54 protein-coding genes, 2 tRNA genes, 3 rRNA genes and 1 pseudogene (2 of these 60 running past the window's edge) are annotated in these 57,671 nt (G+C 44.0%); 33 read left to right on the forward strand and 27 right to left on the reverse strand.

Annotation, left to right across the window (positions count from 1 at the left end; translation table 11 throughout):
• Nucleotides 1–1,032 carry the 5' portion of a replication-associated recombination protein A gene (locus ACWM1W_RS15145; RefSeq protein WP_008305874.1) on the reverse strand. The gene continues 240 nt to the left of window position 1, outside the view, so the window shows 1,032 of its 1,272 coding nt (coding positions 1–1,032); the start codon lies at nt 1,030–1,032; the stop codon falls past the left edge of the window.
• 267 nt (nt 1,033–1,299) lie between these two features.
• Between ACWM1W_RS15145 and ACWM1W_RS15150 the strand changes: the two genes are divergently transcribed.
• Nucleotides 1,300–3,432 carry a putative bifunctional diguanylate cyclase/phosphodiesterase gene (locus tag ACWM1W_RS15150; protein ID WP_175966562.1) on the forward strand — a complete coding sequence of 711 codons (2,133 nt, stop codon included), beginning with the start codon at nt 1,300–1,302 and terminating at the stop codon, nt 3,430–3,432.
• Between the two features lie 43 nt (nt 3,433–3,475).
• Here the strand turns inward: ACWM1W_RS15150 and ACWM1W_RS15155 are convergent, their stop codons facing one another.
• Nucleotides 3,476–3,928: a YcgN family cysteine cluster protein gene (locus ACWM1W_RS15155; protein ID WP_004781392.1), complete on the reverse strand. Its 453-nt coding sequence runs from the start codon at nt 3,926–3,928 to the stop codon at nt 3,476–3,478.
• 192 nt (nt 3,929–4,120) lie between these two features.
• On the opposite strand from ACWM1W_RS15155, the gene ACWM1W_RS15160 reads away from it, so the two are divergent.
• Complete coding sequence (locus ACWM1W_RS15160) at nt 4,121–4,279, forward strand: DUF1328 domain-containing protein (protein ID WP_004647174.1); 159 nt, start codon at nt 4,121–4,123, stop codon at nt 4,277–4,279.
• Nucleotides 4,280–4,362: 83 nt separating this feature from the next.
• Here ACWM1W_RS15160 and murJ read toward each other — a convergent pair whose 3' ends face one another.
• Nucleotides 4,363–5,913 carry a murein biosynthesis integral membrane protein MurJ gene (gene murJ, locus ACWM1W_RS15165; RefSeq protein WP_171248451.1) on the reverse strand — a complete coding sequence of 517 codons (1,551 nt, stop codon included), beginning with the start codon at nt 5,911–5,913 and terminating at the stop codon, nt 4,363–4,365.
• A gap of 77 nt (nt 5,914–5,990) precedes the next feature.
• A complete protein-coding gene (gene ampD, locus ACWM1W_RS15170) occupies nt 5,991–6,563 on the reverse strand; it encodes a 1,6-anhydro-N-acetylmuramyl-L-alanine amidase AmpD (RefSeq protein ID WP_108675722.1) in 573 nt (190 codons plus the stop codon).
• 181 nt (nt 6,564–6,744) lie between these two features.
• On the opposite strand from ampD, the gene nadC reads away from it, so the two are divergent.
• Nucleotides 6,745–7,590: a carboxylating nicotinate-nucleotide diphosphorylase gene (gene nadC / locus ACWM1W_RS15175; RefSeq protein WP_448765273.1), complete on the forward strand. Its 846-nt coding sequence runs from the start codon at nt 6,745–6,747 to the stop codon at nt 7,588–7,590.
• 87 nt (nt 7,591–7,677) lie between these two features.
• On the opposite strand, the gene ACWM1W_RS15180 is transcribed toward nadC, so the two are convergent.
• Nucleotides 7,678–7,800 carry a hypothetical protein gene (locus ACWM1W_RS15180; RefSeq protein ID WP_005232802.1) on the reverse strand — a complete coding sequence of 41 codons (123 nt, stop codon included), beginning with the start codon at nt 7,798–7,800 and terminating at the stop codon, nt 7,678–7,680.
• Between the two features lie 149 nt (nt 7,801–7,949).
• Nucleotides 7,950–8,666 carry a ribonuclease PH gene (rph, locus tag ACWM1W_RS15185; protein WP_004781384.1) on the reverse strand — a complete coding sequence of 239 codons (717 nt, stop codon included), beginning with the start codon at nt 8,664–8,666 and terminating at the stop codon, nt 7,950–7,952.
• 194 nt (nt 8,667–8,860) lie between these two features.
• Here rph and ACWM1W_RS15190 point away from each other — a divergent pair, with 194 nt between their 5' ends.
• The gene (locus ACWM1W_RS15190; RefSeq protein ID WP_005232803.1) at nt 8,861–9,490 is read left to right on the forward strand and encodes a TetR family transcriptional regulator; all 630 of its coding nucleotides are present in this window, start codon (nt 8,861–8,863) and stop codon (nt 9,488–9,490) included.
• Between the two features lie 99 nt (nt 9,491–9,589).
• Here ACWM1W_RS15190 and ACWM1W_RS15195 read toward each other — a convergent pair whose 3' ends face one another.
• Nucleotides 9,590–10,207, reverse strand: coding sequence for a thiol:disulfide interchange protein DsbA/DsbL (locus tag ACWM1W_RS15195; protein ID WP_005232804.1), 618 nt, complete (start codon nt 10,205–10,207; stop codon nt 9,590–9,592).
• A gap of 226 nt (nt 10,208–10,433) precedes the next feature.
• On the opposite strand from ACWM1W_RS15195, the gene ubiG reads away from it, so the two are divergent.
• The 5 genes from ubiG (at nt 10,434) to ACWM1W_RS15220 (ending at nt 13,629) form a co-directional block, all read left to right on the forward strand.
• Entirely contained in the window at nt 10,434–11,162 is a 729-nt protein-coding gene (gene ubiG / locus ACWM1W_RS15200; RefSeq protein ID WP_005232805.1) for a bifunctional 2-polyprenyl-6-hydroxyphenol methylase/3-demethylubiquinol 3-O-methyltransferase UbiG, read from the forward strand.
• Nucleotides 11,159–11,848 (forward strand): HAD family hydrolase, encoded by a 690-nt coding sequence (locus ACWM1W_RS15205; protein ID WP_005232806.1) that lies wholly within the window; start codon nt 11,159–11,161, stop codon nt 11,846–11,848. Before ubiG ends, ACWM1W_RS15205 begins: the two co-directional genes overlap by 4 nt.
• Nucleotides 11,849–11,897: 49 nt before the next feature.
• Nucleotides 11,898–12,644, forward strand: coding sequence for a YciK family oxidoreductase (locus ACWM1W_RS15210; RefSeq protein WP_005232812.1), 747 nt, complete (start codon nt 11,898–11,900; stop codon nt 12,642–12,644).
• 226 nt (nt 12,645–12,870) lie between these two features.
• Nucleotides 12,871–13,290: a hypothetical protein gene (locus ACWM1W_RS15215; protein WP_004781373.1), complete on the forward strand. Its 420-nt coding sequence runs from the start codon at nt 12,871–12,873 to the stop codon at nt 13,288–13,290.
• A gap of 183 nt (nt 13,291–13,473) precedes the next feature.
• A complete protein-coding gene (locus ACWM1W_RS15220; protein ID WP_004781372.1) occupies nt 13,474–13,629 on the forward strand; it encodes a hypothetical protein in 156 nt (51 codons plus the stop codon).
• Nucleotides 13,630–13,682: 53 nt separating this feature from the next.
• Here ACWM1W_RS15220 and ACWM1W_RS15225 read toward each other — a convergent pair whose 3' ends face one another.
• Nucleotides 13,683–13,892: a hypothetical protein gene (locus ACWM1W_RS15225; protein WP_034170274.1), complete on the reverse strand. Its 210-nt coding sequence runs from the start codon at nt 13,890–13,892 to the stop codon at nt 13,683–13,685.
• A 44-nt stretch (nt 13,893–13,936) separates the two neighbouring features.
• Between ACWM1W_RS15225 and ACWM1W_RS15230 the strand changes: the two genes are divergently transcribed.
• From ACWM1W_RS15230 to ACWM1W_RS15270, 9 genes are all read left to right on the forward strand, one after another.
• Nucleotides 13,937–14,332 (forward strand): RcnB family protein, encoded by a 396-nt coding sequence (locus ACWM1W_RS15230; protein WP_005232826.1) that lies wholly within the window; start codon nt 13,937–13,939, stop codon nt 14,330–14,332.
• A gap of 222 nt (nt 14,333–14,554) precedes the next feature.
• On the forward strand, nt 14,555–14,929 hold the full coding sequence (locus tag ACWM1W_RS15235) for an RcnB family protein (RefSeq protein WP_005232837.1): 375 nt from the start codon (nt 14,555–14,557) through the stop codon (nt 14,927–14,929).
• 132 nt (nt 14,930–15,061) lie between these two features.
• Nucleotides 15,062–16,405 carry an amino-acid N-acetyltransferase gene (gene argA / locus ACWM1W_RS15240; protein WP_005232845.1) on the forward strand — a complete coding sequence of 448 codons (1,344 nt, stop codon included), beginning with the start codon at nt 15,062–15,064 and terminating at the stop codon, nt 16,403–16,405.
• Between the two features lie 334 nt (nt 16,406–16,739).
• Entirely contained in the window at nt 16,740–17,696 is a 957-nt protein-coding gene (locus tag ACWM1W_RS15245) for a sulfonate ABC transporter substrate-binding protein (RefSeq protein WP_005232847.1), read from the forward strand.
• Between the two features lie 24 nt (nt 17,697–17,720).
• Nucleotides 17,721–18,716: an aliphatic sulfonate ABC transporter substrate-binding protein gene (locus tag ACWM1W_RS15250; protein WP_005232849.1), complete on the forward strand. Its 996-nt coding sequence runs from the start codon at nt 17,721–17,723 to the stop codon at nt 18,714–18,716.
• 36 nt (nt 18,717–18,752) lie between these two features.
• Entirely contained in the window at nt 18,753–19,928 is a 1,176-nt protein-coding gene (gene ssuD, locus ACWM1W_RS15255; RefSeq protein ID WP_005232851.1) for an FMNH2-dependent alkanesulfonate monooxygenase, read from the forward strand.
• Nucleotides 19,928–20,743, forward strand: a complete 816-nt coding sequence (gene ssuC, locus ACWM1W_RS15260) for an aliphatic sulfonate ABC transporter permease SsuC (RefSeq protein ID WP_005232853.1) — start codon at nt 19,928–19,930, stop codon at nt 20,741–20,743. Before ssuD ends, ssuC begins: the two co-directional genes overlap by 1 nt.
• Before the next feature lie 25 nt (nt 20,744–20,768).
• Nucleotides 20,769–21,575 (forward strand): ABC transporter ATP-binding protein, encoded by an 807-nt coding sequence (locus ACWM1W_RS15265; protein WP_005232855.1) that lies wholly within the window; start codon nt 20,769–20,771, stop codon nt 21,573–21,575.
• A 349-nt stretch (nt 21,576–21,924) separates the two neighbouring features.
• Nucleotides 21,925–22,548 carry a TetR/AcrR family transcriptional regulator gene (locus tag ACWM1W_RS15270; protein ID WP_005232857.1) on the forward strand — a complete coding sequence of 208 codons (624 nt, stop codon included), beginning with the start codon at nt 21,925–21,927 and terminating at the stop codon, nt 22,546–22,548.
• A 72-nt stretch (nt 22,549–22,620) separates the two neighbouring features.
• Here ACWM1W_RS15270 and ACWM1W_RS15275 read toward each other — a convergent pair whose 3' ends face one another.
• Nucleotides 22,621–23,184 (reverse strand): 5'-methylthioadenosine/S-adenosylhomocysteine nucleosidase family protein, encoded by a 564-nt coding sequence (locus tag ACWM1W_RS15275; RefSeq protein ID WP_034580399.1) that lies wholly within the window; start codon nt 23,182–23,184, stop codon nt 22,621–22,623.
• 255 nt (nt 23,185–23,439) lie between these two features.
• On the opposite strand from ACWM1W_RS15275, the gene ribF reads away from it, so the two are divergent.
• The 5 genes from ribF (at nt 23,440) to ACWM1W_RS15300 (ending at nt 29,035) form a co-directional block, all read left to right on the forward strand.
• On the forward strand, nt 23,440–24,441 hold the full coding sequence (gene ribF, locus ACWM1W_RS15280) for a bifunctional riboflavin kinase/FAD synthetase (RefSeq protein WP_005232861.1): 1,002 nt from the start codon (nt 23,440–23,442) through the stop codon (nt 24,439–24,441).
• A 64-nt stretch (nt 24,442–24,505) separates the two neighbouring features.
• Entirely contained in the window at nt 24,506–27,352 is a 2,847-nt protein-coding gene (gene ileS, locus ACWM1W_RS15285) for an isoleucine--tRNA ligase (protein WP_005232863.1), read from the forward strand.
• A complete protein-coding gene (gene lspA / locus ACWM1W_RS15290) occupies nt 27,345–27,884 on the forward strand; it encodes a signal peptidase II (RefSeq protein ID WP_004781354.1) in 540 nt (179 codons plus the stop codon). Before ileS ends, lspA begins: the two co-directional genes overlap by 8 nt.
• Entirely contained in the window at nt 27,877–28,359 is a 483-nt protein-coding gene (locus ACWM1W_RS15295; RefSeq protein WP_005232865.1) for an FKBP-type peptidyl-prolyl cis-trans isomerase, read from the forward strand. Before lspA ends, ACWM1W_RS15295 begins: the two co-directional genes overlap by 8 nt.
• A 133-nt stretch (nt 28,360–28,492) precedes the next feature.
• Nucleotides 28,493–29,035, forward strand: coding sequence for an NADPH-dependent FMN reductase (locus ACWM1W_RS15300; protein ID WP_005232867.1), 543 nt, complete (start codon nt 28,493–28,495; stop codon nt 29,033–29,035).
• Nucleotides 29,036–29,290: 255 nt separating this feature from the next.
• On the opposite strand, the pseudogene ACWM1W_RS15305 reads toward ACWM1W_RS15300, so the two are convergent.
• From ACWM1W_RS15305 to tyrS, 12 genes and pseudogenes are all read right to left on the reverse strand, one after another.
• Nucleotides 29,291–29,688: pseudogene (locus ACWM1W_RS15305) on the reverse strand (tautomerase family protein).
• Between the two features lie 351 nt (nt 29,689–30,039).
• Complete coding sequence (locus tag ACWM1W_RS15310) at nt 30,040–31,197, reverse strand: PQQ-dependent sugar dehydrogenase (protein WP_262477642.1); 1,158 nt, start codon at nt 31,195–31,197, stop codon at nt 30,040–30,042.
• A gap of 143 nt (nt 31,198–31,340) precedes the next feature.
• The gene (locus ACWM1W_RS15315) at nt 31,341–32,246 is read right to left on the reverse strand and encodes a GGDEF domain-containing protein (protein WP_448765272.1); all 906 of its coding nucleotides are present in this window, start codon (nt 32,244–32,246) and stop codon (nt 31,341–31,343) included.
• A 60-nt stretch (nt 32,247–32,306) separates the two neighbouring features.
• Complete coding sequence (locus ACWM1W_RS15320) at nt 32,307–33,335, reverse strand: IS701 family transposase (protein ID WP_461603280.1); 1,029 nt, start codon at nt 33,333–33,335, stop codon at nt 32,307–32,309.
• Between the two features lie 152 nt (nt 33,336–33,487).
• Nucleotides 33,488–33,796 carry a hypothetical protein gene (locus ACWM1W_RS15325; RefSeq protein ID WP_341120754.1) on the reverse strand — a complete coding sequence of 103 codons (309 nt, stop codon included), beginning with the start codon at nt 33,794–33,796 and terminating at the stop codon, nt 33,488–33,490.
• Between the two features lie 624 nt (nt 33,797–34,420).
• A 5S ribosomal RNA gene (rrf, locus tag ACWM1W_RS15330) occupies nt 34,421–34,535 on the reverse strand.
• 182 nt (nt 34,536–34,717) lie between these two features.
• Nucleotides 34,718–37,609: ribosomal RNA gene (locus ACWM1W_RS15335) — 23S ribosomal RNA — on the reverse strand.
• Between the two features lie 399 nt (nt 37,610–38,008).
• Nucleotides 38,009–38,084 (reverse strand) — tRNA-Ala (locus ACWM1W_RS15340).
• Between the two features lie 45 nt (nt 38,085–38,129).
• Nucleotides 38,130–38,206: transfer RNA gene (locus ACWM1W_RS15345), tRNA-Ile, on the reverse strand.
• A gap of 61 nt (nt 38,207–38,267) precedes the next feature.
• Nucleotides 38,268–39,805 (reverse strand): 16S ribosomal RNA (locus ACWM1W_RS15350).
• The 16S, 23S and 5S rRNA genes sit together here with 2 tRNA genes alongside, the layout of an rRNA operon.
• A gap of 730 nt (nt 39,806–40,535) precedes the next feature.
• Nucleotides 40,536–40,826, reverse strand: a complete 291-nt coding sequence (locus ACWM1W_RS15355; RefSeq protein WP_341121571.1) for a hypothetical protein — start codon at nt 40,824–40,826, stop codon at nt 40,536–40,538.
• A 497-nt stretch (nt 40,827–41,323) separates the two neighbouring features.
• Entirely contained in the window at nt 41,324–42,556 is a 1,233-nt protein-coding gene (gene tyrS, locus ACWM1W_RS15360) for a tyrosine--tRNA ligase (protein WP_161792066.1), read from the reverse strand.
• Nucleotides 42,557–42,619: 63 nt separating this feature from the next.
• Between tyrS and ACWM1W_RS15365 the strand changes: the two genes are divergently transcribed.
• Nucleotides 42,620–43,747, forward strand: a complete 1,128-nt coding sequence (locus tag ACWM1W_RS15365; RefSeq protein WP_180034066.1) for an anhydro-N-acetylmuramic acid kinase — start codon at nt 42,620–42,622, stop codon at nt 43,745–43,747.
• A gap of 102 nt (nt 43,748–43,849) precedes the next feature.
• Here ACWM1W_RS15365 and ACWM1W_RS15370 read toward each other — a convergent pair whose 3' ends face one another.
• The 4 genes from ACWM1W_RS15370 to ACWM1W_RS15385 all read right to left on the reverse strand — a co-directional run bounded on the left by ACWM1W_RS15370 (nt 43,850) and on the right by ACWM1W_RS15385 (nt 48,071).
• Nucleotides 43,850–45,145, reverse strand: coding sequence for a lytic murein transglycosylase (locus tag ACWM1W_RS15370; RefSeq protein WP_341121568.1), 1,296 nt, complete (start codon nt 45,143–45,145; stop codon nt 43,850–43,852).
• A 724-nt stretch (nt 45,146–45,869) separates the two neighbouring features.
• Nucleotides 45,870–46,991, reverse strand: coding sequence for a 5-(carboxyamino)imidazole ribonucleotide synthase (locus ACWM1W_RS15375; RefSeq protein ID WP_341121564.1), 1,122 nt, complete (start codon nt 46,989–46,991; stop codon nt 45,870–45,872).
• Nucleotides 46,992–47,019: 28 nt separating this feature from the next.
• Entirely contained in the window at nt 47,020–47,532 is a 513-nt protein-coding gene (purE, locus tag ACWM1W_RS15380) for a 5-(carboxyamino)imidazole ribonucleotide mutase (RefSeq protein WP_180004433.1), read from the reverse strand.
• 197 nt (nt 47,533–47,729) lie between these two features.
• Nucleotides 47,730–48,071, reverse strand: coding sequence for a DMT family protein (locus ACWM1W_RS15385; protein WP_004780323.1), 342 nt, complete (start codon nt 48,069–48,071; stop codon nt 47,730–47,732).
• A gap of 241 nt (nt 48,072–48,312) precedes the next feature.
• On the opposite strand from ACWM1W_RS15385, the gene mpl reads away from it, so the two are divergent.
• From mpl to ACWM1W_RS15400, 3 genes are all read left to right on the forward strand, one after another.
• The gene (mpl, locus tag ACWM1W_RS15390; protein ID WP_005233068.1) at nt 48,313–49,677 is read left to right on the forward strand and encodes a UDP-N-acetylmuramate:L-alanyl-gamma-D-glutamyl-meso-diaminopimelate ligase; all 1,365 of its coding nucleotides are present in this window, start codon (nt 48,313–48,315) and stop codon (nt 49,675–49,677) included.
• A gap of 345 nt (nt 49,678–50,022) precedes the next feature.
• Nucleotides 50,023–50,166, forward strand: coding sequence for an alanine acetyltransferase (locus tag ACWM1W_RS15395; protein ID WP_125279591.1), 144 nt, complete (start codon nt 50,023–50,025; stop codon nt 50,164–50,166).
• 90 nt (nt 50,167–50,256) lie between these two features.
• Complete coding sequence (locus ACWM1W_RS15400) at nt 50,257–50,712, forward strand: alcohol dehydrogenase catalytic domain-containing protein (RefSeq protein ID WP_004780328.1); 456 nt, start codon at nt 50,257–50,259, stop codon at nt 50,710–50,712.
• A 59-nt stretch (nt 50,713–50,771) separates the two neighbouring features.
• Here the strand turns inward: ACWM1W_RS15400 and ACWM1W_RS15405 are convergent, their stop codons facing one another.
• Nucleotides 50,772–51,242, reverse strand: coding sequence for a BLUF domain-containing protein (locus tag ACWM1W_RS15405; RefSeq protein WP_004780330.1), 471 nt, complete (start codon nt 51,240–51,242; stop codon nt 50,772–50,774).
• 202 nt (nt 51,243–51,444) lie between these two features.
• Between ACWM1W_RS15405 and ACWM1W_RS15410 the strand changes: the two genes are divergently transcribed.
• Nucleotides 51,445–51,798 carry a hypothetical protein gene (locus ACWM1W_RS15410; RefSeq protein WP_005233077.1) on the forward strand — a complete coding sequence of 118 codons (354 nt, stop codon included), beginning with the start codon at nt 51,445–51,447 and terminating at the stop codon, nt 51,796–51,798.
• Here ACWM1W_RS15410 and ACWM1W_RS15415 read toward each other — a convergent pair.
• Nucleotides 51,791–52,078: a GNAT family N-acetyltransferase gene (locus ACWM1W_RS15415; protein ID WP_004780333.1), complete on the reverse strand. Its 288-nt coding sequence runs from the start codon at nt 52,076–52,078 to the stop codon at nt 51,791–51,793. The genes ACWM1W_RS15410 and ACWM1W_RS15415 overlap by 8 nt on opposite strands.
• Nucleotides 52,079–52,343: 265 nt before the next feature.
• Between ACWM1W_RS15415 and ACWM1W_RS15420 the strand changes: the two genes are divergently transcribed.
• The 5 genes from ACWM1W_RS15420 to hpt all read left to right on the forward strand — a co-directional run.
• Nucleotides 52,344–53,006 carry an IS1595-like element ISAcra1 family transposase gene (locus ACWM1W_RS15420; RefSeq protein WP_312158253.1) on the forward strand — a complete coding sequence of 221 codons (663 nt, stop codon included), beginning with the start codon at nt 52,344–52,346 and terminating at the stop codon, nt 53,004–53,006.
• A gap of 103 nt (nt 53,007–53,109) precedes the next feature.
• On the forward strand, nt 53,110–54,303 hold the full coding sequence (locus tag ACWM1W_RS15425; protein WP_034580709.1) for a sugar transporter: 1,194 nt from the start codon (nt 53,110–53,112) through the stop codon (nt 54,301–54,303).
• A gap of 331 nt (nt 54,304–54,634) precedes the next feature.
• Nucleotides 54,635–55,600: a TerC family protein gene (locus tag ACWM1W_RS15430; protein ID WP_005233086.1), complete on the forward strand. Its 966-nt coding sequence runs from the start codon at nt 54,635–54,637 to the stop codon at nt 55,598–55,600.
• 199 nt (nt 55,601–55,799) lie between these two features.
• Nucleotides 55,800–57,119 (forward strand): guanine deaminase, encoded by a 1,320-nt coding sequence (gene guaD / locus ACWM1W_RS15435; RefSeq protein WP_125279592.1) that lies wholly within the window; start codon nt 55,800–55,802, stop codon nt 57,117–57,119.
• Nucleotides 57,120–57,330: 211 nt separating this feature from the next.
• Nucleotides 57,331–57,671 carry the 5' portion of a hypoxanthine phosphoribosyltransferase gene (gene hpt / locus ACWM1W_RS15440; RefSeq protein ID WP_104426800.1) on the forward strand. The gene runs 187 nt beyond the window's last position, so only the first 341 of its 528 coding nucleotides appear in the window; the start codon lies at nt 57,331–57,333; the stop codon falls past the right edge of the window.

Consider the following 57,671-nt stretch of genomic DNA (forward strand, 5'->3'; position numbering starts at 1 on the left):
TTCAGCCAGATCCATCGCCTTGTTAATCGCGAGATAGGTACTATTACTTTTGGCACTGGTCGCCAGGTAAACCGCACATTGTCCCAGAATAATCCGGCATTCCGGCATACCAATCGCTTGAACTGAGCGGAAGCATTCACCCGCTAGCAACAAGGCATTCGGATTGGAATTGCCAATATCTTCTGATGCCGCAATCAGCATACGGCGGGCAATAAAGACCGGATCTTCACCACCTTTCAGCATACGTGCCATCCAGTACAGGGCAGCATCCGGATCACTACCACGAATCGACTTGATGAAGGCCGAAACCAGATCATAGTGCTGCTCGCCAGACTTGTCATAACGGGCAATATTCTGCTGTGCGACTTTGACCACAATCGCATTAGTAATGATATTTTCCTGATCAGCCTCAAAAGTACTGGCAATCAGATCTAGTAGATTGAGTGCCTTACGCGCATCCCCTGCGGCAAACTGCAATAAGGCGTCAAATTCTTCAATCTGGATATAGCGTTCCTGCAGGAATTTGTCAGTCTGAATCGCCTGAGTTAGTAAAGTCTGAATCGCTTCGTCACTCAGCGCATTCAAGGTATAGACCTGACAACGTGACAGCAAGGCACTGTTGACTTCAAAAGATGGATTTTCCGTCGTCGCGCCAATCAGGGTAATTTTGCCTTTTTCGACGGCATTCAGCAGTGCATCCTGCTGGGATTTATTAAAACGGTGAATCTCGTCAATAAACACTACAGGCGTCAGCAGATCAACACTTTCCGCAATGACTTCACGCAATTCTTTCACACCGGTATTGAGTGCAGACAGGCTGATAAATGGCCGGTCCACCGCTTGGGCAAGTAGCAAGGCAATCGTGGTTTTACCTACTCCAGGTGGACCCCAGAAGATAATCGATGGTAAATGCCCTTGGTCAATCATCTGACGTAGAGGTGCATTCTCTCCAAGCAAGTGATCCTGCCCGATAATTTCTGCAAGGTCGCGAGGCCGCAAGCGTTCTGGAAGCGGGATATGACTGTCTGACATCTTATTATTGGCTCAAATTAAATTCTGCTTTCATTCTAACACTGGTAGTTTTGATTCCAATATTTCAAACATTTATGAGAAAAATTTAATTTATGTAAGAAATCTCTATTTTTTTTACAATGAATGGATTAATCTTATGAAAAGTAGATAAATAGAACATGATTAATTACAGGTTAATAACCTTGTAAATTTCACATTATCTCATATTAATTAGAATGGACTTGAGCAACTGATTGGATGCTCTTTGGGTGGTATCGGTGGGGATGCATGAAGCATAATAAATCTAGACGAACAACTGCAGAATGCGCTGATTCGCTTATTTCAACCTTGATACAATCTTCTAATGAGCAACAGGCAAAATCCAGATTATTACAAGATCTGATCAATGATGTGCCGCATCCGCTTTGGGTGCTGGGCAAGGATAATATTGAATATTTTAATCAGGCACTTTCGGATTATTTAGGTACCAATTTAAGTGAATATGGTCCTAAAGAATGGCAAAGCCTGATTCATCCAGATGATCAGCCAACGTTTTCTGAGCAATGGCATGCTGGCCTGAATCAGCAACAAGGCTTTAATACCCAGTGCCGGATTAAATCGGCTGATTCCAGCTACCGTATGTGTGCCTTGGCCATCAAGTTTCAGCATACAGCAGAACATCTGCTGCAATGGTCGGTATCACTGACCGATATCCATGAATATTTTGAGATTCAGCAACAACTGTCTCAGGTGATTTCTACCCAAAAAAACATGCTGGATGCCAGTGTCGATTGTATTAAAGTGATGTCTCCACAAGGCGAAATCCGTCATATCAATCAGTCAGCCTGTCATAAGTTAGGGATTGATCCTGAACAGCAGCCTGCCCCGCATTCATGGTTAAGCCTGTTACCCGCTGAAGTTAAAAAAACCGGACAACGCGCTTTAAAACAGGCTGCTCAAGGTTTAAATAGCCGTTTTGTAGAAAAAGCCCAGACGGAGAATGAGGACCCACAATACTGGGATCATTTACTGACTCCAGTATTGGACGAAAATAATATTCCCCAAAATATCCTGTGTGTTTCACGCAATGTCAGTCAGCAAAAAATAGTTGAAAGCCGTTTAAAAGCCGTAATTCAGCGTGATGAGCTGACCGGACTGTATAACCGCAATGCCTTTTATAAGACCTTTAAACAGGTACTGCTAAAAGCCAAGCAACAGCAAATAATGGTTGGCCTGCTCCTGATCGACCTAGACTATTTCCGGCATATCAATGACACTTTGAGTCATATTGCCGGGGACCATTTGCTGCATGTCTTGGGCAAGCGTTTTCAGGCCTGTTTTGGCTCCAATAATATAGTCGTTGCCCGTCTGGGTGGCGATGAGTTTGCTATTTTAGTCAAAAACCTGGAAAACGAAGCCCAGCTGATTAATACTGCACAACTGGCCTATGCCCAACTGGAACAACCAGTGAGTTATGTCGGCCATCGTATGAGTATCGGTATGAGTATCGGTTGTACCGTTTATCCGCGTGATGCCCAGAATAGTTCCAACCTGCTGAAATGTGCCGATATTGCCCTGAATGATCTGAAAAATAGTGGTCGTGGCGGGATTCGCATGTTTAATCAGGAGATGTTCAGGTCACTGGAAAACATGACCAAACAACTGACGCTGGCACGCAAGATTATTCATGCGGATCAGATTATTCCTTATTATCAGCCTAAGGTTCACCTTTCTGATGGTGAGGTGATTGGTTTCGAAGCCTTACTGCGTTGGCAGGATCAACAGCATCAGATCCAGTTACCCTCTCATATTTTTTCTGCTTTCCAGGACTATGATTTAGCTTCGCGCATCAGTGAAACCATGCAGCTAAAAGTCTTTGAGGATATGAGCCGCTGGCAAGCCGAGGGTCTGGATATACTGCCAATTTCAATCAATGCAGCTCCAGTTGAATTCCTGCGCGATGACTATGCTGAGAAATTCCTGGCTCGTCTATCCCGATTCGATATTCCTGCACATAAGGTTGAACTGGAAATTACCGAGCAGAGCTTATCCGAAGGCGGAGCCAATTATGTGATCCGGGCACTAAACCTGCTAAAAAAACATGGAATTCATATTTCTCTGGATGACTTCGGTACCGGTCATTCTTCCCTGACCCGTTTACAGGAATATCCGGTCGACTGCATCAAGATTGATCGCAACTTTGTAGAACGCATGAACAATGATCCGTCTGCGCTGGCCATTGTCAAAGCCATTACCCAGATTGGTTCCAGTATTTCTCTGGATGTACTGGTCGAGGGTATTGAAAATACTGAACAACTGGACACGCTAATCAATTGTGATTGCCAGATCGGACAAGGTTTTTATTTTTACCGACCTATGTCGGGGTCTTCAGCACAGCAACTGCTACAACAGGCAGCTTAATTTTTTTATTTAATCATTTGACGAGGTTGGATTGCGCTAACAGCTAGCGCACCCAGCGTACGATATATTCATCAATTTCATCTTCATCAATATCGACTTCACTTAAGCAGCGACCAGCAGCAGATTTTTTGGCCTGAATTACGCTTTGTCGTGAACCTGTCTTCAGATAATGCCAGGATGGCAGGCTTTTCCCTTCAGCAACTCGGCGATAGGCACAGCTTGATGGCAACCAGTGAATGGTGTCCAGTTTCTCAGGTGTTAGCTGGATACAATCGGGCACATATTGCAGCCGGTTCGGATAATCCGAACAGCGGGCAGTTTTACAGTCCAGTAATTTGCAAGCCACTTTGGTATAGGCAACTTCGTGGGTGTCTTCATCTTCCAGCTTGATCAGGCAGCAAAGCCCACAACCATCACAAAGCGCTTCCCATTCTTCTGGTGTCAGCTCAGTGAGACTATATTTTTTCCAGAAGTATGGACGTAAGGCATCAGACATAATCAAAACGGCTATGGTAAAAATCAGCTTATTATACCAAGTCTCAACAAAGGAAATGTAGGGACGTGAATCTTATTAATATCACGTAAACTATTGTTAAATCAGAGACAGTACATCAACAAAACACTAACAGTGCCCAAAATCGAATATTCCTATACTGGATTTGAGAATAAAAACACATGGAGAATTGATATGTTTCGCTGGGCTATTATTTTTGCTGTGATTGCCTTAATTGCCAGTCTACTTGGTTTCGGTGGAGTAGCAGGCTTATCTAAGGATTTCGCGATTATCTTATTGGTGATTGCCGTTATTCTTGCCATTGTTGGTTTCCTTTCTCGCGGCAAGGTCTAGCGACTGATTTTTGCTTAAGGAAAAGTTTCCTACAGAAAAAACAAGAGCCATTTGGCTCTTGTTTTTTATGCGCCCAAAATGGATTACGGTTTGATATGGCGTGGTCTGAAACCAGCAGCGACCAATGCGGCCAAATACGCCACTACCCCGACCACACATAAAATCAGTACTTCCAGTACACGCATCCACTGTGATACATCACCATTGTACCAGCTCAGTGCATAGGCCAAAGCTGCAATCATCACCACATTGGCAAACATGAATTGCAGGAAGATTTTTTTCCAGTGTGCACCAAAGCGGAAAATATTGCGTTGATGCAGATAAAAATACAGCAGACCCGCATTGACCATGGCTGAACCGGTCGAAGCCAGTGCCAGCGCCATATGTTCCGCTTCCCAATGAATCAGCTTAAAGAAACCAATAAAGATCACGTTCAGAATTGCATTGGCTGCTACTGCCATTAAACCGACGCGTACCGGTGTACGGGTATCCTGCTGGGCATAAAAGCCGGGAGCAAAGACTTTAATCAGCATAAAGGCAATCACACCGCCACTCATACATTGCAGTGCCAAGGCAGTCATCTGGGTATCTTCAAAAGTGAATTGTCCGCGTTCAAATAATGCCTGAATAATCGGTGTTGACAGCATGAACAAGGCAATACTGGCTGGTAGACCCACCAGTACGATGACTTTCGCTGCCCAATCCATCATGCCACGGAATTTTTCCGGGTTCTTTTCCGTATGCTGTGTGGATAAAGACGGCAGAATCACGGTACCGATTGCGACGCCAATCAGACCCAATGGTAATTCGGTCATCCGTTCAGCACTATATAGCCAGGACACTGAACCATCCTGCATGAAAGAAGCCCAAACCGTATTCAGTAACAGGTTGATCTGTGTGACCGATACACCAAACAAAGCGGGTAGCATCAGTTTCATGATGCGATCCACCCCTTCATGCTTGAAGTCTACTTTCGGTGGAATCAACAGGTTTTTACGCCATAATTCTGGAATCTGGATTGCCAGCTGCAAAATACCGGCAATTACGACTGCCCAGCCTAGCGCCATAATCGGCTCTGCCATAAAAGGGGTGAGCCAGAGCGCACCTGCAATCATGGCAATATTCAATAAGACCGGAGCAAAGGCTGGCGTACTGAAAGAGCCATAACTGTTCAGAATACTGCTGGCAAAAGCCGTTAGTGACATAAATAGCAGGTATGGAATGGTCAGGCGGAACATGTCTGTAGCCAGCGCAAACTTTGCTTCATCGCCATGGAACCCTGGCGCATAGATATACATGATCACCGGTGCGGCAATGATGGCAATCATGGTCAGGGTGGTCATGAAAGTAGCCAGACAGCCAAATACCCGGCTGATCAGGATCTGCACTTCTGCATGGGTACGACTGGTTTTATATTCTGTCAGTACCGGAATAAAGGCTTGGGAGAATGCCCCTTCTGCAAATAGCCGTCTGAAAAAGTTTGGAATACGAAATGCCACCACGAAGGTATCGAAATCTTTACCGGCACCGAATACATTCAGTAAAACCACATCCCGGACCAATCCCAGAACCCGCGATAACATGGTCATCGCACTGACAATTACGGTCGAACGCCAAAGCGCCATCCTATTCACCTAATAATTAATTTGGGCCTATTGTAATGAAACTTGCAAAAGAAGTTCATTGCTTAATCACATGACTTCCTGAAGGGTCATGGGTTCTTATAATGTTGTAACTGGGCACGAAAAGCACACCAGTCAAAATACGGTCCCGGATCGGTTTTACGTCCCGGTGCAATGTCCGAATGTCCGGCAATATGCTGCTGCAGTTTGGGATAATAGTCTTGCAAACAGGTGGTAACTTTGACCAAGGCATCATACTGTGCCTGTTCAAACGGCAGGTCATCACTGCCTTCCAGTTCAATCCCGATGGAATAATCATTACATTCTTTTTTGGCCAGATAGCTGGAACGACCTGCATGCCAGGCCCGGTCATTGAAATTCACAAACTGCAGCACTTCACCAGAACGCAAAATCAGCAGATGCACCGACACCTGCATGCCTTCAATAGTTTGAAAATACGGATGCACTGACCAGTCCAGCTGGTTCTGAAAAAACTGTTCAATATAGCCGCCACCAAACTGTGACGGCGGCAGACTGATGTTATGGATCACCAGTAACTGGATATCGGTATGTTCAGGCCGCTGATTAAAATTTGGAGAAGGGATCTGGCGCGCCCCGAGCAATTGCCCGTCCCGGATTTGAAACTCAGCTGCCTGTTGCATAAAACTGTCCTGTACAAAAATAAAATCTGCAATATCAGGATTGCAGCCGGCTTAATGCTAAAACTTTCATAGGCAAATCTCAATTCATCCCGGCAGGCTGTATGAAAAATCGCTCATTTTAATGTAACGGTGTTAAGATAACGCACAATTTTTCACGGCTAAAAAAGATACGGAAATACTCATGAGCATATCTCAGGCTTTGCTAGAACAGTCGATTCAGATCAATATTCAACAGGCACTCTCCGAAGATATTGGCGATGGTGACATTACTGCCCTGCTGACTCCTCAAGATGAACAGGCGACTGCCACGATTATTAGCCGTGAAGCAATGGTTCTTGCTGGTCAGCCTTGGGTCAATGCCCTGATTCAGGCCTATGATCCGAGTGTAGAAGTGATCTGGCTAAAAAATGACGGCGATCATGTCGCTGCCAATGAAGCTTTTCTAAAACTGGCCGGTTCTGCACGTAGCCTACTGACTGTAGAACGCCCTGCCCTGAACTTTGTACAGACGCTGTCTGCAGTTGCGACCAAAACAGCAACCTATGTCAAAGAGTTGGACGGTCTGCATACCAAGCTCTTAGATACCCGTAAAACGCTGCCAGGCTTACGTATTGCCCAAAAATATGCTGTTGCTGTCGGTGGTGGTCAGAATCACCGTTTGGGCCTATTCGATGCCTTTTTGATTAAAGAAAATCATATTATGGCAGCCGGCGGCATTCGCCAGGCGATTGCCATGGCCCACCAGATTGCACCGGGTAAACCAGTTGAAGTGGAAGTTGAAACCTGGGATGAACTGAATCAGGCCCTAGAAGCCGAGGCTGATATCGTGATGCTGGATAATTTCAGTCAGCAGCAAATGATTGATGCCGTTAAACATGTGGCTGGTCGCTGTAAACTGGAAGCTTCAGGCAATATCACTATTGATAATTTACGTGAAGTGGCGAGTACAGGCGTAGACTATATTTCGATGGGCGTATTGACCAAAGATGTCAAAGCCATTGACCTATCGATGCGTTTTAATAGTTAAAGTTTTATCCATAAAAAAGGGTGCCATAGCACCCTTTTTCTTATTCTCAAGGATATAAATCATAGAGGTTGAATGGCCTCTACTCTGTTAATTGGTATCACTTCCTCGTTCCATATTTGCACCATCACGGTTTTCATCACGAGAATTCGAATCACAGGCAGTTAAACCCAGTACAGCAAATACTGAAAATGCCATCAACCATATTTTCATGTTATAACCCTCTGAATGAGATTTGGTTAAAAGATCATCGCTTAAAACAGAGGTTACACAGTAGACAGATCCTGTTCATTTTTTGTCAGGCAATGTGTAGCTATAATAAAAAACGCATCCGAAGATGCGTTTTGTAAACTCTGGAAATATTACCAGCCCAAAGCTTCTTGCTGTTTCTTGATCAGTTCCTGAATCCCTTTTTCAGCCATGGCCAGCATGTCATTGCATTGCTCACGGGTAAATGGCTTATCTTCAGCAGTACCTTGAATTTCAATAAATTCACCCGCTTGGGTCATCACGACATTCAAGTCAGTCTGACAGTTTGAATCTTCTTCATAGCAAAGATCCAGCAGGACTTCATCTTTAAAAATACCTACAGAAATGGCTGCCACTAGCCCCTTAAGTGGGTCCTGTTTGATTTTCTTTTTCTCAAGCAATACATTCATGGCATCAATCAATGCTACTGCAGCACCCGTAATTGATGCAGTACGGGTACCACCATCGGCCTGGATCACGTCACAGTCAATGGTAATGGTATTTTCACCAAGTTTTTTCAGGTCGACCATTGAACGTAGGCTACGACCGATCAGACGCTGGATTTCCTGAGTACGGCCACTTTGTTTGCCGCGAGCAGCTTCACGGTCACTACGGGTATGTGTTGAACGTGGCAGCATGCCGTATTCTGCTGTTACCCAGCCTTGGCCCTGACCTTTCAGGAAACGTGGTACAGAGCTGTCCACACTGGCAGTACACAGCACTTTGGTATGACCAAATTCAACCAATACGGAACCTTCCGCATAACGTGTATAGTTACGGGTAATTTTCACTTCACGTAATTGATCTAATGCTCGTTGGTCGATACGCATAATAGGTCCTGCTGTTGACTAAAAATAATTGCGGCTCAGTATAACAGAAGCCTCCGCCAAGATTGGGACAGAGGACAGATCATTTACAAAATCACTGGACACGCCTTGCTTGTATAGATTTTTCAGTCCATCTGCTCTACTGCGATGGGCAGATGTTTTTTGCTAAACTGCAGATCTGCTGAAGGAAAATCCCTATGTCTTTACGTGAAGAACGCAAGCAACAAAGCCGTCAGGCCCTCCTCGATGCTACCTTGGCATTGAGCAGCCGTGGCCATGCATTTAGCAGCATCAGCCTGCGCGAAATCACTCATGAAGTCGGACTGGTGCCTGCCGCATTTTATCGACACTTTCAGAATATGGATCAGTTGGGACTGGAACTTCTGGATCAGGTGTCGATTCATCTCAAAGGTGTGCTGAATCAGTTGGGACCTGCAGACTTTTCTCTGGATGAGCTTTCATCTAAGATCGAACTGTTTTTTCAGGCAGTTGATGCTCATCCCGAAGCCTGGACATTTGTCAGTGCCGAACGTTGGGGCGGTTCCAATATTCTCAGACAAGGGATTGAGCGGGAAATTCATTATCTGACCCAAGACTTGCGGCATACCTTGGAACAGATTCCAGCCACCCAGCAATCTCCTTCTCCAGCCGAGTTAACTGCACTGGCACAGATTCTGGTTCCTCTCGCATTAAACTGGGCTATGGGCTGGATTCAGCTTCAGGCACAGCCTGCTCTTGAACTGCGACAAACTCGGATAAATGACTTCAAAGCCCAAAGCCTAAAGCAGTTAGAACTGTTATTTCGTGGAATTTTATCTCAAGCCTGAGATCTCATCTGAGTGAAATCTATTTCGCAGTTCAATTTTATCCTGATATAAAAAAACCCACATATAGATGCAGGTTTTTAGATTCATGCAGATCTGGTGTTATTTAGCTTTACGCTCTTTCTCAACCAGATAATTTACCACTTGAACTACTTTGGCACCATCGCCCTGAACTACATACTTACCGTTCACAGTTACCGCTGGTACACCGCTTAACTGATAAGTCGCAGCCAGATTTTTGGCCTGTGCGATTTTTGAAGAAATCGGGAATGATTTATAAGTGGTATTAAATTTCGCTTCAGAAATACCATAACGGGTATAGAACTTGGCTAATTGAGCCTGTTCCAGAATTGGCTGTTTCTTCGCATGAATATCATGGAATAGCTGCAAATGTGCTTTTTGACGAACACCTAGAGCTTCAGACACATAATACGCACGAGCTGCCTGTTCCCATAGCGGATTCATCGCGGCTGGGGTACGTACAAAACGTACATCTTTAGGCAATTTTTTTAACCAGCTTTGCATGTGTGGTTCAAGAGAATAGCAGTGACCACAGCCATACCAGAAGAATTCACGGACTTCAATTTTCCCCGGCTTTTCAACTTTTACTGGATTCGCCAGGACTTGATAGTCTTGACCTGCTACAAAGTTGGCCGCCATTGCACTGCCAGAAAATGCCAAAACAGATGCGGCTACAGTGCCTAAAATAAATTTTTTCATTGGGATTATCGTCCTCTAAATCATTATGTCTAATTTATGGCTTCACTATAAAGTAATTATGCCGGTTTCGTTTTTATTCTGTGAACTTTTTTACAGCTTTTATCGCTTTTTTTTCCAGAATCGCTACACTAAACAAGTTTACTGATTTACAAGAAGTTAAATCTGTTTATACCGCCTCTGGGCGAACTTAAATTTTAAATAATCACGACTGATTGAGGTGACACCGATGTCGCAATTGAATGTTGATCCACAAGAAATTGCCAAGTTTGAAGCATTTGCAGCTATATGGTGGGATCAGCATTCCGAGTTCCGCCCATTGCATATGATCAATCCCCTGCGCCTCAACTGGATTGATGAACATGCCGGTGGCTTGAGCGGCAAGAAAGTGCTGGATGTAGGCTGTGGCGGTGGAATCCTGTCAGAAAGCATGGCGCGCCGTGGTGCTCAGGTGCTGGGCATTGATATGGGCGAAGCGCCACTGAATGTGGCACGCATCCATGCCGAGCAGGAAGGTGTCAGCAATATTGAATACCGTCAGATTCCAGTAGAGCAACTCGCAGAAGAACAAGCCGGTCAATACGATGTCGTGACCTGTATGGAAATGCTGGAACATGTACCTGATCCAGCCTCTATTATTCAGGCCTGTTATAAACTGGCCAAACCAGGTGGTCATGTCTTCTTCTCGACCATTAACCGTAATCCAAAATCTTATCTGTTCGCGATCATTGGCGCAGAATATATCTTGCGTATGCTGGCCAAAGGTACACATGATTACAGCAAATTCATCAAGCCGTCTGAACTGGCGCATGACATCCGTAATGCCGGTTTAAAACTGAAAGATATGACTGGCCTGCATTATAACCCGCTGACCAAGCGTTACTGGCTGGCACCGAATGTCGATGTAAACTATATGGTGTACACCGTTAAAGAAAGCACGCAAGAGGCCGACCAATGAAGGCGGTTCTATTCGACCTCGATGGTACTTTAATTGATACCGCAGCTGACTTTATCCGGATTATCCAGCATATGTGCCGTGAAGCCGGCCGTGACGTGGTGGAAGCTGATCTGATCCGTACCCAGGTTTCAGAAGGTGCACGTGCTATGGTCAAATTGGTCTATCCGGAACTGCAACTGGAAGATCCAGTGTTTCTGGATCATCGCCAGCGTTTTCTGGATATGTATGGGGCAGATATTGCTGTGGATACAGACCTGTTCAGCGGAATGTATCCTCTACTTGAAGAATTAGAGGAAAATGATATCCCTTGGGGAATCGTGACCAATAAACCGCGCTGGTTGAGCGAAGCCTTACTCAAAGCTTTAAACCTGACCGAGCGCTGTGCCGTACTGGTCTGTCCGGAAGATGTGACCCGAACCAAGCCAGATCCGGAGCCAATGTATCTGGCTGCCGAGCAGTTACAGCTGGCTGCAGAAGACTGCATCTATGTCGGTGACCATCCACGTGATATTGATGCAGGCCGCAATGCCAAGATGTATACCATACTGGCAGCATACGGTTATTTACCACTGCAATACAAAGATGACTTAACAGCCTGGCAAGCCGACTATATAGTGAATACAGTGAATGAGTTACACCAGCACATTCAAAAACTGGTCTTGAGCGAGCCAAGTGTCCTGTCTTGATTCCTGAAACTACTGAAGACACTTAACAATAATAATGAGGAGGTAGATAATGAAGTATTCAGAATATCAACCTCGCCCCGATCTGTTAAAAGATCGTATCATCCTGATCACAGGTGCGGGCGATGGCATTGGTCGTGCAGCAGCAATCAGCTATGCTCTGCATGGAGCAACTGTAGTTCTGCACGGGCGTACCTTAAACAAGCTTGAAGTTATCTATGATGAGATTGAAAGCTTGGGTGCGCCGCAACCCGCCATTCTCCCATTACAGTTATCTAGTGCCTCTGAACGTGATTATGAATTATTGCTCGACACGCTCGATCGCCAGTTTGGCCGTTTAGACGGGATTTTGCATAATGCCGGTATTTTAGGCGAGCGAGTACCACTGGCAGATTATCCGGTTAATGTCTGGGATGATGTCATGGCGGTTAACCTTCGTGCGCCTTTTGTGATTACCCAAGCCCTGTTACCCCTGCTGGAAAAATCCAAACACGCTTCTGTGGTCTTTGCCAGTTCCGGTGTAGGGCGCGAAGCCCGGGAATGCTGGGGCGCTTATTCAGTTTCAAAAATTGCCATTGAAGCAGTGAGCCAGTTATTTGCCAAAGAACGGGTCAATTCGAATATCCGCTTTAACTGTATCAATCCGGGTGCTACACGTACCGCAATGCGTGCCAAGGCTTATCCGAATGAAGATCCGAAAACCTTACCGGCACCGGATTCCATCATGCCAGCCTATCTGTACCTGATGGGTGAAGATAGCTTGCATATGAACGGTCAAAGTATTGATGCGCAGGACTAATCTTTAATTAACACCTATTTAAAAGCCAATGTCAGCATTGGCTTTTTGTTTTTTTTAAACTCTATAAAGATAAGACCCATTTGAAAGCTGGCTTATTCTTCTGCCCCATTCATCCAGATTTCAGACTGAATCAGCCAGACCTTTCTTATTTCTACAATACTGTCTTTATTCAGTTCGCTGCAAATTCCCCTATACTAGCGCCAACAGATTTTTATTTGAGTGCAACATGACTGACTTAAACAACATCACCGTGACGACTTTGGAAGATGGCATGGTCTCTCTGCTGGTCGATCAGCAGCCGATCTCTGAAAAATACGGCATGAAGTTTGATGCCAGCATTGTCGATGACATTCAGGCACTCGAAAATGGTCAAAAACTGAAACTGTTTGACCAGTTTGTCTTTTCCCATACCGATCTGAATTTTGAACATTCCTATCATTATGTGACGGGTATCGAAAAGCTGGACGATCGTTATCAGGTAGCGAAACACTTTGTCTATCGCATCAAGATCGAAGGTCAGCCTGAAATTGAACATGTGATCAGCAATCAGGGCAAAGCAATGACAGCAGAAGATGTGCGTACTTTTATTCAGGCACATGTACAGAAATCCCTAAGTGACTATACTGATCTGAACTATGCCTATTAAGATCGTTCATTAGATCCCGAAAGAGCACATTTACACATGATGCTCTTTTTTTATCCTTAAATTCTTTAAAAAACAGACATAAATCGTTTTAACAAATCAATAATATAAAATTATTCGGTTTTCCAAATTAATATAAAATTTTTATAATGCTTTTCAAGTTAAATCAAAGCGAAGGAAAATTAAATGGCAGACCAAAAACGTAAAACTGAAACTATTCGTCGTATTGAAAACTTGCAGTTATCAACTGCCCTGATTTTGGCTTTAGAAGATGCAGTCGAGGCAGAGTCTGTGGCTGAAGCCATTCAGTCCTTACAGGGTTTAACGGAACAGTGGAACTGAAAAATTGCAATGACCAAATCAAGATCCGGTGTTTAAAAAGAATATTTTTTCCACTAATTTGAGACGGTTTTGATACACAATTCAGGACATTGCGCTTGCATCTTGATCCCGGTTTTGCTGAAATGCCAATGGGGCTGGGCATAACTGGTCAACTGACTGAAGTGCATCCTAAGCTTATGTAAAATCATGGCATAATCATAATTTCTCTGTAATTGATATAAAACTTCAGCCAGTTCTTCACAGTTTCTCTGCAATTTTTCCATACATTAGTTACTGTAGAAAATGAACAATTGAATGAGGGTTCAACATGAAAAAGGTTCTGGTAGCATTGGCGATGTCCTGCAGTGCATTCATGCTGGCAAATGTTGCAAACGCTGCCCCTCATTTCAATGATGAACAGCGTATGGAACGGGGTCCGGGTCATCATCAGGCCAAGAAAGCGCGTGAGTTCCATGACGATCACCAAGACCAGTATGATAAACGTCGTATGCGTGAAGAACGTGGTGTTAAACGTCTGCAAGAGTTACGCTGGCAGCCTGGCTATGTCATGCCGCAGCATTATCGCAGTAATGGCTACAAGGTCGAATATAAGGATCATAAACTGCCTAAACCAGACCGTAAGCAGCAATGGTACAAAGTCAACAATGACTACATTCTGGTGAACTCTGAAAATAACAGTATTGTCCGGATCATCGGAGACTGATTCAGAACCTGATGCAAAGCCCAACCTCGTTTGGGCTTTTTGATTTTTCGGATGAGCCTTTTTAGGCTTTTTCTTATTTTAGAGCTTTCCTTTTAATCGTGGCTAATCTCCTAAATTCCTTCATGAACTTAACAATTCCACTAAACTGGCCTCACGCTTTCTATTCACTTATTCGCTAATTTAATCTCATCGAAAACATGTACAGATTTTTAGGTGAGAGCCATGAAAAAAGTTTTAACTACAATTGCCTTATCTCTTAGTGCGCTGGTTGCTACTTCTGCAATGGCAGCACCGCAGCATCATGATTCACGTTATGCACCGCATAAATCAGCACCGCACTGGGATCATAAAGACGCGAAAAAATGGGATGATCGCCGCGATGACCGTCGTTACAACAACCGTGGGGTTAACCCAAGCCGTGACTGGCGCGTAGGTCAAAAACTGCCAAACCAGTACGACAACCGTCGTTTTGAAGTCAATGGCTATGAAGCACGCCGTCTGCCGAAAGCAGGTAAAAACCAGCAATGGTACAAAATCAATGGTGACTATGTGCTAGTCAACGATCGTAACGACAAGATTGTTCGAATCATCAACTAATCATTCTCTTTTCTGCCCTTCTAGCAGACACCTGAAGCTCGCTTCAGGTGTTTTTTTATATCTGTACTTCCACTTCAGTATTTTTTCATTAGAATCAAAGCTAGATCTTTAAATGTTGAAATAGGCACAGCTATGACTGCAGCAGAAACCTCACCGAGCAACACCTTGCAATATGTGCACTGGTTTCGCCATTCTGCGCCTTATATCAATGCTCATCGCAATAAAACTTTTGTGATCATGTTTGATGGTGAAGCGGTATTGCATGACAACTTTCAGCACATCATTCATGATATTGCCCTGCTCAATTCTTTAGGAATCCGTCTGATTCTGGTACATGGCGCGCGTCCGCAGATTAACCAGAATCTGGCTGCGAGTGGTTTCGAGACCCCTTTCCACCAGCAGCGTCGGGTGACGACTCGTGAATCCTTAAGCTGTGTACTGAATGCAGTAGGATCGATCCGTTTACAGATTGAGGCGCTATTATCGATGGGACTGGCCAACTCACCTATGTATGGTGCGCGCATTGATGCCGTTTCAGGAAATTTTGTGACAGCCAAACCTTATGGCATCCGTGACGGGGTCGATTTTCAGTTAACTGGTGAAGTTCGGGCCATTGATACCGATGCGATTCAACGTCATCTGGACAATCATAATATTGTGATTCTCGGTCCGACCGGCTATTCAACCACAGGTGAAGTTTTTAACCTTCTAGCTGAAGAAGTCGCAACCAAAACTGCGACTCGTCTCAAAGCCGATAAACTGATTATCTTGGGTCGACAGCATGGTCTGCTCGACAGTAAGGGTCAGTTAAAACGGGAAGTAACCCCACAGCAACTGGATGACTATATTCTTTCTGATGAACAGGATATTGAAATTCGGCTCCAGCTCAAGGCCGCTCAGGAAGCGTCCCGAAATGGCGTCAATCGCGTTCACCTGATTTCGTATACCTATGACGGCGCCTTGCTGGAAGAACTGTTCACCCGGGATGGTTCCGGCACCATGATCACCGATGCGCATTATGAAGAAGTGCGTATGGCCGACATTCAAGATGTCGGTGGCTTGATCCGTTTGCTCCGCCCCATGGAAGAAGAAGGTATTCTGGTTTACCGTTCGCGGGAGCGTCTGGAAAATGAAATTGACCAGTTCGCCGTAATTGAGCGTGATGGCATGATTCTGGCCTGTGCTGCCCTGTATCCGATTCCAACTACGGGCAATGAACTGCGTTCTGCAGAAATCGCCTGCGTTGCAGTAGATCCAAGTTACCGTCAATCCAACCGCGGTAGCCAGATTCTGCATTATCTGGAAGATAAGGCCAAAAGTCTGGGTATTCAGCAACTGTTTATTCTAACCACCCGTACCGCACACTGGTTTCTGGAACAGGGCTTTGAACCGGCATCAGTAGATGATTTGCCCGATGCCCGACAGGCTTTTTATAATTATCAGCGCAATTCAATTGTCTGTAAAAAGTCACTTTAAAGTGACTTTTTATTAGCTCTCATATCTCTATTTTAGATAACGATATTCATAAAACCTGTATTCAGTATAAAAATCCTATTGCTGATTTTCTAATAAGCATATCTGGCCACTTTATTTAGAATAAATAATTTTATATTTCATTATCTTATATTAATTACTCTTTCTTCCTAAATTAATGTGTAAATCACTTTCCTGCATAAGTTTTGCACTTTTTTATTTATCTTTTTTATTCATTAGAAATTCCTGAATAGTTATTTTTTTAGAAAAGTAAAAAGCTTTAGCGTATGCCTAAGTTCTTCATTTCACATTTCTAAATTTTCAGGAGTTCTGATTCATGCGCCAATCACACATTCAATTATTCACAAAAACTGCGGTCCTTAGTGCTGCGGTGGCTGGCGTGATGATGCTTTCTGGCTGTGGCAAAAAACAAGAAGCCGTGACCCTGAATATTGGTTTCCAGAAATATGGCGTACTGCCGATCTTAAAAGAACGTGGCACCTTAGAAACGTCATTAAAAGAAAAAGGCGTGAATGTGAAATGGGTTGAATTCCCGGCTGGTCCTCAGTTGCTTGAAGGCTTGAATGTCGGCAGCGTATCTTTTGGTGAAGCCGGTGAAGCGCCACCGATTTTTGCTCAAGCAGCGAATTCAAATCTGGTCTATGTGGCCAATCAGCCTGAAGCACCGAAAGCTGAAGCGCTAATCGTACAAAAAGACTCGAAAATTCAATCTGTACAGGATCTGAAAGGCAAACGTATTGCCTTAAATAAAGGCTCAAATGTTCATTACTTACTACTCAAAGTCCTTGAAGCCAATAATCTGAAACTCAGCGATATCGAAGTAGTTTACCTGCCACCTTCTGATGCCCGTGCCGCTTTTGAACGCGGTGCTGTCGATGCCTGGGTGATCTGGGACCCATTCTTCGCTGCAGCAGAACATCAGATTGGTGCGCGTGTCATCGCAACGGGTGAGAACATCGTCAGTAACCATCAGTTCTATCTGGCAGATCGCAAGTTTGCTGAAGCCAACCCACAGATTATTGAAGCTGTCGTGAATGAACTCAATCTGACCACTGAGTGGGTCTCTGCTCATCAGGATGAAGCCGCCAAACTTCTGGAAAAACCGACAGGCCTAGCATTTGATGTATTGAAAACGTCTATTTCACGCATGGGCTTCGGTGTTCAACCTCTCACGACTGACGTGATTCAAAAACAGCAACAAGTCGCCGATGCGTTTTATGCGCAGCAGCTGATTCCACAAAAGCTGAATATTGATGCAGCAATTATTAAATAACAGCAGAATAATTCGAGAATAAAGATGAGTCATATAAAAACAGTTTCTTATATCAGCTTAGCGCTATTGAGCTTTAGTCTGACTGGCTGCCATAAACAGGAACCACAACAAACGACTGCTGCAGACACCAAAGCAGCACAACAGGTACAAAGCATTGCAATTGGCTTTCAAAAATCAGCCTTAAATCTGCTGGTGGCACGCGATGAAAAGCTATTAGAACAACAATTTCCCAATGCCAAAATTGAATGGAAAGAGTTTCCGGCAGGCCCACAAATGCTGGAAGCACTGGCAGTCGGGGCAGTGGATTATGGCTATGTGGGAAATACCCCACCTATTTTTGCACAGGCGGCAGATAAAGCCCTGAGCTATGTGGCCTTTGAAAAAGTGGCGGGGAATTCTTTAGCTGTGGTCTTGCCGAAAGACAGTGCTATTCAAAACATTCAACAGTTGAAAGGAAAGCGGATTGCGGTTCAGAAAGGTTCGAGCGCGCATGAACTTCTGGCCAAAACCCTGGAAAAAGCCGGCTTAAGCTGGTCAGAGATTCAAGCCGTTTGGCTTCCCCCTGCGGATGCACGTGCTGCTTTTGATAAAAAAGCCATTGATGCCTGGGCAATCTGGGATCCCTTCCTGGGTGCAGCCGAGTTCGACAGCCAGGTTAAGATACTGATTGAATCCAGTGATTTTCCGCAAACCTATTCCTTTTACATCGGCAATCCCGAATTTATTCAGAAGCATCCGGATAGTCCCGGCAAGTTTATCCAGGCTTTAAATGCATCTGACCAGTGGATTCTTAAAAACCAGGCTGTAGCCCTAGATATTTATCAGAAAAGTACCGGTCTGAAACCGGATGTAGCGAAGATTGCATTTGAGCGTCGTCTTAAACCTTCGCCGGTACAACCATTAACGACGGAAGTGATCAAAGCCCAACAGAATATTGCCGATCTCTTCCAGCAGGTTCAACTGATTCCCAAAACCATCAGCGTCCAGCAACAGATCTGGTCGCCAGCGGCCACACATTGATGAGCAAACAAGATCATTTAATTTAAGGAATATTACATGAAAATTTTCTGGTTTATCCCCACTCATGGCGACAGTCGTTACTTAGGCACCAGCAAGGGCGCACGTGTTGTAGATCATGCCTACATGAAGCAGATTGCGGTTGCGGTCGACAATCTTGGTTATGAAGGTGTATTAATCCCGACTGGCCGTTCATGTGAAGATCCATGGTTAACTGCAGCCAGCCTGATTGATGCCACTAAAAAACTGAAATTCCTCGTCGCGCTGCGTCCAGGTGTTACTACGCCCGCCCTGACTGCACGTATGGCTGCAACCTTTGACCGTCTATCTGGTGGCCGTATATTGCTGAACCTGGTGACGGGTGGTGATGAGCAAGAACTAAAAGGTGACGGCGTTTATGAAGATCATGCAATACGCTACAAGACTGCGGCTGAATACACCACCATCTGGCGTGAAATCCTGACCCGTTCACATACAGGCAAAAGCTTCACTTTCCATGGTGAACGCTTAAGTGTGGACGAGGCCAAACTGCTTTATCCACCAGTTCAAAAACCATATCCACCACTCTGGTTCGGTGGTTCTTCAGATGCAGCCGTTGAACTGGCCACTGATCAGGTCGACACTTACCTGACTTGGGGTGAACCGCCTGCAGCAGTCAAAGAAAAAATTGAAAATGTCCGTGCCAAAGCGGAAGCGAAAGGTCGCAAGCTGAGCTACGGTATCCGTCTGCATGTGATCGTGCGTGAAACCAATGAAGAAGCATGGAGAGCAGCAGACGAGCTCATCCAGTATGTGGATGATGCCACCATTGCTGCTGCACAAGCGAAATTCAAGCAAATGGACTCTGTCGGCCAACGTCGTATGGCTGAGCTGCACAATGGCGACCGTAGCAAACTCGAAGTGTCTCCGAACCTGTGGGCAGGTGTAGGTCTGGTACGTGGTGGTGCAGGTACAGCGCTTGTAGGTGATCCAGAAACTGTGGCAGCACGTATTCAGGAATATGCTGATCTAGGTATCGATACCTTCATTTTCTCAGGCTACCCACATCTGGAAGAATCGATCCGTTTTGCGGAACTGGTATTCCCATTGCTTCCATTAGAAACTCAACAAAAACTGGCTCAGCCAAACTTGACTGGTCCATTCGGTGAGATTGTGGCAAATAACTACACTCCAGATGAGAACAAGAAGGCTGAGAGTGTTCAGGAGCCAGCTTAATGTCGAAAGTCGTTTCAGTTGAAACCCTCGCAGAAAAGAAGGTTTCACGTGGAACACAGCTTGGGCAGCGTTTGCTGCCTTGGTTAGTTCCTGTCGGATTAATTCTACTCTGGCAAATCGCGTCAAGTACCGGTTTGCTGGAAAGCCGCATTTTGCCTGCACCGAGTGCCGTAGTCATCGCGTTCTGGAATTTACTGCTTAGTGGTGAGCTTTGGACACATGTCAAAGTCAGTGCTGGTCGTGCCTTCAGTGGTTTGTTAGTAGGCGGTGGCCTAGGGCTAATTTTGGGTCTACTCAATGGCTCATCCAAAACGGCTTCTACCCTGCTGGATACCACCTTACAGATGATCCGTAATATTCCGGCTTTGGCCTTAATTCCACTGGTGATTCTCTGGTTCGGGATTGATGAATCAGCCAAGCTGTTTCTGGTGGCCATTGGTGTGTTTTTCCCGATTTATATCAATACCTATCATGGGATTCGTTCAGTCGATCCACAGCTGATCGAGATGGGCAAAAGCTATGGTCTGACTCGCTGGCAGCTTTATAAAGAAATCATCCTGCCAGGGGCAATGCCTTCAATTCTGGTCGGTCTACGCTTTTCACTCGGTCTGGTCTGGGTACTGCTGATTGTGGCGGAAACGATTTCTGCCCAGTCCGGTATCGGTTATATGACCATGAACGCGCGTGAATTCCTGCAAACCGATATCGTACTGGTAGGTATTTTACTGTATGCCCTGCTCGGTAAACTGGCAGATGTCCTGGCTGTAGCCTTCGAACGATTCCTGCTGCGCTGGCATGCTGGCTATCAAAAATAATTGAAAAAATATTAAGGAGCATGTGATGACTGATCTCAGCTTAGGGCGTCTTGCCAATGATTCGACTGCAGTGCAGGAGCCTGCTGCAACCGATATCAATCCCAATGCCGTTGCGGGTGCTGAAATTATTATTGAACAGCTGCACAAGTTCTATGGCTCAGTGAAGGTACTGGAAGATCTGGACCTGCATATTCAGCCGGGTGAATTTCTGGTGATTGTTGGACGTAGTGGCTGTGGTAAAAGTACCCTGCTCCGTCTGATTGCCGATCTTGAAAAACAGAGCTATGGCGAAATTAAATTCAAGTCTGCGCGTCATATCCGTGAAGGCATTACCGCTGATGATATCCGTGTGATGTTTCAGGATCCGCGTTTATTGCCATGGCGGAGCATCGAACAGAATGTGCAACTCGGCCTACCAAAAGACCGGCATGACAATGCTTCACAAATGCTGGAGAAAGTCGGCTTAAAAGAGAAAGCCGGGCTCTGGCCTTCACAACTGTCTGGTGGTCAGCGTCAGCGTACTGCCCTGGCACGCGCCTTATCACATAAGCCGCGTATTTTATTGCTAGATGAACCACTCGGTGCACTGGATGCCTTGACCCGTCTGGATATGCAGAACCTGATTGAAAAATTATGGACTGAACAGGGCTTTACCGCGATTCTGGTCACCCATGACGTGAGTGAAGCCGTACAACTGGCTGACCGGATTATCCTGCTGGATAAAGGCCATATTGCCAAAGAGTTCAAAGTTGATCTGCCACGTCCACGACAAAAGAATGTGAAATTCGCCGAACTTGAACAGCAGGTTCTGAATGCCGTTCTGGCAACCTGAAATGTGAGGGAAACCAGAATAGCTGTTTATTCTGGATTCCTTATTTCGAATCAAGAGAATATCTTTCTCACTGATTATTTATTCAGCAATTGGCAAAATTTCAACTTCATTCATTAATTTTATTTTAACTTTATGATGCCTCAAGGTAATAATTAGTACTTAAAAAATAATCAACCTTTTCAAAAGCTTGGTTTTTAATTCCTCTGCCTTAAACCGATACTAATTGTATCTTTAATCTAAAGAATAAATCATCATTATTCATAAAATTAGCGCCTGACTTGATGCACAAATCTGATGATTTGACGTACAATTAAAAATTCCCTTTTTTAATTGTTTTTAATATTTGCTGATGGAACAAAAAAAGAGTACTCAAAAACGCAACCAGCTGCTGAATGCTGCACTCGATGTTTTTTCCCTATACGGTTTTAATGGGGCGAGTTTAGATGAGATCGCACAAATTGCAGAAATGCATAAGTCGAATATTTTCTATTATTATGAAAATAAAGAGGCGCTCTATGTAGAGGTTTTAACGACCGTTCTACAAAAATGGCTGGCACCTTTACAAATGCTAGAAGCTGATCTTGAGCCTGAAGAAGCGATTACCAATTATTTGATGCAAAAAATTGAAGTATCGCGTACCCAGCCTAAAGCTTCACGCCTGTTCGCTCTGGAAGTGATTCAGGGTGCGCCGCACATTTTAGAAATCTTAAAAGGTCCATTGAAAAAACTGGTCAAGCGTAAAGCCAAAGTGATTTCAAACTGGCAGGAACAAGGCAAGATTTCTAAAGATATCGATCCTGAACTGCTGATTCTGAATATCTGGGCCGTGACCCAAAACTATGCAGATTTCGCGACTCAGATGGAAATGGTAACAGGTAAGACCTTGCGTAACCGCAGCATGCAACAACGGATTATCCAGCATACTGTACATATGATGCTGTACGGCGTACTTCCGCGTACACAAGAAAAATAGGTCAACGCAAAAAGCATTTGGCATACGACCATAAATTTTATGGTCGCCGACCCCTTCTCTCACCCTTTGTTATTATTTTAACGTTTGATATAAATTCAATAATTTCTGCGCACCTAGCAGCAGATTCTCTTCCCAGTCCAAATGAGCACTATCATCTGCACCGTCAGTAATATATTTAACTGAAATTAGGCGCACATCCAATTTTCTGCATACCTTGGCCAGCGCATAGCCTTCCATATCCACCAGCTGACAAGCCACTTTCGGCAAGCCTGTTTCAAAGCTGTCCCCTGTTCCACAAATTCCTTTCGGTAAATGGGCAAAAAACGGTTCCAGATCAATTGCGCCTGGCAAATGATCATCCATCGGGGTAATACCAACTTCAAATCCTAGTGGTGAAACATCCATATCACGTTGTACAAAACGCTTAACTTCGACCAATTCATGCGCTTTGAAATGGGAACTGCCTGCGGTGCCGAGATTAATCAGGGTCTTGCAGCCAGTTTTCTGAATCACTTCAAAAGCCTTAAAAGCAGCATTCACCTTGCCGATGCCACTATAGTGGACTTCCACACCTTCTGCTTCGAACAAACCTTTGGATTCACTGGCCAATGCCATAATGAGTGCCGAATCTGACATGCAAACTACCCGAGACTGAGGAAACCGTGACATTAGAAAGCAAAATCCGGGCAATGAAAAGCGGGTTTTTAGATTTCTATTTTGCAGATCTTTCACTTAAATAACCACAGAAGATTCTTGAATGGCACACTTTCTTCTTGATGTGTTTCGTGATTTTTCAATAATTTTTTTGCATAAAAACACAACAACAAGACGAATCGTTGAGATTATGGCAATATATAGCCTTTCCTATTTTTCAATTCCCTGATTTCACCTATGCAGCTGCTCCGTCTCAATGCTTTAGCGTCACATTTTGAATTGCCAAAAACCGCCGTTACAATTGGTAATTTTGACGGCGTGCATCTGGGTCATCAGGCCATGATCAAACAGTTAAAAGCTGTTGCAGAAGCTGAACAACTAAAAACTGTTGTGATGATCTTCGAGCCACAACCGCTTGAATTTTTTAAAGGTTATGAAGCACCCCCACGTATTTCTTCTTTGCGTGAAAAGGTAGAATATCTAAGTGAACTGGGTGTGGACTATATTGCGGTCGCCAAGTTTGATCATCATTTCCGAAGCCTGAGTGCCGAAGCCTTTGCCGACATTCTGAAAGATAAACTGAATGCAGCACATCTGGTCTTGGGAGATGATTTTCACTTTGGTAAAAACCGTCAGGGCAATAGTGAATTCCTGCGAGATTACGGATTTAAGGTCACCAACCTGCATACTATTGCGTTAGATGGTGAACGGGTCAGTTCTACCCGCATCCGTCAGACCCTGCAAGCGGGCGACCTGGCTCTGGCAGCCAAATTACTGGGACGTCCTTATAGTATTACCGGCCGGGTGCAATACGGCGACCAGATTGGCCGTACCATTGATTTCCCGACCATTAATGTCCGGTTAAACCGGCATAAACCCTGTCTGCAGGGCATTTATGGAGTTGAGGTAGTCTGTGAAACCGGATCACTCAGCGCCAAGGTTCAGCAGGAAAATCCTGAACAGCCGGGTGTTGCCGGCTATGATCAGGGCAGCCTGTTTGGTGCCGGTCATGTGGGTACCCGCCCTGCGATCAAACAGACTCATCCGGAATGGCGATTAGAAGTACATTTTCCTGATGTTTCTGCTAATCTGTATGGCCTGTTAATGCGGGTAACCTTCTTGAATTATCTGCATGGCGAAAAAGATTATCCTTCGCTTGAAGCGTTAAAGGCCGGAATTGATGATGATGTTGAGAAACTGCTTGAGTTTCGTCGAAAACACCCCACATTTCCCTTTTAATGTCCCGTATTTTTATTGTAAAACGTGTCAGTCTAATGACTGATTAAATTGGAAGACAACTTGCATGAGCGATAAGCAAACTCCTGAAAATGCAGTGGATTATAAAGCCACGCTGAACCTCCCAGGTACTGACTTTGCAATGAAAGCAAATCTGGCAGTACGTGAAGCGAAATGGTTAGAAGAGTGGTATGCCGATGACATTTATCAGCAGATTCGTGCATCGCGAATTGGCAAGAAAAAATACGTGCTTCATGACGGCCCTCCATATGCCAATGGCCAGATTCACCTAGGTCATGCAGTCAACAAGGTACTTAAAGACATCATCATTAAAAGCCGCATCATGGACGGTTTTGATGCGCCTTATGTACCGGGCTGGGATTGTCACGGTCTTCCAATTGAACTCAAAGTTGAAGAAAAAGTCGGTAAGGTTGGTGTCAAAGTGGATGCACCTACTTTCCGTAAAGCTTGCCGCGAATATGCATTGAGCCAGGTTGAGCTACAGAAAAAAGACTTCATCCGTATGGGTGTGTTTGGCGACTGGAGCAATCCTTACCTCACCATGAACTTCAAGCAGGAAGCCAACATTGTACGTTCACTCGGTGAAATCGCGAAAAATGGCCATATCCAGCCAGGTCTTAAACCGGTGAACTGGTGTCTGGACTGTGGTTCAGCACTGGCTGAAGCTGAAGTTGAATATGAAGATAAAAAATCAGATGCAATCGACGTGGGTTTCACCGTGGTTGATCTGGCGGATCTGTCTGCACGTTTAGGTGTTGAAGTTAAAGACTCAACTGATATCGTGATCTGGACCACAACGCCTTGGACACTTCCTGCGAACCAGGCGGTTGCCCTGCATGCTGAAATTGAATACCAACTGGTTAAAGCACGTGGTGAAGATAAAGCTGCACAAAACTTTATTCTGGCTAAAGATCTGGTTGAATCTGCAACTGAGCGTTATGGCTTTAATGCGGTTGAAGTGATTGCTGATTTTACCGGTGCGAAACTTGAGAATCTGGTACTGCAACATCCTCTAATTGCTGAGCGTCAAGTGCCAGTGATTCTGGGTGAACACGTCATCGCAACCAGCGGTACCGGTGCTGTACATACTGCGCCTGGCCATGGTGTGGACGACTATAAAGTTGGTCTGCTGTATAACCTGAAAGTAGATAATCCAGTGGGCGGTAATGGTGTGTATTTACCGACTTCACCACTATTTGCAGGCGAGCACATCTACAAGGCCAATCCCCAAATTATTGCGGCACTTGGCGAAGCTAACAAGCTATGGGCACATAAGCCTATCAAGCATAGCTACCCGCACTGCTGGCGTCATAAAACTCCGATTATCTTCCGTGCGACCCCACAATGGTTCATCAGCATGGATGAAAAAGGTCTGCGTCAGGGTGCGTTGAATGCCATTGAAAATGACATCAGCTTTGTACCGGATTGGGGTAAAAACCGTATCCAGGCGATGATCGAAGGCCGTCCGGACTGGTGTATCTCACGTCAACGTACCTGGGGTGTACCAATTCCATTCTTCGTGCATAAAGACACCAATGAATTGCATCCTCGTACACCTGAACTGATCGAAGAAGTCGCGAAACTGATCGAACAGGAAGGTATTGATGCCTGGTATAACCGTGAAGCTAAAGACTTCATCGGTGATGATGCTGAGCAGTACAACGCGGTTCGCGATACCTTAGATGTATGGTTTGACTCTGGTACAACCCACTATGCAGTGCTGCGTGACCGTGAAGAATTGACCGATCCAGCTGATTTATATCTTGAAGGTTCTGACCAGCACCGTGGCTGGTTCCAGTCTTCATTATTGACCTCTATGGCAATCAATCAACGTGCGCCATACAAAGGTCTGCTGACTCACGGTTTCGTGGTCGATGAGAAAGGCCGCAAGATGTCGAAATCGCTGGGTAATATCATTACTCCGCAAGACATTATCAAGAACATGGGTGCAGACGGCCTGCGTTTCTGGATCGCTTCAGCAGATTACCGTTATGAAATGACCGCAGGTAAAGAAATCTTTAACCGTGCGTCAGATGGTTATCGTCGTATCCGTAATACCCTGCGTTTCTTGTTGGCAAACCTGAATGGTTTCAACCCGGCAACTGATGCTCTACCTGTAGATCAACTGATTGCACTGGATCAATACATCCTGCAACGCGCGAATGATGTACAGGAAACCATCAAGAAAGCATATGAAGATATGAACTTCCATATCGTGACCAATGCCTTGACCAACTTCTGTATTAACGACCTCGGTGGTTTCTACTTAGACATCATCAAAGACCGTCAGTACACCACTAAAGCAGACTCGCAGGCACGTCATTCTGCGCAAACTGCGCTATATCATCTGGTACAAGCCTTTGTACGCTGGATGGCACCAATCCTGAGCTTCACCGCTCAAGAAGCATGGCCACTAATTCCAGGTCAAAGCGAGAAATATGTGTTCACTGCTGAATGGTACGATATTCCAGTCTCAGCACAAGAAAACCTGTTGTCTGAAGCAGACTGGCAAACCCTGATTGCAGTCAAATCTGCGGTCAACAAGCACATTGAAAATGCGCGTAACGAGAAACTAGTGGGTTCAAACCTGTCTGCCAAAGTTGAGCTGTGGGCCAATGATGAACTGAAAGCTGTTCTAGACCGTCTGGGTGATGAGCTGCGTTTCGTTCTGATCACTTCTCAGGTAATCGTGAATCCGTTTGATGCTGCTCAAGGCAATGACGCTGAACTTGAAGGCCTACGCGTAAAAGTATCTGCGGCAGATGGCGAGAAATGTGTACGCTGCTGGCATGTGCTTCCTGATGTGAATACACATGCCTCACATCCAGGACTATGCGGTCGTTGTATCATTAACCTCCCGAGCGGCCAAGGTGAAGAGAGAAAATATGCCTAACCCACAGCAGAAAAAGGGTCTGTTCCAGTTCTATCCTCACAATTTGTGGTGGATCGGACTGGCTATTCTGGCGATCATTCTAGATCAATGGACCAAATGGATTGCGGTAACACATCTGGAATATGCAGATCCGGTGCCCGTCCTGCCCTTTTTAAATTGGACACTATTACATAACTATGGCGCTGCCTTTAGTTTCTTGTCCGATGCTGGTGGCTGGCAACGCTATTTCTTTACCTCTCTTGCAGGTTTAGTGTCTGTGGTTTTCGTGTTCTGGCTGATGCGTATGCCAAAGAGCATGAAAGTCTTGCCACTAGCAGTTGCCCTGATTCTGGGTGGTGCTATTGGTAACCTGATTGACCGCATTTCTTTAGGTTATGTGGTCGACTTTATTCATGTCTATTATCAGAACAGCCACTTCCCTGCTTTTAATATTGCGGATAGTGCCATTACTTTAGGTACGATTCTGCTGCTGATTGATACGTTTTTCCTGGAAAAACACCGAATTCAACGTGCACAGGCGCAACATGACTGATTTTATTAATCCTAACGAGGAAACTCGTGTTAAAGACGGCTCTAAAGTCGAGCTTCATTTTTCTGTCGCGATCGAAAGTGGCGTAGAAATTGACAATACCCGTAGCCGTGAAGAACCGGTAAGCCTGACCATTGGTGATGGCAACCTATTACCAGGTTTTGAAAAAGCTTTAATGGGCTTGCGTGCTGGTGACCGTCGTACTGTCAGCCTTCCGCCCGAAGATGCTTTTGGTCCGTGGAATCCTGAAAATGTCCAAAAATTTGATACGGTGAAATTCGGCGAACGTCCGATTGAAGGTCATATGATCGAGTTTGAAGACAAGGCCAAATCGACTTTGTATGGCGTGGTAAGATCCGTGAATGATGACATCACTGAAGTGGACTTTAATCATCCACTTGCAGGTAAAAACATCACCTTTGAAGTCGAAATCTTCAAAGTCACTCCGGCTGGCCAGCAAGGTGTGAAGCTGATGTAATTTCAGCTAATCACATGATTTAAAAGAGCTCCTTCGGGAGCTTTTTTAGTTTCTGGATACAAATCCTCTCTAGTCTCTGTTCAGAAATCTGATTAATTTAATTTGATGAGAATGCGATAAGAAAGGGAAAGATATGAAAATTTATATTGTGGTTGGCAGTGTGCGTGAAGGACGTACAGCAATTAAGGTCGCACATTGGGTACTACAGGAAATTAAAAAATATGGTTTTAGCACGCTTGAAACCGAACTTGTCGACTTAAAAGAATGGGATCTTCCGCTTTTTGCTGGTTCTCATCCCCCATTGACCGGTATTTATGATCAGCCGAAACAGCAGGAATGGGCTGACTTTATTGCCCTTGCGGATGCATTTATTTTTATCAGTCCCGAATATAACCATGGCTATAGCCCGGCATTAAAAAATGCGCTGGATTATCTGGCCAAGGAATGGCAAGGCAAGCCGGCAGCCTATATAGGTTATGGCGTCACTAATGGCTCACGTTCCATTGATCAGATCCGCCAGGTCGGCACTCAGCTCGGTATGGTGGATACCAATGCGATTGTAGAGCTGCGAGACATTTTTAGTCGCAATAAAGACTACAGCTTTGAAGGAAATGAATTCGACAATAAAACACTCAGAGATGTCGTAGATAAGCTGATCCAGTATGTCAGTGCCTGAAGACGACAGCGATGTGCGCTTTAGCCTACAGGCAGCGCAGAATTTGTCGGCTATTCTCACTTTCAGTTCAAGGCTATAGTTTGATTCATAGACAGACAGGAAGTCTGCAAAGCGATACAACAACAATAAAAAGCGCAGAGTAACAGGACGTTGACAGGTCAGACAGGAGTCAGATCTGAGAAGCAAATCCAGAAAAGCCTCAACAGGATGTTGGGGCTTTTTTGCATTTAAAATCTGGTATTTTTCTTCAAAAAATCAGATCTCTACATTAAAGCCTAAATTGATATCACAGGCTGCTTGTCCGCCTCGGATCCCCCAGTTTTCCCATGGACTTTCTCACAGATGAATCAGGATATGATCAGGCGGAATGCCCAGTTTTCCCAAGCTTTCTACACAATCTGCTGATACAGTTTGCGCTTGGTCTCCAGACTCCGGCCAGCGAAGCAGTCAATACCGATCAAGGTAAAGTATTCAGGCTGGGTCAGATGAGTCATATACTGAAAACGATGGGCTTCATGTACCACCAGCCGGATATTACGGTCATAGTCAGGCAGCTGAAACGCATTTTTCACACATTGAAATACGCTGTCGAGTAACCGCTCTTCATCAGCCTGGGAATACTGCTGCCGGACTTCAATTTGAACGGTAGGCATGTGCTTCTTCTTTTTATTATTTTATTGAATAGAGAGATGAGCTTTAATAAGGTCTTCTATCTCTACCATATCGCAAAATTATCCTGAGAACTCTGGAATTAATTGGATAAATATTTTCAAGTGACCTTGTCGCCTCTGGCCTACAGCAGATGCGGTCAATGCCTCTACTCGGTCTTTCTGACTCAGGCTATATTGAGTGCATACCAAGACAGGAAGTCTTGCAAAAACAAGAATAAAACATCGGCAGGATGCTGATTGATACCGGAGGAAAGGTATCTGAGCTAAATTTGAAAAGGCCCTCACAGGAGTTGGGGCCTTTTTCTTTCATTCTGATATTAACTATTTAGCTTTTTACTGAGGGGCGGTCATCTTAAGCAACTTGGCTTTTGGACCATCTTCAATCACCCAGAGTGAGCCATCTTTGGCCTGAATCGCACCACGAATCCGCTCTTTCATATCCAGTCGCTGTATTTCTTTAACAGGGCTTTGAATAGTATCAATCACGATCATTGCCTGAGAAGACAGACCTGTAGCAATGGCTTTATTTTTCCATTGAGGAAAGCTATTGCCAGTATAGAATAGCAAGTCTGAAGGAGAAATTACTGGAGTCCAATCTAGTGCTGGTGCTTCAAACTCTGGTCGGGTACTGTGATCTGGAATCGGCTTGCCATCATAATGATCCCCATTGGAGACGATCGGATAGCCATAATTTTTGCCTTTCATCACTTTATTCAGCTCATCACCACCTTTAGGACCCATTTCAATCACCCAAAGTTGCCCTTGTGGATCAAATGCCAAACCGAGAGGATTACGGTGTCCCAGACTCCAGACCTGTTTAGCAATTTCACCTTGGTTCATGAATGGATTATCGGAAGGAATTGAACCATCATCATTCAGACGAATAATCTTGCCGGCATTGGATTTCATGTCCTGAGCTGGATTAAATTGCTGACGTTCACCCGAACTGATCCAGAGTTTGTTATCTGAGCCAAAGATAATCCGGTGCCCATAATGACCCTTTCCGGAAGAAAATTTCGGTACCTGGGTCCAGATTTTTTTGATCTGAGTGAGCTGTGGCGTGCTCTTGGTGAGATCGAGCTTGCCACGAACCACGACTGCACCATAGCCACCCTGCCCCTGTTCGGCATAACTGAGATATACCCACTGATTCTTGGCAAAGTCAGGATGGAGAGCGATATCGCCTAAGCCACCTTGTCCGCCATAGGCCACTTGAGGAATACCCTGAACAGTTTGAGTACTGCGATTGGCTGGATTAAATAATTTTAATTTTCCTGATCTTTCGGTAATCAGTAAACGCTGATCTGGCAGCTCAGTCAGTGCCCATGGCTCATTCAACTGCGTAAATTCTTCGACTTTATAGGCTTGCTGTGTGGTTTTGGCAGCGGATTGCCCAGCTGCCGGTGATGAAGTCTTGTCTTGGGCACAGGCGGTCAGGCTATAGGAACCCAAGCCTAATAATAAAATTGCTGCTAGTTGAGTCTGTTTCATTGTTATTCTTCATGCTAATTTCATTCAGATAAGTACCAATTTAGCATTCCGGAAAGCGGCTAAAATAATAAAAAAGTAAAGGAATCGTAAGCGGATATAACTTGATCAGGTAAAGATAGCTGATGTATTGATTGGATTTTTTATTATTTAATACAGGCTGAATCGCGAAGAACTTTCGCCTGATACAACTGCTGATCAGCTGTTTTCAGTAAACGGTCAACATTTCTATAGATATGTTCAGCATCCATAATCGCTGCCCCAACACTGATACTGATCCAGGACTTGTCATCCCCACGATTGGCATGTTCCAAATTGAGCTTACGGATGACCTCACAAAGTTGCTCGGCAAAAGCTTCGGCTTCCTGCCAGGAAATATCTGCCAGTAAAACCGCAAATTCCTCACCCCCATAACGGGCCAGAAAGTCATTTTCAGGCAATATTTGCTGAATAGTTTGAACCAGTGTTTTTAAAATATAGTCACCTTTGAGATGGCCATAATAGTCATTATAGTTTTTAAAATAATCCACATCGATCATATAAACAGCCAGCGAAGATTGGTTTGCTATCGCATGCTCATATTGCTGCTGAAGCTGTTCATTTAAGGCAAAGCGATTATAGGCACCTGTCAGCGAATCCAGCCTCACCTGCTGCGCGAGTTTCTCATTGAGCAAGGTGATATCACGCGTACGGTCCTGAACCTTCTGATCAAGTTCTTTATTCAGTCGCAAAAGCTGCTTGTTTAACAACTCGGTATTAATACTTTGCAACGCATAATCACGGCTGGGCTGAAAGGTAATTAAAATAAAATAGGCACAGGAGGTATAAAATGCAATTTCAACTGAATCAATTACCTTAAGCGCAAGTAAATAGTCATACAGAAAGGTCAGGCAGACCAGCACCACCGCAATAGAATTGATCTTGGAATAACGCACATGTGATTTGTGCATGCGGTAAGCGCCATAAAGCAGATTAATAAAAACCAGTACTGCAATACTAAAGCTTTGGAAAAAGAAGCTCTGGAAGATATAAGGCAGCTTAAACAGGGTCACAGCCACATTGATACTAATTAACAAAGCTGTGATTTTTAATAAATTAGGACTTACGCACTATTATTTATAGATTCTCTGTGGTAGCAGATGATTTTTATCGAGAATAAAGTCATCAATGAAGTTTTTGATAACTGGTCTAAATAATTTCTTCTGCCAACGATATACATTTTCAAAGATCCGCTCAAACTGGTTCTTTTGTATCTCAACGTAGGCCATCAAGGCTGAAAAAATATGATTCAAAATCAGTTTAGATCGTCTTACTTGAAACTTTTCAATATGACAAACCTGTTTAATCACCCGGTGATATTGCTCTATTTTCCAATGACTTGAATGTAATTCATGAAAACCTTCAAAGGACAATAAATCATCTTCATCTTGATGCACAATATAAAACCTCTGCTGTTCTTTTAACTGAGTCTTAAATAATTGTACAAAGCCAAAATCTTTGAGCCAGACCACTTGACCCTGATGGAAATCTGGCAATAAACGCAGTTGAAACCATTGTCCTTTTTCTGGGGAAACCTTACGGTTACAGTCGATACCAAACATAAATCGAATACCATATTTTCTTATGGTTTTTAGATTTCCAGTCGATGAATACCAACTATCACCTGTAATAAATTGAATCTTTGCACCCCAATTGAGTACTTCACTTAACATATCCATAAAGTAATCATTCTTGGTTTTACTTTCAGATTTGTCATAAATTCGGAAATTAATTGGAATATTTTGACCATTTTGATCTGTCGCATACAAGGTAATGAGATTAATACCCTTGACGGATCGGTGGTGTTTGCCTGACCAAAAATAGCTAACCAAGTCCATATGTTGACTATATGGTTTATCTAAAACAGTATCATCAATACTGACTATAAGTTTATTATTATCAATATGTTGAATTGATTCTTGATATAGGTCGTGAGGTGTGTAGTCTTCACGCTCTAGAAAGCGATTTACACTATCATGCGAGATATTATAAGTCTCGGCAAGTTGTGTGCAGCTAATAGAGTTCGGTTCTGTCATGAGAAAGCCCATATAAATGGGTAATGTACAAGTTGCTGTAGAAGCATGTTTAATTCGTCTAATCACAGATACTTTATAAAGTATTTTAATACTTTTTTGAATCCGTCAATGCGTAAGTCCTATAAATAAGGATTTAACAGTCGATACGGCAATAAATAGGTATAAATCAAGAAGAACAGAGTCGCCAATTCAGTCAGTAAATACTCAAATCGTGTGCCTCATACCCAGGAAATATTCGTGAATAAAGTATAAATGAATGGGACTGCAAAGAAGCTACGCAGGCTCAAGCACAGAATAAATAACCCTAGAAACAGCAGCAAATTACCTGCTTGCGTTTTAAGGCTGCGAAATACTGCAAAGAACACCATAAAGCAGCCAATCATCAGCAGAACGCCACTGATCACACTTAAAGGAATTACCTGATCATAAAACTTATCCACAATAGGCTGGTTAAAGCCAATAAACATGCTGTTTTCCAGCCCGCCACGGATATGGTGATAACTTAAAGCCTGAATGGTAATCGTCACTTCCCGCTCTGTGAGGGAAAGAAAGAAGCCAACTTTGGCGCCATCATGGTCTGATGCTGACCATGTATGCCTACCTGCCCTACTTCTATCATGAGATGACCATCGAAATACATGCGATAAGCCCCATACTGATAAGGTACATAAATATAAACCGCATGATTGATGACTGATTCAGGCAGCCTGAAGGCTTTTTGAAAAGTTCCAATATGGTCTTTATGACCTGTTAAGATCAGGAAAGAATTAGGTAAATGAACTTTTTCAGCAGCAAGAGTCTGATTAGAGGAAGTTAACTGAGATGGTCGCTACCCAGAAGTGGGATCAATCAGCTGATTGGGGTAGAAATCCCATTCGACATCAAGTTTGACATACTGATGATGATCAAAATTTAATTCTGTTACAGCGTATAGCTGTGGAGAAATCAAACTGAGCCATATCAACACAAATGTGTTTATGAGAATCTGCTGCATATGACTCAGAGAATAAAAAATATTTACACGAGTAGTATAACATTTCACAACTGATCAGAGATTATACAGCCGTAAAAATTAGTCGTTAAAGATAAAAAAGGTTTATATGTTATATAAAAAAAGCCCCCTGCGTGAGCAGAGGGCTTTTGGAATAATGAGCTGGCGATGACTTACTCTCACATGGGAGACCCCACACTACCATCAGCGCTAAGAGGTTTCACTTCTGAGTTCGGGAAGGGATCAGGTGGTTCACTCTTGCTATGGTCGCCAGCACAACTGTTTATGGATACTTGCTTAGTCTTACATATTGCTAAGGTTTCTACCAAATGAGTTATTAACAGGTATATCTGAGTTAATTTAAGGTGTTCATTGTATCTAGCTTTTGAACTAAATCAAGTTGCTTCGATTATTTGTGAATCAATTGACGCTTTATATACAACTGCTTGGGTGTTGTATAGTCAAGCCTCACGAGCAATTAGTATTGGTCAGCTTCATGCATCACTGCACTTCCACATCCAACCTATCAACGTCGTAGTCTTCAACGGCTCTTCAGGAGACATAAAGTCTCGGGGAAATCTTATCTTGAGGTAGGCTTCCCGCTTAGATGCTTTCAGCGGTTATCCCTTCCGAACATAGCTACCCGGCGATGCGACTGGCGTCACAACCGGTACACCAGAGGTTCGTCCACTCTGGTCCTCTCGTACTAGGAGCAGATCCTCTCAAATTTCCAGCGCCCACGGTAGATAGGGACCGAACTGTCTCACGACGTTCTAAACCCAGCTCGCGTACCTCTTTAAATGGCGAACAGCCATACCCTTGGGACCTGCTTCAGCCCCAGGATGAGATGAGCCGACATCGAGGTGCCAAACACCGCCGTCGATATGAACTCTTGGGCGGTATCAGCCTGTTATCCCCAGAGTACCTTTTATCCGTTGAGCGATGGCCCTTCCATACAGAACCACCGGATCACTAAGACCTACTTTCGTACCTGCTCGACTTGTGGGTCTCGCAGTTAAGCGCGCTTTTGCCTTTATACTCTACGCGTGATTTCCGACCACGCTGAGCGCACCTTCGTACTCCTCCGTTACTCTTTAGGAGGAGACCGCCCCAGTCAAACTACCCACCAGACATGGTCCTCGCTCCCGATCAGGGAGCAGAGTTAGAACCTCAATATTACCAGGGTGGTATTTCAAGGACGGCTCCATGGCAACTAGCGTCACCACTTCAAAGCCTCCCACCTATCCTACACAAGTAAGATCAAAGTTCAATGTCAAGCTGCAGTAAAGGTTCACGGGGTCTTTCCGTCTAGCCGCGGGTACACCGCATCTTCACGGCGAATTCGATTTCACTGAGCCTCTGCTGGAGACAGCGCCGCCATCATTATGCCATTCGTGCAGGTCGGAACTTACCCGACAAGGAATTTCGCTACCTTAGGACCGTTATAGTTACGGCCGCCGTTTACTGGGGCTTCGATCAAGAGCTTCGCTTACGCTAACCCCATCAATTAACCTTCCAGCACCGGGCAGGCATCACACCCTATACGTCCACTTTCGTGTTTGCAGAGTGCTATGTTTTTAATAAACAGTTGCAGCGGCCTGGTTTCTGAGGCTGCCAACAGCTCAAGGAGCAAGTCCTATCACCGCCGGCAGCGTACCTTCTCCCGAAGTTACGGTACCATTTTGCCTAGTTCCTTCAGCAGAGTTCTCTCAAGCGCTTTGGTCTACTCGACCTGACCACCTGTGTCGGTTTCGGGTACGATTCCAGTGTAACTGAAGCTTAGAGACTTTTCCTGGAAGTATGGTATCAGCCACTTCACCAGTAAACTGGCTTGCTATCAACTCTCAGCATAGAGCACCCCGGATTTGCCTAAGATGCATGCCTACTGTCTTCCACCTGGACAACCAACGCCAGGCTGACTTAACCTTCTCCGTCCTCTCATCGCATTACACTGAAGTATTGGAATATTAACCAATTTCCCATCGACTACGCCTCTCGGCCTCGCCTTAGGGGTCGACTCACCCAGCCCCGATTAACGTTGGACTGGAACCCTTGGTCTTTCAGCGAACGGGTTTTTCACCCGTTTTGTCGTTACTCACGTCAGCATTCGCACTTCTGATACCTCCAGCAGACTTCTCAATCCACCTTCATCGGCTTACAGAACGCTCCCCTACCACTTGCAATAAATTGCAAATCCGCAGCTTCGGTACATAGTTTTAGCCCCGTTACATCTTCCGCGCAGGCCGACTCGACTAGTGAGCTATTACGCTTTCTTTAAAGGGTGGCTGCTTCTAAGCCAACCTCCTAGCTGTCTATGCCTTCCCACATCGTTTCCCACTTAACTATGATTTAGGGACCTTAGCTGGCGGTCTGGATTGTTTTCCTCTTGACTACGGACGTTAGCACCCGCAGTCTGTCTCCCGGATAGTACTCATTGGTATTCGGAGTTTGCATCGGTTTGGTAAGTCGGGATGACCCCCTAGCCGAAACAGTGCTCTACCCCCAATGGTATTCGTCCGAGGCGCTACCTAAATAGCTTTCGGGGAGAACCAGCTATCACCGAGTTTGATTAGCCTTTCACCCCTATCCACAAGTCATCCCCTGGCTTTTCAACGACAGTGGGTTCGGTCCTCCAGTTAGTGTTACCCAACCTTCAACCTGCTCATGGATAGATCACCCGGTTTCGGGTCTATACCCAGCAACTATACGCCCTATTAAGACTCGATTTCTCTACGGCTCCCCTATTCGGTTAACCTCGCTACTGAATATAAGTCGCTGACCCATTATACAAAAGGTACGCAGTCACCACACAAAGTGGCTCCCACTGCTTGTATGCATGCGGTTTCAGGATCTATTTCACTCCCCTCACAGGGGTTCTTTTCGCCTTTCCCTCACGGTACTGGTTCACTATCGGTCAGTCAGGAGTATTTAGCCTTAGAGGATGGTCCCCCTATATTCAGACAAGGTTTCACGTGCCTCGCCCTACTCGACATCATCATATCAGCCCTTTCGTGTACAGGACTATCACCCACTATGGTTGCACTTCCCAGAGCATTCCACTAAAACTGATATGACTTAATGGGCTGTTCCCCTTTCGCTCGCCGCTACTGAGGGAATCTCAATTGATTTCTTTTCCTACGGATACTGAGATGTTTCACTTCTCCGCGTTCGCCTCATAAACCTATGTATTCAGTTTATGATACCGACCTTATAGCCGGTGGGTTTCCCCATTCAGACATCTCCGGATCACAGGATATTTGCCGCCTCCCCGGAGCTTTTCGCAGGCTATCACGTCTTTCTTCGCCTCTGACTGCCAAGGCATCCACCACATGCACTTAATTACTTGACTATACAACCCCAAACAGTCGTTCATCCCTACAAGTAGGATGAGCAACAGATTATGATGATTACTCATCACTCTCATACAGTTGGCGTCTCGTAGATTTAACTACTGTACAGCTTCAATTAGATTCATATACCAAAACGCTTGATTCAGTTAATTTCGCTAGTTCTCATTCAATCACTTCAACAATCAATCTTGCGATCTCTCGTTTCCGCTCTTTCATGAGTATGAACAAATTATTTCAACTCAAATATATTCTGTTAATGATTTAATGCATCCTCGTCGGACTGCATTACTGTGATAAATCACAGAGATTAATAACAATGCCGCGCATTATACGCAACTTAATCACTAAGCTCTATAAGCTATCAGTTCGTTTGCTTACTACGTATTCGAACGAATACGTGGTGGAGACTAGGAGAGTCGAACTCCTGACCTCCTGCGTGCAAAGCAGGCGCTCTACCAACTAAGCTAAGTCCCCAGCTTATCAATAAGTCAATGTTCTGATTTTCTGTTTTCTGGCAGATGGTGGGTCTGACAAGACTTGAACTTGTGACCCCACGCTTATCAAGCGTGTGCTCTAACCAACTGAGCTACAGACCCTCAGATACATCGTCATGAAGAACAACTTGTTGTGGATTCTTACCAATCGTCAATCTTTCGTTAAGGAGGTGATCCAGCCGCAGGTTCCCCTACGGCTACCTTGTTACGACTTCACCCCAGTCATCGGCCACACCGTGGTAACCGCCCTCTTTGCAGTTAGGCTAGCTACTTCTGGTGCAACAAACTCCCATGGTGTGACGGGCGGTGTGTACAAGGCCCGGGAACGTATTCACCGCGGCATTCTGATCCGCGATTACTAGCGATTCCGACTTCACGCAGTCGAGTTGCAGACTGCGATCCGGACTACGATCGGCTTTTTGAGATTAGCATCTGCTCGCGCAGTAGCAACCCTTTGTACCGACCATTGTAGCACGTGTGTAGCCCTGGCCGTAAGGGCCATGATGACTTGACGTCGTCCCCGCCTTCCTCCAGTTTGTCACTGGCAGTATCCTTAAAGTTCCCACCCAAAGTGCTGGCAAATAAGGAAAAGGGTTGCGCTCGTTGCGGGACTTAACCCAACATCTCACGACACGAGCTGACGACAGCCATGCAGCACCTGTATCAGAGTTCCCGAAGGCACCAATCCATCTCTGGAAAGTTCTCTGTATGTCAAGGCCAGGTAAGGTTCTTCGCGTTGCATCGAATTAAACCACATGCTCCACCGCTTGTGCGGGCCCCCGTCAATTCATTTGAGTTTTAGTCTTGCGACCGTACTCCCCAGGCGGTCTACTTATCGCGTTAGCTGCGCCACTAAAGCCTCAAGGGCCCCAACGGCTAGTAGACATCGTTTACGGCATGGACTACCAGGGTATCTAATCCTGTTTGCTCCCCATGCTTTCGCACCTCAGTGTCAGTATTAGGCCAGATGGCTGCCTTCGCCATCGGTATTCCTCCAGATCTCTACGCATTTCACCGCTACACCTGGAATTCTACCATCCTCTCCCATACTCTAGCTAACCAGTATCGAATGCAATTCCCAAGTTAAGCTCGGGGATTTCACATTTGACTTAATTAGCCACCTACGCGCGCTTTACGCCCAGTAAATCCGATTAACGCTTGCACCCTCTGTATTACCGCGGCTGCTGGCACAGAGTTAGCCGGTGCTTATTCTGCGAGTAACGTCCACTTATCCCAGGTATTAACCAGGTAAGCCTCCTCCTCGCTTAAAGTGCTTTACAACCAAAAGGCCTTCTTCACACACGCGGCATGGCTGGATCAGGGTTCCCCCCATTGTCCAATATTCCCCACTGCTGCCTCCCGTAGGAGTCTGGGCCGTGTCTCAGTCCCAGTGTGGCGGATCATCCTCTCAGACCCGCTACAGATCGTCGCCTTGGTAGGCCTTTACCCCACCAACTAGCTAATCCGACTTAGGCTCATCTATTAGCGCAAGGTCCGAAGATCCCCTGCTTTCTCCCGTAGGACGTATGCGGTATTAGCGTCCCTTTCGGAACGTTGTCCCCCACTAATAGGCAGATTCCTAAGCATTACTCACCCGTCCGCCGCTAGGAATCAGGTGCAAGCACCCTATCCCCGCTCGACTTGCATGTGTTAAGCCTGCCGCCAGCGTTCAATCTGAGCCATGATCAAACTCTTCAGTTAAAATCATTTCGAACTTTATAAGTAAAGTTCTTAAACTTGGCTCATCAATTTTCTGACTTAAATTTCGCTCAAATAAACTTCGAGTAATTTAAACCAATCAATCAATGAAAATAATTTCGATCAATCAACCAGTAAAAATCCACACAAGTTGTTCTTCATAATCTCTTAATGATCTTTCTAACATCTCGTCAATGCCAGAAGCTGGACTTCGATAAACTCAACAACTCAACGCTTCGCGTTTCGTTCGTTTCCGTCTATCTCGTCGGTATGGGTGCATTCTAGAGGATTTCAGAATCATTGCAACCCCCAATTCACTATATTTTTCACGTATGTATCTTTTTTCTACGAATTTCGTTAAAAAATCGCTTTTTTATCTAAATTTTGAGCGTTTTTCTTCAATAAAAGCTATATTCATTGCAATTCAATTTAAAACAGTAAAATTTATTAAGACCTGATAACTATCAAAAAACTGTGATTTTTAAATAAGACCGTACAATTTAAGGGCTGTATCCAGAATTTTCCGAAACTCTCTTATATCAGGTTACATATTTTGCTGTTTTCTATCCGACTTATATATAGAGCTTTTTGTAAGATCAAAATCTTTGCTGTATACAGATTTTTCTTAACACTCGGTTTTAAAGAACAAAAATAAGGATATGATCTTTCTAGGTTTCAGATCATCCGGAAATCTTACTTAAGCGCAGAAGAATAAGCAGAAGATTAAAATCGATTAAGCCAGATTTGAGTATTTATCTTTTATCCAGTGCTGCATCACTTCCTCAATCACTTCTTTCTTACCACTATAGTCTTCAGCAGCAAACAATAATTTGGCCCGACGTGGCAGGCGTTCTTTGACTAATGAAAAGAGTAAATAGTGGGAGGCAAGATCTAATTGCTGAAATAAGGCCTGTACCTGATCAAAAGATTTTTGTTTTCGCTCAGCAGACTCATATTCGAAGAGAAAACGCAAAATGAAATCGATGTCTTCATCAAACATCTGTTCAGTCTGGTATTGATACACCTTATTTACCTTTCTTTTTATAGATGGATTGAGATTCAAAGATGATTCATTTACCTCACCATGGATTTAACCTTAATCCAAGCTGATTCATCCATCTTTGTTTTGAATTTATTGAAGATTGAACATATAGCCAGACAACACCAATAAAAAAGGAAGAGATCTCTCCCAAAATCTCTTCCTTAGAATTGAATCTTTACCCGATCCATTACGTCATTATTATAGTTATTCACATTATATTAACTTGTCTCTTTACTTAGAGACCTGATCAATTATGGAGTTGTATGTTATTGATCATTACCCTCTAGATATGCTTTTCACGGAATCTCTAGACGAATAAATCTTATACACAAAAAACCTGAAATGCAAGCCAAATGGAAAAATTTAAATGTTGTTTTTATAAGGTTTTTTTTAATTTCTATATTTATATAATTCATATACAACTTAAAAAATAAAAGCAGGCCGAAGCCTGCTTTTATTTCAATAACTTAGAACCAGCTTTAGTCAACGAAGGTCACTTTTGCAATTGCTTTTTTGCTGGCCTGAATAATTAAAGTTACGTTCTCTTTCACAGAAAAAGACGCATCAACCGGTTTCCAGTCCACTTTCACAGTGCCGCGGCCTAAGGCATCTTTAGCTTGAGCAGCATTTTTGGTTAAGCCAGCTTCACGTAAAATTGAAGTAATGAAGATCTCACCACCAAATTCGCCACGTGAAATAGTCACTTCTGGCGTACCTTCAGGCAGTTCACCTTCAGTAATGATATTACCTGCACCTTTATGGGCATGAGCGGCAGCTTCAGCACCGTGGAAACGTTCTACCAGTTCCAGGGCAAGAATGCGTTTCACTTCCTGCGGGTTACGGCCTTCTTCGATTTCTTTCAGCAAGCCTTGAATTTCTTCTATAGATTTGAAGCTGAGCAGATCGAAATAACGCTCAATCAATGAATCTGGCATAGACAGTACTTTCTGATACATCGCGCCCGGTGCATCGAATACACCAATATAGTTGCCTAAAGATTTAGACATCTTATTCACACCATCCAGACCTTCAAGAATTGGCACAGTGATACACACCTGTGCTTCCTGGTTATAACGGCCTTGCAGGGTACGACCCATCAACAGGTTAAAGGTCTGGTCTGTACCCCCTAACTCCACGTCAGCTTCCAAAGCAATTGAGTCATAACCTTGAACCAGTGGATATAAGAATTCGTGAATCGCAATCGGTTGCTGGTTGTTATAACGCTTGGTGAAATCATCACGCTCTAACATACGTGCAACTGTTTGTTGTGATGCCAATTGAATCAGGTCAGCTGCAGTTTTTTGTGCAAACCATTCCGAGTTAAACACGACTTTGGTTTTGTTTGGATCAAGAATTTTAAATACTTGTTCCTGATAGGTTTTTGCGTTTTCTAGTACCTGCTCGCGTGATAATGGCGGGCGGGTTGCACTCTTACCCGTCGGGTCACCGATCATCGCAGTATAATCCCCGATCAGGAAGTACACTTCATGACCCAAGTCCTGGAATACTTTTAATTTATTGATTAAAACTGTATGACCTAGGTGCAGATCCGGTGCAGTTGGGTCAAAACCCGCTTTAATTTTTAAAGGACGATTCTGCTTTAATTTCTTCAGAAGGTCTTCTTCAGAAATAATTTCGTGGGTGCCTCGTTGGATGAGGGCAAGTTGTTCTTCAGCCGGCAGGAAATTTGACATCACAAAATCCAAATACATCAGTTATTCAATTTGTGCGATATACTAACACTTTTTCAGCACATTGCAGGCTTAAGAATAATCATGACAGCGATCTATATTGGGGTAATGACCGGCACAAGCATGGATGGTGTCGATATTGTTGCTGCTTCTTTTGATCCACTTCAGCTTCATGCTACCCTCACCTTGCCTTTTGATCCCGATCTTCGTGATGAACTGATGGCACTGACTTTGCCAGATGACAATGAAATCGACCGCATGGGCAAAGCTGATGTCGCACTGGCACAGATGATTGGTCATGGCATCAATACGCTGATTGAAGAAAATAATTTAAACAAATCGCAAATCAAGGCAATTGGATCGCATGGTCAGACCATCCGGCATCGTCCTGAACATGGCTTTACCCTGCAAATTGGTGATCCAAATATCATTACTGAAATCACCCAGATTCCGGTCATTTCCGATTTCCGTCGTCGCGATCTGGCTGCTGGCGGCCAAGGTGCACCTTTAGTCCCCGCTTTCCATCAAGATATTTTCCAGCATGAGAGTATTCACCGTGTGATTCTGAATCTGGGCGGCATTGCCAATGTGAGTATTCTGCCGGCAGGTCAATCGGATCAGGTCTATGGCTTTGATACAGGCCCTGCCAATATTCTGATGGATGCCTGGTGTCAGCGTTATACCGGCCAGCCTTTTGATGAAAATGGTAACTGGGCAGCTTATGGCACGCCAATCCGTAGCTTATTAGACCGTTTACAGGAACATGAGTTCTTCTCAAAAGAGCCACCTAAAAGTACCGGCCGCGAAGACTTTAATCTGGAATGGCTGGATGAACAGATTGCTGATTGGCGCAATGATCTTCAATATGATGAACTTGAAGATACACCAGAGAATGTGCAAGCTACCTTAATGAAGCTCACGACCCGTGCGATTAAAAAAGCCATTTACCGTTCCGGTCTGGATACCGGTGAAATTTATGTTTGTGGTGGTGGTGCCTATAATTCACATTTATTGGAACAGTTACGCTGGCGTTTGCGTAAACATCATTGGAGCGTACAAACCACAGCCGACCTTGGCTTAAATCCGACTTGGGTGGAAGGCACGGCTTTTGCCTGGCTGGCGATGCGTTTTATGAATCAACTCAGCGGCAATCTGCCGGCTGTGACAGGCGCATCCGGTTATCGCGTTCTAGGTACGATTACCTCTGTATAAAAGCAGTTTTAAGCTCACTATATATAGTTATAAAAAAGGTCTGCATATTTGCAGACCTTTTTTATGATGAAGAACCATATTTAGATCATGTCTAAATTCTTCTTAACGCATCATTAGTTTGGCATTTTCATTTCTAAATGCACGCAGGATTTGCTGTCCTGCCCGACCGGTCGGGCTTAAACCCAGACGGCTTTGTTCCTGACGAATCGCCTGACGAGTTTTATCCCCAATCAGACCATCTACCTCACCAATATCATAGCCACGGTTTAACAGGAATTGCTGGATCTCGCGACGTTCCGCACGTGACGTGCCTGGATCATCGGTTGGCCAAGCTGCCCGAATGCTTCCCTTACCTTGTAAGCGGTCAGATAAATGTGCAATCGCTAAAGCATAATTTTCTGCTGCGTTATAGCTGTAAATAGCATCAAAGTTTTTAAAGACTAAAAATACCGGTCCATTTTCGCCTGCAGGTGCCAATAAGCCAGCCTGAGAAGATTCTGATAAATTGCCCTGTAATAGCGGAGTACCGTCAGCACGCACCACACCACGGTTCATCCAGCTACTCAGTGATTTTTTATTTCGTCGGCCTTCGCCTGCAACAGACATACCTTGTGGAATTTTTACTTCAAAGCCCCAGGGTTGGCCAGTCTGCCAGCCACGGTTTTTCAGGAAATTAGCTGTAGAAGCCAGTGCATCAGGAATACTGCCGACTAAATCACGACGACCATCCCCATCAAAATCAACCGCCAGCTCATCATAAGTCGATGGCATAAACTGAGTATGACCAAAAGCCCCCGCCCACGAACCTTTTAATTGGTTTTCATAGACATCACCCCGTTGCAGCAATTTCATGGTGGTAAAGAACTCACCACGGAAATAACTTTGACGACGACCTTCACAACTCAAGGTACCTAAGGCCTGTAATAAAGGATATTTTCCAGAAATATCCCCAAAATTACTTTCTACGCCCCATACAGCTACGATCGTTTCTGCCGGCACTCCATAGGCTGCGCTAATCCGGTTTAATACCTCACGATGTTGCTGCAGTTTTTGTCGACCCAGCTGTACACGTTCTTCATCCACCAGTCCGGACAGATAATCCCAGATTGGGGTCGAAAACTCAGGCTGATAATTCAACTTTTCAATCACAGAATAATCAGGTGTTAAATTTTGCGTATAACGATCGTAGGTTGAACCACTTACGCCTTGCGCAATCGCCTGACTGCGTAAATTGGCAAGACAATTCTGAAAATTATTTTGGGACGCATAATTGACCGGACTGCTCGGCACAGAAGACATATCCGTTGATGTCACACGCTGACCATTAATAATCAGTTCTGCCTGTGCCTGTGTAGCAGCTAAAACCAAAGAACCAACAAAAAGTGCAAGCCGTTGCATAAGACCCTTAAATATTTAGATTTTGAATTATGTTTCTACCTTAGCAGTTCATGATGAAAATTAAAGCGCCAATACGTAAATTTAAATTCATAATTCCTACACTTTTGAATTCATTTTGTAGCTTTTAAATTTAAAAACTTATCCACAAACTCATTTTAAATTCAAATCAAGCTTATTTTTAAATTTAAATTCAAAATTCAAAATTCAGGAAATTACTTTTGAATTTAAAAAATGATTGTGGATAACTTACCTTTAAATCAGGATTCTTCAATCAATCAAAGGCTTATGGTATATAGCATTTCTATTTTAAATTCATTTTTATTAGAAGTAACTATTTTTAAATTCAAAACTTTAAATTCATTAATCAGCTTTTAAATTTGAATTCATATTTTTGAATTTAAATTTAAACAGCAAAGTTTAAATTCAAAGTTCATTTTTAAATTTGAATTTATTTTTATGAATTTAAATTCAAAACCTATTTCCAGTTTTAAATTCAAACTCAATGTTAAGTTTATCCACAAGTGAATAACCTAGAATTCAGCTCAAAATAGCAGCAAATTAAATTATTATATTTATATTCAATTGATCAGTTTATAAGCAATTGATTTTAAAAATGATCCGACCAATGGCAAGGGATTTTTAAAGAGGCGCAATCATGCCTGAATCTGGACAAATAAAAAAGCGATCACCGAAGTGATCGCTTTTTTTATCAGCAGCTTAAAGCTTAGATGGTCATATCTTCGCTCAATGCCAGCGGATTTGGCAAAATCTTCGCCAGTTGACGACATAAAGCGGTCAGCTGAGCGCTGTCTGTAGGCATCAAAGTAATGTGGCCAATCTTGCGACCTTCACGCTCTGACTTGTTATATAGATGCAAGTGAGCGCCTTCTAAAGCCAGGACATCTTCAGATTTGGGATGCTGACCGATAATGTTTACCATCACGGTTGGACGCACCACTTCAGTTGAGCCCAGTGGCAGACCTGCGACCGCACGAACATGGTTTTCAAACTGCGAGCAAACAGCGCCTTCAATCGACCAGTGACCTGAGTTATGCACACGTGGTGCCATCTCGTTTGCATACAGGCCTTTGTCTGTCACAAACAGCTCAAGAGTCAATACACCCACATAATCCAAGTGATTCAGCAGGCGAGTGATGTAATCCTGCGCGACTGGTTGCAGATCCGCACTATTGGGTGCCGGAACAATCGAATGCGACAGGATGCCGTTGTGGTGATGATTTTCAGCCAATGGCCAGGTTTTCACATCACCATTTTGACCACGTACCGCAATGATCGATACTTCACGCGAGAAAGTCACAAAACTTTCTGCGATCAGTTCACCAGCAGGGCCGAGTTCCGCCCAAGCCTGATCAATTTGATCAGCTGAACGTAAAACAAACTGACCTTTACCATCGTAACCACCACGAGAGGTTTTTAGCACGATCGGCAAGCCAAGCTCAGCCACGGCCGTCTGCAAGCTTTCCAGTGAAGTTACCGCTTTATACGGTGCAACCGGAATTTCCAGTTCATCAAATAGGGCTTTTTCAGACAGACGATGCTGTGCGATGGCTAAAGCCTGACGTGGTGGATGCAAATCTTTGTTTTGCGTTAAAACATCGATATCAGCCAATGGTGTATTTTCAAACTCCAGGCTAAAGACATCTGCGCTATTGATAAAGTCCTGCAAGCCATTTACAGCTTTGGTGGAGAAAACCGGACCTAAAGCCGCAGAAGGGCAGTCCGTATTGGCTTCAAAGAACGTACATTGAATATTTAGAGGTAGTGCGGCTTGTGCCATCATCCGACCTAACTGGCCGCCACCAAAAATACCGATGGTTTTATCCATTGTGTTTGATCCCGTATTAAGCTTGGACTTACATTTGACCTGGAATATTGTTACTTGCGACTTTCTCGGTTTGTGCCGCGCGGAAATCTGCGACATTTTTTGCGATCTCTGGACGGGTTAAACCTAAAATCTGTGCTGCCATAATAGCTGCATTGGTTGCACCGGCAGGACCGATCGCCAATGTTCCTACGGCGATACCCGCTGGCATTTGCACGATAGAAAGCAATGAATCGACACCATTTAAGATCGAAGATTTGACGGGTACACCCAGTACTGGCAGATCAGTTTTGGCTGCACACATACCTGGTAAATGCGCTGCACCACCCGCACCGGCAATAATCACCTGAATACCACGATCACGCGCTTGTTCAGCATATTCAAACAGACGGTCCGGGGTACGGTGTGCGGAAACGACTTCGGCTTCAAATGGGACACCAAGCTGCTTGAGCATATTGGCAGTGTGTTCGAGAGTTGCCCAATCCGATTGAGAACCCATGATAATACCTACGAGAGGAGTATCTTGTGCAGCAGCCGCATTCATTGCAAATTTTCCAGAGATTAAAGTAAGAAAGATAAATCTCGACGAGAGAGCCAAGCTTGAATAGGAAGGCATATTATAGACTGATTTTTCAGCTTCATAAAATTTAACGGTCAAAGCAAGGCTCGATTTTTCTTATTTTTTTAGCGGATTCTTAAAAACTGGAATAAAAATAGGGAAGTAGTGGCTAGTAGATGATTTCAGGAACTGCGGAATACAAAATAGACACAGCCACAGAGACATAGTGCTGCCCATAAATAATCCAGTTTAAACGGCTGTTTGAACAAGAAAATCATAAAGGGAACAAAGACCAGTAGAGTGACGACTTCCTGGGTAATTTTCATTTGACCTACCGCCAGTCCCTGTTGGGCTAATAATTTGGTCGCTGGAATCATCAGGCTATATTCAAACAAGGCAATGGCCCAGCTAAATAAAATCGCCTGCCACAGCGGTGCATCATGCGGCAGGAATTTGAGATGTCCGTACCAGGCCAAGGTCATAAAACAGTTGGCAATCACCAGAAGAAATAGAGCCGGTAGCATCTGCATGCACTCTGCAAAAAGTTCGGGCTTATTTTACGATTTATTTTGCCAAAAGATATTCCGGAAGCTTGAAAATTTCCCTGAATTTGTCTGTGAAACAGGATTTAAAAAATCCCGCAGGAATGCTTGAACTTTGACTATCTTTTCGGTCAAAGCCTTGCTATCGTTGCTTGCAAATCGAATAAATCATGGCAACAGCACCAGTACAAAGTGATGTGTCAGGCAAAATGGAGTGAAGTAGATGCATCTGCATATTTTGGGTATTTGTGGCACCTTTATGGGTTCACTGGCATTACTGGCACGTGATCTGGGCCATAAGGTGACAGGATCGGATCAAAACGTTTATCCACCGATGTCGACCCAGCTGGAAAATGCAGGCATTACTTTAATGCAGGGCTACGACCGTAGCCATTTACAGCCGCATCCGGATCTGGTGATTGTCGGCAATGCCATGAAACGTGGTATTGATGCCGTGGAATATATGCTGAATGAAGGCCTGCCTTATATTTCAGGCCCACAGTTTCTGGCAGATCATGTGCTACAAGGTAAACACGTTTTAGGTATAGCCGGTACGCATGGTAAAACGACAACCACCACCATGCTGGCATGGGTACTGGATCAGGCCGGTTTAGAACCTGGCTTCCTGATTGGCGGTGTCCCGCTTGGCTTTTCTGAAAGTGCGCGCTTAGGTGGCGGTAAATACTTCTGTGTTGAAGCCGATGAATACGATTCTGCTTTCTTCGACAAGCGTTCCAAGTTCGTGCATTACCATCCTAAAACTGCGATTCTGAACAATCTGGAATTTGACCATGCTGATATCTTTGATGATCTGGCAGCAATCCAGAAACAGTTCCACCATTTAGTGCGTACCATTCCAAGTGAAGGCCGCATTATTGCGCCAATTACTGAAACAAATATTGATGAAGTGTTAGAGCAAGGCTGCTGGACACCTGTTATTCGCACTTCATTAGACACCAATGAGAAATCTGAGCTTTATGCTGAACAGCTTTCAGAAGATGGTTCTCACTTCAAGGTATTGCAACACGGTACCGTGAAAGGCGAAGTGAAATGGAATATGACGGGTCAGCATAGTGTAGCCAATGCACTAGCAACCATTGCTGCTGCTGAGCATGTCGGTGTCTCTATTGAAACAGCTTGTGAAGCACTCTCCAACTTTGGCGGTGTTAAGCGCCGTATGGAACTGCTGGACACTGTACGCGGCATTGAAGTCTATGATGACTTTGCCCATCACCCAACTGCGATTGATACCACCCTTGATGGCGCACGCAAGCGTCTCGGTGAACGTAAGCTGTGGGCAATTATTGAACCACGTTCCAATACCATGCGTATGGGCAGTCATAAAGATGGCCTAGCACATTCCGCGCGTCTGGCCGATGAGGTGATCTGGTATCAGCCAGAAGGCCTGGATTGGGATCTGCAACCGGTAATTAATGCTGCGCCAAATAAAGCTGTAGTCGCACGTACTCTGGATGAGATTATCCAGACCGTAGTGGCTGAAGCAGGTGAGGGCGATGCGGTGGTAATCATGTCCAATGGTGGTTTTGGCGGTCTGCATCAAAAACTGATTAGTGCTTTAAAAGCTTAAAAATTTATATAAAAAAGCCCGTAATAGCGGGCTTTTTTATTTTAAAAATTAAATTCGCTTTCTATCTTTTTTAAGAAAATAGACCCTCATCCAAGTTCAAATCAACTTTCTTATTTCAATGTTAAAACAGCTAAAATTTATCTTTTTTCTTTTCATTATCTTTTGTTGCAATCTGGACATAAGACTCATTGCAGTCTTTGAGTGCCCTAGGCACAATCAATAAGAACAACAGCATTTCGATCCTCTTTTATCTTTAACCCTCCTGATGATTTTCCAGGCTGTAAAGGCAGCAAAAAATAGCTTTATCCCTCTTGTTCAGACCCTCATTCCCCTAGGAGATCTGTCATGACAACAATGAAAGCCATGGTTTATTACGGCGCCAATGATATCCACTTTGAAGAACGTCGCATTCCCCACATTCTGCAACCTACTGATGCCATTATCAAACTTAGCAAAGTCACCATTTGTGGTACTGACCTCGGGATATAGAAAGGTAAAAACCCCGAAATTGAGGAGGTTGCAAAAGAAAAAACCGGCAGCTTTAATGGCCGGATTCTCGGTCATGAAGGTGTTGGTATTGTGGAAGAAGTCGCTTCCGCAGTTCAAAACTTTAAAAAGGGCGATCAGGTGATTATTTCCTGTGTCAGCCGCTGCGGCACCTGTGAAAACTGCCAGAAACAGCTGTATGCCCATTGTAGAAACGAGGGTGGCTGGATTATGGGTTATATGATTGACGGCACTCATGCCGAATATGTCCGAACTCCATTTGCCGATACTTCTCTCTATCATTTACCAGAAGGTTTGAATGAAGATGTTGCGGTCTTTCTTTCCGATATTTTGCCGACCTCCCATGAAATTGGTGTGCAATATGGTCAGGTCAAACCGGGGGACAATGTGGCGATTGTCGGTGCCGGCCCGATTGGCATGAGTGCCTTGCTCACTGCCCAGTTTTATTCTCCAGCCAATATCATCATGGTCGATGTAGATGACAACCAGCTAGAATTTGCCAAAAAGGTCATGATTGAAATGACTTAAATCATTATCGACAACAAAAAAAAGTCCGCATAGCGGACTTTTTTATTTTTTAGCGTCAATTAAAAATAGGGAATATAACCACGCTGTTTATAACCTTGAGGAGAAGCAAGATTGGCCTGATTTTCATCCAGACGATAGAGCAGCTCCAGGAATCCACTCAACTGTTCCTGTTGCAATGCATGAGGTTCAAACTGGCCTAAACCAAAACGTGAAAATAAAGAAGAAATTTCACTATGTTTATGAACATATTTCATCGACCATTCCGAGAAATGTGGACGTTCTACTGTTGCATCCTGAAAGCGAAGCACCTGATGATGGCGTGGATCACGGCAAATACTCTGGAACAGATTTTCTACCACCTCTGCTTCACCTTCCAGACATTGAAAAAACTTGCCATGGGAATAATATAAAACCCCGTTAATCTGATGAGCTTTATTAAATTTTCTCGCTACAGATAATATATCACTAAGATCCTGTAATAACTCTTGTTCAGATTCTATACGCTCACTGGCGTAGCAAAGCTGTAGCATAAGGTCATCTCACTGCAGAAAGAATTAAAAACATAATTTAATCAATTATTTTAATTTTAGTCGATCATTTTTTAAGCAAATATCCGTTTTTGCTTACATTATTTTAGGTTTGCTTTTCCAAAGAAAACTTATAACAATTACTTCCTGAGAGGAAATCAATGATTTCAGATATATAGCAATAATAATGAAGGAGTGAAACCTGATGTTAAAAGATCTGATTTTCACTGTAGCGTTGTTGTGTATATGTTTTATGCTTTTGATTATGCTGAATGAACTGGCCTTGACGACCGAAACCAACATTCTGCTCAGTTCAGTTTTTATAGGCTGGACGCTTTTACAGTTTGTTCGCCGTCGTATGTTTTTTTATATCAGCGTAAGCCTGATGATGGGAATACTTACGCTGTTAGGCAAATATGAAGAAGTGTTATGGAACAGCATAGGCCTGATGGCAGGTTATGGCGTATATAACCTGCTGCAGCATATTTCTGTACCTGCACTTAAGGGCAAATTACAACATATCTCTATCTTGGATAAGTTTAATTCAATTGCTAAATAGCAGCTGCAACATCCTGTAGGCTGCGATCACGTTTAAACATGACATCTACATAGGAACACTGGGGAATAATTTTTAAGCTATTCTTGCGGGCAAAGTCGACCAGCACATCCAGCATTTTGCGTGCTACGCCTTGACCACGTAAGGAATTATCTACCCAGGTATGATCAGCCACGATGGTCGATGCTTCTTGCCACTGATATGTAATTTCAGCAAGACGTCGACCATCTTCCTCCATAAAAAATACACCGCCGCGTTTTGAATCTTGATGTTGAATGTCCATACTGAAGGCTGATCCCTTAATAAAATTATTGGTTTATTTAATTTAAAACATCTTCTTAAAGAAATAATATGAATTATTGTTAAGTTTTTAATATTGGATGAAATTTTTTATTTTCTTTCATCATTTCCTGTGATTTTTTTCAAATATTGATAACTTTTTATTTCTCTATTTTGCCTGATTGAGGGTGATGCAGTTTGAGTGATCACATATCACCCCAAAAATTTAAGGCTCTAGACTAGCAAAATGATTATGTTAGTCTAGAATCATGATAGAAAACAGTAAATTAAGTCACTACAAGATTAAAAAAATTATTCAATGCTTTTGTGTTGATATTCCTGCTTCCAAAACAGCCTTATTACTCAATTTAAATCGTAATACGATTAACTATTGGTACATGCTTTTTAGAGAAACTATCTATGATCATCAAACAGATTTAAGAGCTAAGTTTGTTGGTTCAATAGAAGTAGATGAAAGCTATTTTGGAGCGAAAAGGCAACGTGGGTTTCATGGAAAGTTAAAGCGTGGTCGTGGGACTCTAAAACAGCCAGTATTTGGAATATTTGAACGTAATGGGCGCGTCTATACTGAAATCGTACCTGACTGTAAAATGAAGACTTTACAAGAGGTTATCATTGGTAAAGTTTCACTTGAGAGTGTGATTTATAGTGATGGATGGCGTGGCTATAATGGTCTTGTTGATGTGGGTTATTCAAAGCATTTTAGGGTAAATCACGGAGCAAATGAGTTCGCTAGAGGAGAATGTCATATAAATGGAATAGAATCATTTTGGAGCTTTTGTAAAAGAAGGCTAGCAAAGTTTAACGGCATATCAAAAGAGTACTTTGATTATCATCTTAAAGAAACTGAATGGCGTTGGATGAGGGAACCTAATGAGTTAGTAACTGAGCTGTGGAACCTCATTAGGTAAAATTAAGTGTAAATCTGCTAGTCTAGAGCCAATTTAATTTTACCTACTCCCTAATTGAGAAAGACAGGATTAGAATGCAGCATCTTTTTACATGCAACTTCGTATGTCTGACTCATCTTCCGCTTCTTCCGTCACCAAGCAATGGATTGGTGTCATCGCTTTAGCCTGTGCGGCTTTTATTTTTAACACTACCGAATTTATTCCTGTGGCATTACTGAGTGGAATCGGGCAAAGCTTTGCCATGTCCGCCACTCAGGCCGGCATCATGCTGACCATTTATGCTTGGATCGTGGCCCTACTATCTCTTCCGATCATGCTGCTCACTAAAGCCATAGAACGGCGTTTTCTACTGATGCTGGTCTTTGCGGTCTTTATTTTAAGTCATGTGCTGTCCTATTTTGCCTGGAGTTTTAGCACGCTGGTGATCAGTCGGATAGGGATTGCCATCGCACATGCCTTGTTCTGGTCGATTACCGCTTCACTCGCGGTTCGGGTTGCACCGAAAGGTAAAGAGTTTCAGGCACTTGGTTTATTGGCCACAGGAACAGCGATGGCGATGGTGCTCGGTATTCCATTTGGCCGGATGATTGGTGAGGCGTATGGCTGGCGTAATAGTTTTGCCCTGATTGCGTGTCTCGCATTGATCATTTGCCTGATTCTGGCCAAAACCTTGCCATTGCTTCCAAGTGTCAATTCAGGCTCCCTCAGCAGCTTAAAAAGCCTGATCAAACGTCCCAGCCTGATGCTAGTTTTTGCCCTCACTATTCTGGTGATTACGGCGCAATTTACTGCTTATAGTTATATTGAACCGTTTTCCCTGAATATCGCCCACTTTGATTCAGCCCAGACCACAACTTTACTTCTGGTTTATGGCGGGGCAGGATTCCTAGGCTCCTATCTGTTTGGCCGTTTTGCTGCGCAGTTCCCAAAAATGACTATTCCTGCTTTTACTTTTGGATTGGTTATTTCCATGCTGCTGTTATTACCACTGTCGAGCACAGTCACAGGCCTCTCTGGCTTATCTCTGCTGTGGGGTTTGAGCATCATTGGTTTCAGCCTGGCCCTACAATCTAAAACCCTGAATCTGGCTGCAGATGCTACAGATGTTGCCATGGCCATTTATTCAGGCCTGTATAATGTCGGTATTGGCGGAGGAGCTTTGCTTGGCAGTATAGTCACGCTTCAGATTGGACTATCGAGCATTGGCTGGGCCGGAGCAGGGCTGGCGATCCTTGGATTTCTGCTTAGTCTTTATTTGGTTCAGCGCCTAGACTTTTTGCCCAAAGCCGCTGATTAAACGCTGCTTTTTGTAAAATAATTTGTGATTATGCATAAAATCTGTCATGCTCATCTGATATTGAGCAATTGCTCAAACAGAATTGAGTTTGAACAAGGGGAGTAGCCTCCTCCAAACGTTTAAAAATGAAATTTCAGTTTTTAAACGTGTCAGAATATCGTCATTACACTTTGCAAAAAGTCGGTATCTGAGCATCTTGAAATGCCACTGGATCTCCTCCAGTAGAGCACAAAGATGTAGGCAAGACCTTGATCATGTTGTTATAGATGTTTTTCATCTGGCAGCTGGTCAAGGTTTTTTTATGGCCAGTCGTCCGATGTGGAGAATTCACATGGAAACAATTGGTACGCTCTGGCTGTATCTTGTCTTTTTCGCAATTGTCGCCGTCATGCTGGTGATCGATTTTGTCGGCTTTAAACATCAGCATGGTCAGGAAGTAAAAGTCCGTACCGCTGCCTACTGGAGTATCGCCTGGGTCAGTGTCGCGACTTTATTTGGTGGTGGATTATGGCTGTATCTGGAGCAGACTGCAGGTGCGGCAATTGCCAATACCAAGGTCATGGAATACTTTGCCGGTTATCTGCTGGAAAAATCCCTGGCAATTGATAATGTCTTTGTCTGGCTGATGATCTTTGCCGCCTTTGCCATTCCACCAGCGCTACAACGTAAATTGCTGTTATATGGTGTACTGGGTGCAATTGTGCTCAGAACAATCTTTATTTTTATTGGTGCCTGGTTTGTACAGGAATTCTCCTGGATTCTGTATCTCTTCGGTGCGTTCCTGGTGTATACCGGCTTCAAATTCCTGCGTGGTCAGCATGAAGAAGGCAGCAATATTGAAGATATGGCCATTCTGAAATGGCTACGTAAACATATGCGTATCACCCCGCAACTTCAGGGCGATAAATTCTTTGTCCGTCAAAATGGTTTGCTTTGGGCAACGCCGTTATTCTTGGTGCTGATTCTGGTCGAAGCCTCTGATGTGATCTTCGCAGTCGATTCTATTCCTGCTATTTTTGCTGTCACCACCGACCCCTTCATTGTGCTTACTGCGAACCTGATGGCAATTTTAGGCCTGCGTGCCATGTTCTTCCTGCTCTCAGGTGCAGCCTCAAAAATGCATTATCTGCCTTATGGCCTAGGTTTGATTCTGGTCTTTATCGGCTTTAAGATGCTGATGCTGGATGTATTCCATATGCCGATCTGGATTTCACTGAGCTTTATTGTGATTGTCTTGACGGTGACTGCGATTTTGTCGATTCGTCATAGCAAGAAACATAACGAAACTACGCTGTAAAGCTAATCATAAAAAAAGCCTGCTGATGCAGGCTTTTTTATTTGTCTATAAGCTCAGCTGCATACGCACGCTCTGTTGAAATTATTCGTGATTGTCTGATCTCATAAAAAATACGCATGGTTAAATATGAATGTTCATATAAACATGCTAATTTTTTCAGCTACAATCAATCGAAAAAATCAAAAAGCGCAGGTTTTAAATGTCTTCTATCATTGCAACGACGGCAATACGCGGTCGCTTCCTGGATATCAAGAATACGGTTGCCCAAGCGCGTGAAATTCACGACCAAGTGCGATATGTAGAAGATGGCTTGCTCATCAGCCAGAATGGTGAGATTCAATGGTTTGGCAGCTGGGAAGAGGGGCAGCAGCATCTGCCTGAAGGAGTGCAGGTAGCTCATTATCCTGAGCAGCTGATCGTGCCAGGTTTTATTGATACCCATATCCATTTCCCGCAAACCGAAATGGTCGGTGCTTATGGTGAACAGCTATTAGAATGGCTAAATACTTATACTTTTCCGACTGAGATCCAGTTTCAGGATCCGGCGTATAGCCAGAAAATTGCACAGTTTTTTATTCAGGAATTGCTGAAGAATGGCACAACCACAGCTTTGGTGTTCTGTACCGTTCATCCAGCTTCGGTAGAAGCGCTATTCGAAGCAGCTACAGCACAGAACATGCGTCTGATTGCCGGTAAAGTGCTGATGGACCGCCATGCACCTGAAGCCCTGACCGATACCGCAGAATCAGCCTATAGCGACTCTAAAGCCCTAATTGAGAAATGGCATGGTAAAGGACGTAATCTTTATGCGATTACGCCACGTTTTGCTCCAACCTCAACCCCTGAACAACTAGAAAAAGCAGGCCAGTTAAAAACTGAATATCCAGATGTTTATATCCATACTCATCTTAGTGAAAACAAAAATGAGATTGCCTGGGTAAAAGAACTCTTTCCGGAACGTGAAGGCTATCTGGATGTCTACCATCATTATGGGCTGACCGGCGCTAAATCCGTATTTGCACATTGTGTGCATCTGGAAGAAGGGGAGTGGGATTGCATGCATCAAACCGACTCTGCGATTGCCTTCTGCCCAACCTCAAACCTGTTCCTAGGTAGTGGTTTGTTTCCGCTAAAGAAAGCCTGGGATGAAGGCGTAAAAGTCGGCTTGGGTACCGATATCGGGGCAGGAACCTCCTTTAATCAGCTGCAAACCCTGAATGAGGCTTATAAAGTGCAACAGCTGCAAGGAGAAAAACTTTCGGCTTTTGAGTCGCTATATCATGCGACCTTGGGTGGTGCGAAAGCCTTAAGTCTGGATGACCGCTTGGGGAATTTCAATGTGGGCAAAGAAGCAGACTTTGTGGTGCTTGATCTCAATGCCACAACCTTACAACAACTGCGGCAGAGCAGAGCCAAAAATATTGAAGATACTTTTTTTGCACTGACCATGCTGGGAGATGACCGTAATATTGCAGCAACTTATGTCTATGGACAGGCTGTCTATGTCAAAGCCCAATAAATCGCGTCAGCGTAGGATCATTTTGACTGCAATCGTCGCCGTCTGTGCCTTTGCGCTGAAGAGAGATTCACAGCAGCCCGAAAATTGATTACATTTACAGCAAGTAAAACAGGTGCATCTCAAGCAAGGATGTATTAAAATTGCTGCAATTCAGGTGTTGCAGGTCAACACCTTTTTTATTTTGCTATTTTTATTTTTTAGGTATCTACCCATGACCGTTCAAATGAGCGTAATGATTTCCGCTGAAGAAATTCAAGCTAAAGTCAAAGAGCTTGGTGCTAAAATCGATGCACACTATGCCAATAGTGACAAAGAGCTTGTACTTATCGGTTTGTTACGCGGTTCAGTGATTTTCATGGCAGACTTGTGTCGTGCCATTACCAAGCCACATGAACTCGACTTCATGACTGTATCCAGCTACGGCGGTGGTACGATTTCGAGCCGTGATGTCAAAATCCTGAAAGATCTGGACGGTGAAATCCGTGGTAAAGATGTGCTAGTGGTTGAAGATATTATTGACTCAGGTAATACCTTAAGCAAAGTCCTGGAAAT

It is taken from the genome of Acinetobacter sp. TW_SC_4, assembly GCF_054861205.1.

Bases quoted from the DNA above. Each gene is read 5' to 3' on its own strand.
- ACWM1W_RS15150 (WP_175966562.1), top strand. From the start codon at position 1,300: ATGAAGCATAATAAATCTAGACGAACAACTGCAGAATGCGCTGATTCG.
- ACWM1W_RS15155 (WP_004781392.1), bottom strand. From the start codon at position 3,928: ATGTCTGATGCCTTACGTCCATACTTCTGGAAAAAATATAGTCTCACT.
- ACWM1W_RS15160 (WP_004647174.1), top strand. From the start codon at position 4,121: ATGTTTCGCTGGGCTATTATTTTTGCTGTGATTGCCTTAATTGCCAGT.
- ampD (WP_108675722.1), bottom strand. From the start codon at position 6,563: ATGCAACAGGCAGCTGAGTTTCAAATCCGGGACGGGCAATTGCTCGGG.
- nadC (WP_448765273.1), top strand. From the start codon at position 6,745: ATGAGCATATCTCAGGCTTTGCTAGAACAGTCGATTCAGATCAATATT.
- ACWM1W_RS15180 (WP_005232802.1), bottom strand. From the start codon at position 7,800: ATGAAAATATGGTTGATGGCATTTTCAGTATTTGCTGTACTGGGTTTA.
- rph (WP_004781384.1), bottom strand. From the start codon at position 8,666: ATGCGTATCGACCAACGAGCATTAGATCAATTACGTGAAGTGAAAATT.
- ACWM1W_RS15190 (WP_005232803.1), top strand. From the start codon at position 8,861: ATGTCTTTACGTGAAGAACGCAAGCAACAAAGCCGTCAGGCCCTCCTC.
- ACWM1W_RS15195 (WP_005232804.1), bottom strand. From the start codon at position 10,207: ATGAAAAAATTTATTTTAGGCACTGTAGCCGCATCTGTTTTGGCATTT.
- ubiG (WP_005232805.1), top strand. From the start codon at position 10,434: ATGTCGCAATTGAATGTTGATCCACAAGAAATTGCCAAGTTTGAAGCA.
- ACWM1W_RS15205 (WP_005232806.1), top strand. From the start codon at position 11,159: ATGAAGGCGGTTCTATTCGACCTCGATGGTACTTTAATTGATACCGCA.
- ACWM1W_RS15210 (WP_005232812.1), top strand. From the start codon at position 11,898: ATGAAGTATTCAGAATATCAACCTCGCCCCGATCTGTTAAAAGATCGT.
- ACWM1W_RS15215 (WP_004781373.1), top strand. From the start codon at position 12,871: ATGACTGACTTAAACAACATCACCGTGACGACTTTGGAAGATGGCATG.
- ACWM1W_RS15220 (WP_004781372.1), top strand. From the start codon at position 13,474: ATGGCAGACCAAAAACGTAAAACTGAAACTATTCGTCGTATTGAAAAC.
- ACWM1W_RS15225 (WP_034170274.1), bottom strand. From the start codon at position 13,892: ATGGAAAAATTGCAGAGAAACTGTGAAGAACTGGCTGAAGTTTTATAT.
- ACWM1W_RS15230 (WP_005232826.1), top strand. From the start codon at position 13,937: ATGAAAAAGGTTCTGGTAGCATTGGCGATGTCCTGCAGTGCATTCATG.
- ACWM1W_RS15235 (WP_005232837.1), top strand. From the start codon at position 14,555: ATGAAAAAAGTTTTAACTACAATTGCCTTATCTCTTAGTGCGCTGGTT.
- argA (WP_005232845.1), top strand. From the start codon at position 15,062: ATGACTGCAGCAGAAACCTCACCGAGCAACACCTTGCAATATGTGCAC.
- ACWM1W_RS15245 (WP_005232847.1), top strand. From the start codon at position 16,740: ATGCGCCAATCACACATTCAATTATTCACAAAAACTGCGGTCCTTAGT.
- ACWM1W_RS15250 (WP_005232849.1), top strand. From the start codon at position 17,721: ATGAGTCATATAAAAACAGTTTCTTATATCAGCTTAGCGCTATTGAGC.
- ssuD (WP_005232851.1), top strand. From the start codon at position 18,753: ATGAAAATTTTCTGGTTTATCCCCACTCATGGCGACAGTCGTTACTTA.
- ssuC (WP_005232853.1), top strand. From the start codon at position 19,928: ATGTCGAAAGTCGTTTCAGTTGAAACCCTCGCAGAAAAGAAGGTTTCA.
- ACWM1W_RS15265 (WP_005232855.1), top strand. From the start codon at position 20,769: ATGACTGATCTCAGCTTAGGGCGTCTTGCCAATGATTCGACTGCAGTG.
- ACWM1W_RS15270 (WP_005232857.1), top strand. From the start codon at position 21,925: ATGGAACAAAAAAAGAGTACTCAAAAACGCAACCAGCTGCTGAATGCT.
- ACWM1W_RS15275 (WP_034580399.1), bottom strand. From the start codon at position 23,184: ATGTCAGATTCGGCACTCATTATGGCATTGGCCAGTGAATCCAAAGGT.
- ribF (WP_005232861.1), top strand. From the start codon at position 23,440: ATGCAGCTGCTCCGTCTCAATGCTTTAGCGTCACATTTTGAATTGCCA.
- ileS (WP_005232863.1), top strand. From the start codon at position 24,506: ATGAGCGATAAGCAAACTCCTGAAAATGCAGTGGATTATAAAGCCACG.
- lspA (WP_004781354.1), top strand. From the start codon at position 27,345: ATGCCTAACCCACAGCAGAAAAAGGGTCTGTTCCAGTTCTATCCTCAC.
- ACWM1W_RS15295 (WP_005232865.1), top strand. From the start codon at position 27,877: ATGACTGATTTTATTAATCCTAACGAGGAAACTCGTGTTAAAGACGGC.
- ACWM1W_RS15300 (WP_005232867.1), top strand. From the start codon at position 28,493: ATGAAAATTTATATTGTGGTTGGCAGTGTGCGTGAAGGACGTACAGCA.
- ACWM1W_RS15310 (WP_262477642.1), bottom strand. From the start codon at position 31,197: ATGAAACAGACTCAACTAGCAGCAATTTTATTATTAGGCTTGGGTTCC.
- tyrS (WP_161792066.1), bottom strand. From the start codon at position 42,556: ATGTATTTGGATTTTGTGATGTCAAATTTCCTGCCGGCTGAAGAACAA.
- ACWM1W_RS15365 (WP_180034066.1), top strand. From the start codon at position 42,620: ATGACAGCGATCTATATTGGGGTAATGACCGGCACAAGCATGGATGGT.
- ACWM1W_RS15370 (WP_341121568.1), bottom strand. From the start codon at position 45,145: ATGCAACGGCTTGCACTTTTTGTTGGTTCTTTGGTTTTAGCTGCTACA.
- ACWM1W_RS15375 (WP_341121564.1), bottom strand. From the start codon at position 46,991: ATGGATAAAACCATCGGTATTTTTGGTGGCGGCCAGTTAGGTCGGATG.
- purE (WP_180004433.1), bottom strand. From the start codon at position 47,532: ATGAATGCGGCTGCTGCACAAGATACTCCTCTCGTAGGTATTATCATG.
- ACWM1W_RS15385 (WP_004780323.1), bottom strand. From the start codon at position 48,071: ATGCTACCGGCTCTATTTCTTCTGGTGATTGCCAACTGTTTTATGACC.
- mpl (WP_005233068.1), top strand. From the start codon at position 48,313: ATGCATCTGCATATTTTGGGTATTTGTGGCACCTTTATGGGTTCACTG.
- ACWM1W_RS15395 (WP_125279591.1), top strand. From the start codon at position 50,023: ATGACAACAATGAAAGCCATGGTTTATTACGGCGCCAATGATATCCAC.
- ACWM1W_RS15405 (WP_004780330.1), bottom strand. From the start codon at position 51,242: ATGCTACAGCTTTGCTACGCCAGTGAGCGTATAGAATCTGAACAAGAG.
- ACWM1W_RS15410 (WP_005233077.1), top strand. From the start codon at position 51,445: ATGTTAAAAGATCTGATTTTCACTGTAGCGTTGTTGTGTATATGTTTT.
- ACWM1W_RS15415 (WP_004780333.1), bottom strand. From the start codon at position 52,078: ATGGACATTCAACATCAAGATTCAAAACGCGGCGGTGTATTTTTTATG.
- ACWM1W_RS15420 (WP_312158253.1), top strand. From the start codon at position 52,344: ATGATAGAAAACAGTAAATTAAGTCACTACAAGATTAAAAAAATTATT.
- ACWM1W_RS15425 (WP_034580709.1), top strand. From the start codon at position 53,110: ATGTCTGACTCATCTTCCGCTTCTTCCGTCACCAAGCAATGGATTGGT.
- ACWM1W_RS15430 (WP_005233086.1), top strand. From the start codon at position 54,635: ATGGAAACAATTGGTACGCTCTGGCTGTATCTTGTCTTTTTCGCAATT.
- guaD (WP_125279592.1), top strand. From the start codon at position 55,800: ATGTCTTCTATCATTGCAACGACGGCAATACGCGGTCGCTTCCTGGAT.